Consider the following 57671-nt stretch of genomic DNA (forward strand, 5'->3'; position numbering starts at 1 on the left):
CATACATCTATCATTATAACTACAAACGATTCCAAAAACGACTCAATCATCGAGCTCCGATCGAATATCGAATTTCGATGGCTGCATAGTCTTTTTTACAGTTGTCTACTTGACGGGGATAAGTCCAGTTCCCCTAAATCAATCTGTTCTTTTTTAATCATATGCATGGCTTCTACTCCAGAAAGAATGGATGTAGCTGTGGCAAAAGATTTGATCCCTAGCATAGAACGGATTCGTTTGTCCAATTCAGGACCATACTGATGAACCCAACGCATAATCGTTGTATGAGAAATGGATAAACCCCGTTCTTCTAGCATTTCCACCAAATCACGAAAACTGAGGTTGTACCGTAGGTACCATCTTACCGTTAACAAAATAATATCAGGCTGATAATGCTTCCATTTGAATACATTTTCCTTTTCCATATCAATCACGCACCCTTTCTAAAGTAATAGTAACAGTATGTCCAAGATTTATAGATTCATTGCAATTGTCCTTAAGTTTTTGCACCAGAACCGTTTTTTGTATTCGATAAAGACAACTAATAAATTTTCATCTATCAATTATACCGAAGTCATATTCGCTATAATCAAATAGTTAGAGAAAAATTTATACTCGTTTCTGTTGTTAAGGTTTCCTTAGCGTGACAAAATTCACATTAGTTTATGCTGGAATTTGTTTAATAGTAAATGTTCTCCAAATAGTTCTTCAATGTGTCGCTTGAATTGTTCGATATGCATTTTTTCCTCTCCCTTTATAATCTCATTCCCGCAAAAATTATAATTCTATGACTCTATCGCATACTTGTGCTACATATGGATCATGCGTGACAATAACAATTGTCTTTCCCTCTTTATTTAGATTTTTTAAAATTTGTATAATTTCATTTCTATTGTTATCATCTAAAGAGCCTGTTGGTTCATCGGCCAATATTAATTCGCAAGGCTTTAGAAGTATCCTTGCTATGGCAACCCTTTGTTGTTCACCACCTGAAAGCTCGTGTATTTTTTGCTGTAATGATACGCTCAGTCCAACTTTTTCTAAGGCGGCTGCTTTTAGTTCTTTCTTTTCCGTCTTTGTTTTTTTTGCATAAATTAAGGGGATTTCTAAATTTTTATTTACAGTATCATTGTCGATGAGTGCATAATTTTGAAAGAGATACGACATTCTTGTCCTCAGAAGCTTATTTGCTTTACTAGAACCCATATTAGGACTCTCTGCACCAAACAATTTAACGACTCCGCTATCTGGGTTCTCTAGCATTCCTATAATATTTAGAATCGTTGTTTTACCAGATCCGCTTTTTCCAGTAATCGCAACCATTTCCCCTTCATAAATTTTTAAATTGAACTCATCTAAAACTGCATGATCTCCATAACTTTTACAAACATCTATTAGTTCACATATATATTGCATTCGTTTATATTAACCTCCCTTTATCACCATTTTTTTATTTCTTCGTTCCATCGTGATTAATGCAATAATTGAGGCGGTAAATTCAATTAAAATAAGCATTGCCACCACTGTAAGTAATTTCAAATCAAACTCTTTCTTTACGATGAAGCAAATTGATAGTTGTACAATCCACATTAATACAAATAGCAACATGTATCCCTTATATGTTCTAAAAAAACCTACGCCAAATAAGCGATGCACCACTATTTTCTGCTGATTTTTATTGAAATACACAATAATATTCTGTGTTACCAAAAATAATATGCCGACAATTAGTCCACTAGTAACCGTCAATAGCATTTTTATTGTTTTTTGCAGATCGTATATATCTTTTAAAATATATTGATCAACTGTTACAAGATATTTTAAATTATCATCTAGTCCTAGCCTTTTTAGTTCTGGCTCCAATGCCTTATAAGTTAATCCTACATCTCTGTCAATTAACTTAATTTTTAAAGGATCTTTCGCCCCTCCGCCTAATATAAGATCTCTTTCTCCAACAAGACTATTATTCTCTGTCATAACCTCAATAATTTCATCTCTAATCTTATTATGATTAGATTTATATACATCTGGATTGAAACTAAAGATTTCCTGATTATTCTTTATCCAAATAATATCTATTTTTCGATTGCGTAAATGATTCGGGACTTCTCTATGCATTCTTTTTTCTTCATATTCTATTGCTGGCTTTCTCCATTCTCCAAAATAACGAAGAATTTCTTTTTCCTTGTTCTGATATTTTCCAGGTACTAATAAAATCCAATTTTCCATATCTTCTAAAACTTGCACGCGCTGATTATGTATGTCATATAGCGGAAATTCGTGAAGGTAATTATTATTCACTGTAACTGACCGAATTCCTTTATAATCCTTGCTTATAATAAGCTCTAATTCTTCATAATCCTTAGAATCAATTAATACCGCTCCCATTTTATTTAAAATAGGATACAGATCACCATTTATACTTGACACCATTTTATCCATCCCTTGTTGATCTTCATCATTCCCTACAGAAAGCGGATAAAAGACACCATAATCTTTGTTTTTCTCCCAGTTTTTTAAATTCACTTGTTTTTCTTTCACTGTAATATATTGTTCTAAAATAGACGTCCCTAATAAAACAAATATAATAGAACAAGTAACTTTCAACAGCGTATTGAATACAAATATACCTTTTGTATCTTTTCTATTTTTAATCATTTGATTGACTTTAATTTTAGAAATATAAAAATATGAAACGAGAGATAATATTGTAATAATGAGATACGTTTTACATTGATCGAACATAATGGTGTAGATAAACCCTGAAGTTACATTTTTTACGATAGCAGCTGCAAGTGCGGAAATACCTATCGATAAAACAAACATACTAGCAATGGTTCTACCTATAACGATAAACCATAAACGCACATTCGATACGCCGTGCATTTTTATAACGCCAATCCTTTTCGCTTCGTTAAATACATAATAAATGAGAAAACAGAGGAGCACGATAAACACCATATACTGAATATAGGATAAAGAATTAATTGGTGAATCGAGAGCTTCTTCGTTATTACTAAGATTCCGTTTAAAATCGTCAGCAACAATATACTGTTTCGGCTTAAAATGCTGATTTAGCTTTTTAGAGAAAAGCTTTAAAAATGCATCGTATGATTTATCATCTACTCCTTCTACAACATATCTTCCTGCCATAGGTAAATGTTCGTACGACGTTTGAAGCGGTTTAATTGTAATCTCATGATTATCTCCAAAATCTTTTATTACTCCCTTTTGTTTTGTATCTTTCGTATGTACTGTCGATAAAAAAGCATTACCTTGGAATGTGTCTTTTGACTTTAACACATTCCCCCCACTTAACTGAAACTGTTTAAAATATATCGTTTCAGTTGTTAGTAACACATACTTCAAAATTTCTGCCTGTTCATCTTCATGATACACAACATTTGTACGGAAAATATTTGTATGTGACTCCTTTGCTGCCTCGAGTAATATAGGATAAATTTCACTAGGATTCGCAAAAAACAGTACATCTGGGATAACAAACTCTTTACCTATCCTCTGTTCTACCTTTTCCATTTTTTCAAATTCATTATGATCCGTTTGTTGAAATGCAATAAAACCTGACAATATAGAAGCTACAATAAGAAAAAACACAACTACTTTTTTCATAACACCCTCCCCTGTAATATTTTAGTATATTTCAATAAAAATGGAAACATAAGGGTGAATGTTGTCTATATGACTTTATTTTCAATCATTATTTTTCATTTCAAAATGGCGTACCGCCCCATCGCCATCAAGCTAAGCTTATATAAGTTTAATTTCATGTGAGATTTTTTTTTTCTAAAGAACTAGTGTAAGTTCTTTAAAGATTTGCATACCAAATAAACCCTATCGGGTTTCAATTTTTTGGATTACGCTACAGGATTGTGAGGCATAGAAAAGTGATATACGACGCTTAAGATATCAAAGACTGTTTTCTTCTCATACCTATGGGATTTTCGTCCGTTTTTCTGTAAGAGATTAAACAGCCGAGACAATATTTTTGTTAATTCTTGGGTGTCTTTTTGTAGAGATTGATAAATAAGTGGAAAATAATCTTTTATCATATAAATCGCTTTATATTCGCTTAATTCTCGTTTCTTCTTGATGAGGAGTAATTGGCGCATTTGAAACATGGTGGAGGAACAAAGAAGAATACTAATTAATTGTCCGTACAAGTGACACTCTAGTCGTTCTAATTTTACAGAATTACAGTGATGAATACGAAAAAACGATTTCCATGTTTTAAATATCAGTTCAATTTGCCAACGTAAGGAGTAAAAATCGTATACTTGTTCCTTTGGTAGATATTCCAAAGGAATATTTGTAATGTAAAAGTTAATTGCACTAAGCCGCTTACTTCGTTCTTTATAGGTGATTTGCTTCTTATGTTCTTTAGATGCTAGATCCTTTTGTCTACGTTTCATTTGCGTTTCAGTTAATTTATACAGAATTAGTTTTGCAGGAAGTTTTTGATACATTCCAATATAAATCTCAGGAATCTCATATGTTTCACCAGACTGTAATTGGTCAATGAATTGCTCCATATCTAGTTGTATGTACTCAGAGTGCTTTTTTATTGTTCCATTTTGAAAGTAATCAGGCTCCCTATTTTTCTGATATATACGAGTATTGAGCTTTAATCGTGAAATAAAATAAGCACCACACTTGTCTATCATATGTAGATCTTTTAAATCGAAGTATCCTAAATCACGTATACATACATCTTGCGGTTGAAGAGATGTTAGGCAAGTAGACCCATAGGTTTTATCATTGTGCTTTCCAGCTCCTACATGAACATGTAGAAACTGACCACTTAGTAAATCATACTCTAGTTGAATTTTTACACCAGCATTTTGGCCACTACCTCCTGAACCTTGGTATGTAGGAGAGAATTTATCTGGAACTTGAAAATGTGTAGAATCCAATACACGGATACGCCGAAAATAGTTTGTATACAAAGTTGGAATCTTACTAGAAGACCAAAATTGCTGCTGAAGTAAATGTGCTAAGAGTTGTTGTAAAAACTGTACAGCCTGAGAATTAAAACATTGTAGAGGAAAGGAGATGAATACATGGAAATCCTAGGATTAGATCCTCGCGCATTAGCGACTTTAGGTGCACTTGAATACACAAATCGTCGCAATAAATTAATCGAAGACTCAGAGAATAACATATACGAGTGTAAAGAAATAAAAGAAATACTTCAATCACTCCCTAAAGAGAAGCAGATTGAGGTTCTTGAGAATCAAGCTTACTTTGAAGCAGTGGCAAAGATGATTGAACAAAACAATTCAATTCTTTTAGAACAGATGAAAGCTCTACAAATAATTCAGAAATAACAAACTTATGATTGATTAATCCTACATACACTTCCATAAATTATCTATCTTTATCTAACAAAATCCTCTGTTTTTACAGAGGATTTTGTTATACTCTTGTTCATCTTTTGAATTTGAATGGTTTCTCTTGCATGTATGAATAGATCTTCTAATAAACCTGGTGTAGACTCTAATTCCTGCTTCTCACTCTCTTCTGTTACAGCACTTTCAAACCCCCATAGTACTTTTTCCCCTAATAGTTCTGCTAATCGTTTTTCACGCATTTCAAATGTTCTTCTCTTCATATTGAACACTACCCTTATTTAATACTTTCATTTCCTGCTAATGGTTATATAAGCATTATTGTCTCTTGTCAGTAGATTCCAATATTATGTATAATGAAATTACCATTTTACCAATAAACGGTAATGAAGAGGTGATACAAGTAAATAAACAAAACGTATCATCGGCAACCGACATATTAACGGATTTATTCTATGGGCATTAAGGTACATACATGGGAAATAAAACTATGGAATTTTATGTACAGATTGGATTACTACAAGATGAAAAATTGGTAGCAAATATACTCAAGTAAAAAAGAGCGTTAGATTTGATTAATGTAATAAAACTACTTGATGTTACAACTACTGAACGAATTGAAAATACACTCAGGGGGAATTTCAAATGAAAACATTTGGTAAAGTATTATTAGCAGGAACTTTGGCTCTTGGTAGTTTAACAGCAATGAACGTGGAAACACCCAAAGCTCAAGCAGATGGAGCGAGCGAATTTTGCCGATACATTTGTGGGCCTAAAGAAACGTTGAATAATTTCACAATTCAACTTTCAGATACGAAATACAGAATGGGACAAAATATTATCCTACGAGCAACAAATGATAATGCATATGATGTACATTACAAAGCATCTGTAGAAAAACAATACGATACTGGTTGGGATTATTATGACGCTGATTTTCGGTATGGTTCACTATTACCAGCTGGAACAAATGTATATGAAGATTTTGATGCTGAGACTGGCAATGGTGGGGCAATTTCTGAACCAGGAACATATCGCATGAAAATTGAAGTAACACATGCTGATGGACACGTTGATACAATGTACACAGCGCCAATTACATTAGTAAATTAAATAATGAGTTCACTTCACATCTTATAGTATATATTTTAATAATGTCATTAAATATTCACATGGACATACTGGATAATGAAAGGAAGGATTATACCTTCCTTTTTCTTATATTTTAGAATTAATAACGCATCCCCTGCATACAAAAATAAGCTCAACAAAATATTCACTTAATACACATTTGAGACTCCCACGGCTAAAGCCGCAAGCCCTACACCTAACGGTGTGACGGGTGGGATTCTTGAATGACTAAACGTTCGCAGTCCATTTCTGTTTTGAACAGCCTTCAAGATGAGGGCATCTCATTGCCCCTCCTAAGACAGTGCATATAGCATTTTAGGCCGATTGACTATTACCATCAATCACAGGTGCATATCGAATATTCATAGCACCGACTAAATCACGATGTTTTTCAAATCCGCACTTACACTTGTATTTTCTGTCTTGTGCCTTGTTCTTTTTAGAACAGTTTGGACATGTTTGACTTGTGTATGCAGGATTTACATACTCAACTTTAATACCTTCTAAATTCGCTTTGTATTCAATGAATTGAGATAGACGATAAAATGACCAAGTATGCAAATTCTTTTCGTTTTTACGACTTGTTCTTGTCGTCTGTCTAATGTTCACCAATTGTTCTAAGCGAATGACAGAAATCTTATTTTCTTTAGCAAAATTTACAATTGCACGACTTATTTTATGGTCTTGGTCTTTCATATATCGCTGTTCTTTATCATCAAAATTACGAATCGCATTCAATTTCTTCGATTCACCCAATTTCTTACGTTTTGATTTAAACATACGTCTGACATATTTGTTTTGTCTGCCATTACCAAAGAATCGAGTTTTTTCATCATCCGTCACTGCCACAGCAGGAACTTTCAACCCTAAGTCTACACCCATAATTTTTGTTCCTGTTTTTTCAGCGGTAGGAATGGTGACAGAAATTTGTGCAATCCATTTGTTTGATTTTTTCGTGATGCGAAGCGTGCCTAATTTGTGTTTTAACAAATCAAAATTACGGTTGTGCTTATCAATCAATAAGGCACGAACAGACACTTTCTTTGTTTTGCCATCTATCATTAAAGGTAGACGGATATAGGTGAAATCAAACGAATAGTTTTGATTGTTCCACACACAAATGGTTTTTTTTAATACTGGTATTATTTTACATTTTCCCTTCTTTACTTTTTGAAACACACTCTTAGCATCTTTGATAGCTTGATTTTTCACTGCACTTGGAAGGTTTACAGGAACATCTTTTGTAGTCTTTTTAGTTGTTTTCTTTTCGGCAACCATTTCAGATACAAGTGCGTTGATTGTAGAGATATATTCTTTTCCCATAGCATTTAAGATGGAAGCCTGTTCTTTTGTAGGAAGTAGCTTGATTTTTACTGTTACAGTTTGGTACATTTTTCTTCACCTAAATCCTTAAGAAATCTGGCTCTTTTAAGACTTTTGTATTCGTCTAAAGTTATATCTCTCACAATTGACCACGAACCAAGCCACATCATTTCTCTGATATAACCATTCGGAATTTTAATTTGGGAAGTATCACAAGTATTTCTCCCACACAGAACAAACAAGGCTTTATTGTAGTCATCTTTATATTCTCTGTTGAATTTATGGTCTTTCATAAATTGTTCAAATCCGCAATTACTACATATAATTTGCACCTTTCTCAGCCCCTTGTCTTTTGTTGTTCCACATATCGTTTAATAGTCGCACTCGATACATTTCCTGCGGTAGATACAAAATAGCTACGTGTCCATAAACTCGGCAAATGTTTAAGGTGAGGAAATTCCTCTCTCAATTTTTTTGAAGTCACTCCTTTGATTTTTGCCATAATATCAGCAGGACTAAATGTTGGCAGTGTGTTTAAAAACATATGTGTATTGTCTTTGTCACACTCTAAAGCGACAATGACAATTTCTAATTCGTCGCATATTTCTTGTACCAACTCTTTAAAGCGCTCTTCTACATCTGTACGAAGGAATATTTTCCTCCTATATCGAGGACAAAACACAAAATGATAGTTAACTAAGGATACGGTTGTATTTGTTCTTCTATATTCATTCATATATCAAATGTATCAATTTGTATAATAAACTGCAACAGGAAAGTATACAAAAATGAGAAAACACTTTTGTATACTTAAAGTACCACGAACCTTACGGTTTTCAGTGGTACTCCGCATCCAACCTCACTATCATCCCACCCCTAAAGGGGGGTGCTATCGCACCGTAGTGGGCTTTCCCGTTCGGAAAATCTGTAATAATATCAAAAAATGTAAAATTCAGCTACAATCTCATTCATAATTTTTTTAATTTATTCTCTCCTTCTTGTAAGAATACTTCTAAACTTGATAGATTACCTTATATCACTACTCTATGTATGCAGAATTACATATCAACCTCTATTGAAAATCATTCTCATTGTAACTATAATGGTTTCAGGAGGTTTTATTTTCACTTCCTTTTCAAATCTCACAATATATTAAAGGAGGAACTAGCATTATGAAAAAAGTTATTTTAGCAGGGGCACTAGGAATTGGAGTACTGTCAGGTATGAATTTACCAGGGGCAGAGGCATCAAAAGCGAGTGCAGCAACTACGAATTTAGAAATTCAAGAAGTTACAAAATATTACTCTATGAGTTCTTATGAAGTGTCTCAAAAGGAAACATTTAGTCTCAATAAAGGAGAAGAACTTACAGTCTTTGTACAAAATTCTGGGTTCCCAATTTCTTATACGGTCTTTGATACAGATAACCAAGTAATTGGCACCTACAATGCTAATTCACCATATGGTCGAGTATTCAAAGCACAAAAAGACGGTAATATTTCTGTACAATTTCAAGCAGGTGTAAATTCTTCGTACATGAAGAAGATGAATTTCACAGCTAAATTTGCAGTTTCTAAGCTTAACTAACAATCAAAATTTCATTATCCTCTTTCAAAAAATTAAAAAGGTATATCCTTTCAACAGGATATACCTTTAACTTTAGTGAATTTTATATCGACCTGATAATTGTTCTTGCGCCATACGAACTAAACGTTTTGTAATTTCTCCACCTACTGAACCATTCGCTCGTGCTGTTGAATCCGGTCCAAGGGTAACACCAAACTCCTGAGCAATTTCATATTTCATTTGCTCAATAGCACTTGCTGCAGCTGCTACTAAAATTTCATTTGAATTATTATTTTCACGAATTTGCATTCCTTACACTCCTCCACTGATTTTAGTAATATTATGTTTCATTTACGAAAAAATATGTAAATAATCTCCAAAACAAAAAAAGACACCTTAAAATGCCTTTTTTTAATATGTTCATGTAACGCTTAATTTGTTTTTAATTGTTTAAGCAAGTAAAGGGTCCACTGAAGTACTTTTCTCCTCATGATATAAAGTTACTACAATGTTCTCCAATGTAATCATAGTTCAAAGATCTGTGCTTTTATAAGTCTAGAATTCCCATAACTTCTTTCGTAAATAGCTTAAAGTCTTTTAGATATTTTTCAATAATTTGGCGAACAATATCTAAGTTTACACTTTGATAATCATGAACAGCAATATTTCGAAATCCCACCATCGCCTTTAACTTATTTGCTAGCTCTGCGCTAAGTAAATCTGCTGCAACCAACAAATCAAAAGCGTCTCGACTCGATTGAGGTAATCCTAATTTTTTCCCTGCAACAATATGCATTGCTAAATCAATACTTGCTTTGCATGCTCTTTGAATATTTAATATTATAGAATCTTGCTTTGTATAATCCTCTAAATTATCAGGGTTATTTCCATATACCTCTTGAATTCTTTTTATACAACGCTCTATTGTAGAAATTTTATTCAAAATTACTTCATTCTTCATATATAGAACCTCTTTTCTTTATATCCTCAAATACGATTTTTCGTTCCTCATTCAATTTTGAATACATTTGTGAACTACCCGCCACTTAACGTCCTAACGGACTGTTTGAAGTGGGGGCTTCTCGGTTAGTCGTTACTTTTGATAGCTAACGAATTAGTCCTTAGACAGCCGAGCTAACTCCCTTGTTCCAAAGGTTATTTTATTGCTATTTATGCTAACGCTAATAGACGTATTGCTTCATTTTTGATATTGATAGCTGAGTTATAATCTCTATCGAGATTTATACCACATATACAAGAATATACTCGTTCAGACAATGATATATCTTTCACAATTCCACAATTGCTACATGTTTTTGTGGAAGGAAACCATTTGTCTATTTTCACAAGTTGTTTGCCTTGTTCTTGTAGTTTATAAGCTAAAAAAGAAATGAACATACCCCAACCATTGTCAGCAACACTTTTTCCAAAATGAAGTGATTGCGATATCCCTTTCATGTTTAGGTCTTCAATAGCTACAACATCAAAATTAATAGCTAACTCTTTAGACTTATGATGAAGAAAATTCTTTCGTTGGTTCGCTACTTTTTCATGTAATTTCGCTACACGAATACGTTGTTTGTTCCAACGTTCTGAGCCTTTAGAACGTCTTGCTAATACTCGTTGTACCTTTGCTAATTGGTCTAACATTTTACGATAGAACTTAGGATAATTGGCTTTCTCATCCTCAGAACTAACGTATAATCCATCCATCGCAAAGTCTAATCCAACAACTGTTTCTACTTCTTTTTGTACAATCTCTTTTTCGTATTCAGTCAAGATGGACACATAGCATTTACCAGTAGGTGTCATAGAAATCGTACATGACTTGATCATATAATCTTGTGGTATTTCTCTATGTTGTTTGATACGTACCATTTTCAGTTTTGGTAATTTGATATGACCATTTAGCAACATAATATTTCCGTTTACTACATTCGTTGTATAAGACTTTCTGTCTTTTTTACTTTTGAATGTTGGGAAGTCATTTTGACCACTAAAGAAATTCTTATAGGCAGTTTGCAAGTTTAGTTGAGCATTTGCCAAAGCTAATGAATCAACTTCTTTTAACCACTCAAATTCTGCTTTATATTTCGCAGGAGTTGGAAGCTTTTGTTTCTTTAGTTGTTCCTTATCATCTTTGTATTTTTCATACGCTTCTTTCCGTTCAGCTAACATTCTGTTATACACGAAACGTACACAACCGAAGGTTTTACGCATAAGATATGCTTGTTCTTCTGTTGGATACAAACGGAATTTATATGCTTTATTATGCTTTGTCATATCATTTCACCTCACTTTTCACCTTGATTTTCAATATATTTCTTTACTACGTCTATTGGCGAACCACCAGTTGTTAGTAAGCAAAAACTTCTTGACCAAAACATCTCTTTCCAAAGTTTCTTTTTCACTTGTGGAAAGTCTCTCTTGATTAGTCGAGAACTTGCACTTTTATAAGCATTAATAAATTTTGTCATTTCTGTATTCGGATGTGCCTTGAACAAAATATGAACATGGTCTACATCATGATTCCACTCTATCAGTGTTATGTTGTAATTCTCGGATAACCTGACAAACATGTCTTTTGCATAGTCTGATATATCATCATCGAACACATTTCTTCTGTATTTTACGACCAACACAAGATGATAATACAACAAGAACACTGAATGATTATTGCTATCTAATTTCATTCGTATACCAACCTTTATTCTTTATAAGACTGATTTTATCAGAGGCAAAATAAAAAGCAAATCCTTTTGGCTACACCAAACCGAAATTCATCTCCCACCTATCGTTGGGCTACGCCCTTCACACGCTTGAGAAAGGAGAATTCTTTCGGGGAATGCGTTAAAGTATAAGTTACATTCTAATATTTTATTGTTGATAACTGACGGTATCATTATACAGCTTATTTAGAAGAGTCATGTACATTTCGAAGAAGTTCTTCAATAAGTATTGTTTTTTCATTCACCTTTGTGGCATATGTGAAATCACCATAACAATATGGATACCTAAAATTATTTTTATTTCCACCACAAGTGTACATCGCTGGGTTTTGATCAACTTTCATCTTAGAAAACTTTTTGGCCGAATCTTCCGAGTGTTGTTTAACTTCTTGACTGGCAATAAAATCAATATACCCTGGCCCCATATTATAGCTTTGAATAATTGTATCCATGCTAACATCTTTTTCCGTTCCATATTTGTACATTTTAGCAAAGTGTTTTACCCCTTGTTTAATGCTCAAGCTTGTCTCTTGAATTTCATTTGGCTTTAATCCAAGTGATTCAGATGACTGCATAGGGTCGTTTCCCTCACCTCTACTCTCTTGGTACATAATTCCTAATAAAACTGCTGTTTTCCCTCCTAAATTATATTTTTCTAATTCTTTTTTCAAGGTAGGCTCATATTGCAATACACGTTTTTCGGTAGCGAGCGCTTTATTTTGTTGAATATTAGTTTTATGATTAAAATATAGTATTCCAAGCATTGTTCCTAAACCTAAAATACTAATAAGGAATACTTTAATAATTTGTTTTTTACTCATATCCTTCATATATTTCTCCTCGTATAAGAAATTCAATTTTTCAATGGCGGTTGGTTATTTACAAAATATATAATAATCATCTATTTCTCTGCCCCTTTTAGACTCAAATTTATTTCTTTTAGGTTTTAAGTTTAATATAGAAATTTAAAAATAAGATAAAGATAAGATAAAGAAAATATAAAGTGCATTTTTTAGAGTACTTTAAAAAGATATTGGTACAAACGAATATGTGGGACAAGTTGTAGATATGAATGGATATAGTGATAATCGAGAGGTTATCATACAAGTTATTAATTATGGAGATATCATTCTAGAAGAAGTTTTACCCTATCTTTTTAATATACTTTATTACCATTTCATAACTTACTTTAAATTTACTTTGCTCATTTACTGCATTCTAACAATCATCATCACACATGACTTAATATATTATTGAAAAGAAAAAAGCTCTGCACTATGCAGGCTTTCTTTATGATTTCACAGCTAAATTATTCATAAAACTTTCTATAGAATTCGCCTGAAATATACGTAAATGATGAGATTGAACGTCGTAATGTTTGTCAGTAATGATAAGGATTGAAGGAAAGAATTTAGAACCTTTCGGTTGCCAGGATTCATTGTGCCATTCTTGGCTATGGAAGTATAACTCGTATCTGTTTATCTTATCTTGCATTATTTTTTTACTGTACACTGACTTTTGAACTTCAATAAAGAATGGTGATCTACGCCATATAGTAAAAGCATCCGGCTCCATATATTCTTTCCCATACTTTGGTTCAACTTTGAATAGTTTAGGATTTTCATAATGAACGAGTTGTTTGTATACGTGCACAATACCAAGGAAATGAGGAATTTTTTGACTTGTCTTTCTGATAGAACTTGGCTGCGGAAAATAAATGTATGGGTGCTGCAATACGTTAGCATCAACATAGCCGTCTCTTCTTAATCGTTTCATAACCGTATTACAACAAGTTACCGCATTCTTTAAGCCTTGAAAATGCAAGTCAATAATATCGTCACGGGACATGCATCTAAATCGATTCAAATCATTCAAAATTCCTTTATCTCTACTCTTCATCATCTAACACCCCAAATAACGGAATTTCTTCTTGCGATGAATTCTGGAGTATTTTCTCCTCTTTAGACATGCGATATGGTTCAACAATTTGCTTCGCCTTACTTAATTCTAAATAAGGAGCTTGCACTTTCTTTAATCCATTTCGTTTTAAAATCATTTGGCCTGATTGCTCTAAATGCTCTGAACCAGGGGTACCCATGATATTACTATTAATCGCACTATCACATTTAAAGCCAATTCTTACGGTCATATTAAGTTTTAACTTACCATCTAACACCTTTGCATCTGGCCTCTGCATACTAAGCATAAGAAAGACTCCAAGTGATCGGCCGACTGCTGAAATCTTTTCAATCGTAGTCATACACTCTTTTTCATCTTTAAGCATGGCCACTTCATCGATAGCAAGTAGAATATATGGTTTTTGATGATTAGGATTCAATTTATTATACGCATCAATATGATCAACTTCATATTCTTCCATAAGTTTTCTTCGTTCTCTGATTTCCTTCCATAACTTTTGAAGCATTATTTTCATTTCGATTTCTTCCATACAAACTTCTTTTACATGCTTCACTCTACGCAAAAAATGAAATTCAGAGTTTTTTAAGTCACCAAGGTACAAATGCAACTTTTCAGGAGACATATATTGAATGAGTGTGGATAGTACAACACGTACCATACTACTTTTCCCACTTCCCGTTTCCCCTGCTATTAATAAGTGTGGTGTATTAGAATCAACCATATCGTACGTAATCGTTCTTCCAAATTGATCCCGGCCAACCACAACAGGAAGACGGTACCCTTTTAATAAGGGCTGCCATTCTTTATAACAGTAATTGTATGGTTTTAGTCCAGCAGCTGAACGGAATGCATGTAGTACAAACTTTTTCATATCCCCTTCAATCGTAAGATTCCGTCCTAATATTTGCTGAAAACAGAACCACTTCTTTTCAATCTTCTGTGGATCTAATCCGTTTGGGATGGTAAATACATATCTCACGCTTTCTTTCGAAGAGGAAACATCATGTATCTTTGGATAAATAGGCACTTTTCCCCCACGCGTTTGATGTTCCGTATATAAACCTGCTTTTCCGAACACCTCCATAAGCTGATTCCTTAACCTTTGCGTACGAAGCCACTCCTTTATAATCCCCATTACTCCCTTCCCTCCTTAAAACATGATTACGATACGAACAAATACATATCCAATCAAGCAAACTCCACCAATTCGAGTGCCGTGATAAATACCTTCACTTACAAATTTAGCTGCTGATATATAGTCATGTCGCACCAAGTATTTTTCTAACATGACTGATCCGATTAAAATCGTTCCCATAACTCCTAATGCAATGTAAGTATGTAATACCTGATCCGACATATGAAGGAATGCGAAAGGACTTAATGAATTGTATTTACGAATTTTCTTTTCTTTATCTTTGTATGACCGATCCATAAACTCGCGAAAAGGAATTGTTTCTTTCCTAGCACGCATTTAAATGCCCCCTTTATAAACAGAATTTAGAATGTAGATATTGCATAGCTTCATCTACTTAATACCGTGGTAGTTTTACCTTGGTAGAAATCTTGATAAATACTGTGGTAATCATTCGCAACTTACTTTGGTAACCTCGTATTCTTCTACCTTAATAAATACCGTGGTAGCTGCTTTGATACATCATATTGTGGACAGCTTGTACATTATGTAAAAAACTTTTGCCGTCTATGCGAATAGTTTTTTACATTTATGTCCACAATGTTGAAAATAGGTTCAGGAGGGATTTAAGTGTTTTGGAAATTCGGAGGGAAAAACCGAACGAAATTAGGTGATTTTTTAGATCGGAATGGCTTCACCCAAAATGATTTAGAAAAGACCGCGAAATTAAGTCGTCCTACAGTTTCAAAGGCGTGCAATGATAAAGAATACATACCTAGTCCAACTGTAATGAAAAAGATTTTAAAAGTTATTAGGCAAATAAAACCAAACGTTAAATCTACCGACTTTTGGGATATGTAAAAACTGGCTAACTAGAGTCAGTTTTATTTTTTTACAAAAACCACTTCATAAAAGAACATACATTCGTGTATAATAAGAACAAACGTTCTTATATAGGGAGGCATAACGGTGTATGACTACTCAATTTTTCCAAATCGAATTGTTTTATGTGTAGATCTTCGTAGCTTTTATGCAAGTGTGTCCTGTATCAAGATGGGATTAGACCCACTGCATACAAAATTAGCTGTAGTCGGTGATGTTAACAGAAATGGATCCATAGTCCTAGCCGCAACTCCACCATTAAAAGCAATGGGTGTAAAGAAGATGGCAAGGCTATACGAGATCCCTCGACAAAAGGACATTCTTGTTGTGAATCCAATTATGGGAACTTATATTAAGTGCTCCAATTACATAACGAAGTTGGCTCTGCAATATGTTCCTATGGAAGACTTTCATCAATACAGCATCGATGAATTCTTTATGGATATTACAAATAGTATCCATCTGTTTGCAGATAATCCATATGAATTCGCATTGAAATTCAAACGTGAAATATATGAGAAAACAAGAATTGAGTGCACGATTGGGATTGGACCGAATCCTTTAATGAGTAAGATCGCTTTAGATGTGGAAGCGAAGAAGACCAAAGACTGCATCGCATATTGGAAGTACGAAGATGTATCCATAAAATTATGGCCGATACGACCACTTAGTAAGTTTTGGGGAATTTCGAGTAAAACAGAAATAAAGTTAAATCGAAAAGGAATACATTCAATTGGAGACTTAGCGCAATACCCGCTCAAATACTTAAAACAAAGTTTTGGAATTTTGGGCGAAGAATTACACTTACATAGCAACGGCATTGATTTTAGCCGCATTGCAGAAAAATACATACCCGCAACAACTTCAATTGGTAAAAGCCAAATACTCATGCGTGATTACACAATAGAAGAATTTCCGATTATCCTTCTGGAGCATATCGAGGAAGTTTGCTATCGGCTAAGAAGACATAATAAACTTGCTCAAACCATACAATTTTCCATTGGTTATAGTAAAAATTACGCTGGCGGTTTCAGGAAAACTCACACTTTGAACCGACCTACCAATTTAACAATGGATATTTATCGTATTTGTACATACTTTTTACATGAGTTATATACGGGTGAACCCATTAGATCGATTAATGTTTCTTTAACTAACTTAATTAATGAAGGTGAAGAACAAATCTCTCTTTTCGATAACATCATACAACGAGAAAAAGAAATGAAATTAACGAAGGTAATGGATGAAATACGTACTAAATTTGGCAAGAACAGCATTTTAAGAGGAATTTCTTATACAAATAGTGCAACAACAAGATACAGAAACACACTGTTAGGAGGACACAAAGCATGAACAACACTAATATGCCAAAAGGAAGAGGAATGGTAAAATGGACTCCATTTATTATCAAGACCTAAATCAAAAAAACACTTAAAATACCAATCTCCTAACATATTATATATGACTAATATGTTAGGAGATTTCATTTTGGGTAATGGAGTCACATTTAATTAGTTATGTTAAAAAGCAATTAGGATAACTTTTTCTAAAAACGTATTAAGCGCTAGGCATCGGTGTTGGGGTTGCGTTTATACCTTCGTTCTTATATTGTTTGTCGATGTATTCACGAATTTCTAAAGTAGAGGCTCCATTTTGTTTCATTAAAACGGCTTGGAAAGCAATATCTACACAAGCAGCTTGACTCATCGCATGTGATTCCCATGTAACTTCACCGTTCTCTTTAATTTCACGGATAAAACAATCTTTATTGCTTTTATGGTCGGAGTTTTCGTCACACCAACAGTAACAAGGAATCCATTGTAAGAGTTCGGTGTCTTTTCCTACCATCCCATAAATTTGAGAGACTTGTCCATTTGTGGTTGATGATAAAAAAGAAGGAAGAGTTTCTATATTAGCTGTTGTTTCTAGAGTATCGCCTTTAAAATGTTCACCTTTATTTTTGGTTTCTTGTAACTGATTTTGTGTGTTTTTTTTACTAGTCGGTGATGAATCAGTAACGGAACTACAGCCGATTAATAGGCTTACTAATAAAACTATAGGTATGATCTTTGACATCATACTGTCTCCTCTCTGTAGAAACTCCTTTATAGGTGATGCTTCGGTTTACATGTTTTTTATTAATTCGTTTTTGATCTCGTTAACAACATAAACAAAGTAATCATACAAAAAGCAATTAAAGCTAAAAATGGGATTGTGATAAAACCTAGCCAATTAATGTAATCAACATTACAAGGGACACCTTGGACGCATGGATTAATCTCTGAAACACCAGGGATTTTTTGTATTGCATAGTGATAAAGTGAAATACTTCCACCGATAACAGAAATTGGTAATACATATTTTTTAATGTTCTTTTCATTATAAAACGTGGCAATGCCTAAAATAATACAAAGCGGATACATCATTATTCGTTGGAACCAACACAATTCACATGGTATGAACCCAAGAATCTCACTAAAAAACAGGCTACCTAGTGTAGCAATCATTGAAACAATCCATGCCATATATAAGGTGTAATTACGCCATTCAAAGTTCTTTTTTGTTGTATTCATCATTTCTTTTCCTTCAATGCTTTTTCAATTAAATTTTTGATTTGTTCATAATCATAAGGATCAGATAACATTGTTCCATTCACAACAATGCTCGGTGTTTGTTCTACACCGTAGTCTTGTGTTAGTTTCTCATCTCTGTTTACTTCTTCTTGCTCTGCTTGTTTTTTCAAATCTTCTTCGAGTTGAATAGTATTAATACTTGGTGTATATGTTTTTGCAATTTCTAATAGTTTTTCAGGATTAATCCATGGATCATCGTGATTTTCTGGTTGTGCGTTAAATAGTTCTTTATGGAAGTTCCAATATGCCTGTGGGTCTTGTTTATAAACAGATTCAGCAGCTAAAGCAGACAATTTAGATTCCGTTCCGTGGAACAAAACATTCACATATGAAAATTTAACTTTCCCTGTATCAATATAGTCTTTTTGGAGTTGAGGGAAGATACGTTCACCCCAAGCTTTACACGCAGGACACTTAAAATCTCCAAATTCTATAATAGAGACCGGTGCATCTTCTTTTCCTAAAGTAGGTTGCTTGCCTATAGGAGGTAGATCTTTTATCACCTTATTTGTAGCAACTTTTTCTTCTTTATTTAAGATGACGAAAGCTGTAACTGCAGCGAAAATGATTAATGTGGTAATTAACAATAATTTCATGTGAGAGCCTTGTTTTTTCTTCATGTAAACACCTCGAATTTTTAGAGTTTAATAGGAACATAATAAGAAGCTTTTTAGTTATCGAATTCGTTTAATATCACGGATGATATCTTCATATGGTGTGTTTTGAAGACCTGAATATTTCTTTACAACTTTTCCATCTTTGTCTACGAGATAGAAGCTCGTACCATGTATAACTTGTGAGTTATTTTCTGGTTTGGTTACAAGGGTTTGGAAGTTCTTTTTTGCAAACTTTTCAATGTCTGGTCGTGTATATCCTGTTAGGAAATGAGTTCTCTTCGTATCCATTTCATAGACTTTCATAAATTCTGTTATTTTTTCAGGTGTGTCTACTTCGGGATCTACACTGAATGATACAAACTCTACATCTTTAATTCCTTCCTCATGCAACATCTTTTGAAGTTTTGCCATATTAGCTGTCATAGGTGGACAAACTGTTTGACAACTTGTAAAGATAAAATCAACTACCCAAACTTTTTCTTTTAACTCAGATGAACCAAACTTTTTCCCATTCTGATCTGTAAATGCAAACTTTTCTACATCCCAATCGAGTGAATCTCTTAGTTTATTATCACTACATGCTCCTAGAATCGTAATTATGGAAATAAGCATAAGTAATCCAATTACACGCATTTTTTTCATATGTATACCCTTTCAAAATATATTTAAGGTACGGAGCTACTAGGTAGCCCCGAATCTTATTATTTGTTTCGTAATAAGCGCATACTGTTAAGGATTACAATAAGCGCAGCCCCTGTATCACTTAGTACGGCCATCCAAAGAGTAAGCCAACCTGGGAAGATAAAGGCAAGGGCAATAAATTTAATAATCAATGAGAACCATATATTTTGTTTAATGATGTGCAATGCTTTTCGACTTAGTTTCATAGTATAAGGAAGTTTTTCAAGATTGTCTGCCATCAAGACAATATCTGCCGTTTCCATTGCTGTATCAGTTCCTGCACCACCCATGGCAATACCAAGGTTTGCGGTAGCAAGGGCAGGGGCATCATTAATACCGTCCCCGATCATAGCTACTGTTTTCCCTTCAGATTGAAGTTGTTTTACAGAATGAACCTTATCTTCTGGGAGTAAGTTAGCAAAATAACGATCTACTTTTGCTTTCTGTGCAATGTGTTCAGCTGTTCCTTCATTGTCTCCTGTTAACATAACGGTTTCACGAATACCCGCTTGTTTTAATTCTTGAATTGTTCCATAAGTAGTAGAACGAATGGAATCTGCTACTGAAATCATTCCTAAAATAACTTTGTTCGTTCCAACAAGTATCACGGTTTGACCAATTCTTTGCATCTCATGAACCGGTTCGTTCCACATTTGAAGTGAAACTCCAAAACCTTCATATAATGCTTTATTTCCAGCGTAGTATGTTTCGCCATCTATCGTTACTTGCGCACCTTTTCCTACAATGGCGCGGAAGTCTGTTCCGCTTTGGATAGAAGTTTGATGCTCTTTCGCATATGCTGTAATTGCTTTTGCAATGGGATGATTAGAGTATTCTTCAATTGTTGCTGCGATGGATAATAATTCATCTTCAGTACAATCTAAGCTTCGTACATGCATTACTTTTGGTTTTCCTTCGGTCAATGTGCCTGTTTTATCAAATGCAATAGCATTTAATGAACCAGCAATTTCTAGAGCTGTACCACCTTTAATGAGTACACCGTTTCTTGCTGCATTTCCAATTGCAGATACGATAGCGACTGGAGTAGAGATAACTAAAGCACAAGGACACGCAACAACAAGAAGTTCTAGTCCTTTATAAATCCATTCCATCCATTCGCCCATACCAAGAAGGGGTGGGATAATCATGACGCCAATTGCTAATACAAAAACGATAGGGGTATAGATTTTTGCGAAACGATCCACAAATGCTTCTGTGGGTGCTTTCTTTTCCTGTGCTTCTTCTACAAGGTGAATAATTCGAGATAACGTAGTATCTTCAACGAGTTTAGTTACTGTAATTTCAAGCGAACCTTCTTCATTGATTGTTCCTGCATATACAGAGTCACCAATTTGTTTATCAATTGGGATAGACTCACCAGTTATCGGTGCTTGGTTTACAGTAGAAGTGCCTCCTATAACTGTGCCGTCTAGTGGGATTTTTTCACCAGGCTTTACAACAATCGTTGTATTCACTGCAATATAATCTACAGATTTTTTTATAAGCTCAGTTCCAACTTTTATCCAAGCTTCTGATGGTGCTAAATCAATTAATCCACGGATGGATTCCCGTGTACGTTCAATTGATTTGTTTTGTAGTGTTGCTCCTAATGCAAATAACCAAACAACGGTTGCGCCTTCTAGCCATTGACCAATTAATGCAGCACCAATAGCAGCCGATATCATGAGAACGTTCATATCGAGTGATTTACTTCTTATTGCATAAAAGGCACTTTTTGCAGGTTTATAACCACCAATTATAATGCTCGCCGCATAAAGAAGTGTAATAAGAAGAGGTGGTACGTTTGTAAAGCTCCCTCCAAATCCTAGAGCTAAAAATAATCCTGAGAGAATCAAAATTGTATTTTTGGATTTTGAAACAGGTGCCGCTCCTCTACGAGTTCCTGCCAAGGAGGCTTCAAAACCTGCATTAGATACTTCTTTAATAATGTCATTTGCATTTCGATTATGACGAATTTGCATTTTTCCCGTAGCAAAACTAACTCGAACTTCCTCTACGCCGGAAACATTTTGTAGATGTTTTTCGATTGTTAAGGCACAAGCTCCGCAGTCCATGCCATCTACCACATATGTTTGTACGCCATCTCCTGTTACTTTCTGATTATCACGAGGTGATGGGGCTTCGCATGAGCTATCACTACAACAAGAAGTTTCTGATGTTACTTCTTCTATTTGTATGGCGGATGCAGAAGAGCAACAGGAAGATACCTTTTCTGTTTTAGGTCCACAACAGGATGCAGAAGAGTTATTCTCTGTTTTCACAGTATCAGTGTTACTACTGCAACAGGAATCTTTCTTAGCAACTGGAACAATTGGGATCTCTTTTTTAGAGGAACAACATGATGTTGTTTCCTTTGTTTTTTCTATTTTCACAGTATCTTTTTCACTACTACAACATGAAGCCTCCTTAGAAGCCACGGGAACAATTGGAATTTCTTTTTTTGAAGAGCAACATGATGAATTCCCCTTCTGAGTTCCTTCTTTAGTAGGAGTTGATGAAAATTCAATGTGAGAAGAAGTTTGACAGCAGCTCGTTTGTTTTTCTTTCTTATCTGTCATGACAACTTTCTCCCTTTTGAGATAAACATGCATCGTTTTTATCACATGATGCTACCTCGTTTTGAACTTCATGAAATACAACGTCAAACATTGTAAGTAACTGTTCGATTTGGGCATTTCGTAAAGAATAGTAGACATACTTTCCTTCTTGTCTGCCAAGAATAATGCCACATCCTTTTAAACAATTCAGATGTTGGGATATGTTTGATTGATTTCCGTTAATAATTTCTACAATTTCAGATACCGTTTTTTCCCCATCCATCATGCATTGAAGAATCTGAAGCCTTGTTTTATCAGCAAAACCACGGATAAATTTGGCTTTTATATCTAAATCATTTGTATTGCACAATTTTATTCACTCCAATCGTATTAGTAATTACTAATATGTTTATTCTTCATTCATATTAGCATTGACTAATATGTGTGTCAAAATAAATTAAAAAAGTCTGAAAAATACCATTCACTCAATTTTTATCCATGAAGAGTTAAGGATAAATTGGATGAAAATCCCCGAAGTATAGATATTTAAATGAAAGGAATGAGAGTAGTATCAATAAAAGACCGTTAATATTTTGAGCATTAGCTCTAGTATATTAACGGTCTTTATTTATTCCCCAAAAATTTAAGTATGTGCGATAAATTCAATCTTTCTATGTGCTTATATTCATTTATATCTGTTTATATACGTCTGCATATGCCACTTTTAGTTGATTGCGTAATTGTTTGTTTTCTTCTTCAACTTTCTTAATTCTTCGCTTCAACGATTCAATAATTACATCTTTATTGCTGTCACTCATCTCACGTTTTATCTGTTTTGGTGTAGGGTTATGTTCTTGTTGATGGCGCAGAGTTTCAATACGCTTACGGAACTTCTGGTTGTTATATAGTGTCGCTTTAGCGATACCTGCCTCATTTGCTACGCTATTAAAATTGATATTCTGATTGGCTCGTATGAGCCTTTGGATTGCTTCATCAACTTTTTGGGAGGTGGCTGCTTTTCTGGATGCATGAATTGCTTTTAGCTGCTCTATACGATCATAACTAGCCATGTTTTACACCATACTTTCTTTTTATACGATCTTGCCGCCCAAAAATAATATTACCTTCTCTAATATTATTTAAGATGCCTTGATATCTGTTTAAATTTCGTACATGTTTCTCAACCATATCCTCACGATTATGCTGTTTAGCTATTTCTACAGCCCTCGTTGTTGTTTTTATGTGCAACTCATATTTTTCAATATCCAGCTCTGAAAATCCAATTGCCAAGTCTTTACAAGGACTACCACTATTACATGTCAAACAAGGCGGAGCTTCCATATGTGGGCAATCTCCTTTCAATCGTGCATGACATGTTCCGTAAGGGTTGTCCATTGCATTTAATTTATGCTCTTGCCAGAGTGCTTGCAATATATCATCAGGAATATCTTCACCTGCATTAATCTCTTGTACCTCACCGTTCAAATCAAAGCTGAAAACCCCTTGATTAATAACAGATTCGAACGCTTTCCGCTTAGTTTCATCCAATAGTTTTGCATACCGTAAAGTCATCTCAGGAGAAGCATGTGCTAATAATTCTTGTACCGTTAGAATATCTGTGCCTCCATTCAATAATTTCACAGCATATGTATGACGAAATTGATGAGTTTTAAAACGAAATATATTACCATCTTCATCTACAATATGTTTCTTTTTTGCTAGTTCATTCAAGTGACTTCGAATCCAACCTTGGGTATATGGTTTACCTTTTCTTATACCCTGATATCTCACAAAAATATATCCTTCTGGATTATTATCTTGCGTACTATTTTCTTTGGAATATGAAATTAAAACCGAAAGAATTTTTGCGAGATCCTCATCAATTGGAATTCGATGTCCTTTTACCTGTGTTTTTTCAATATCGGTTACAATGGAGTATTTACCATTCAATTGTACAAGGCAATCTGTTGTAAGTTCCAACACATCTGAAATACGAAGTCCTGTTTTAAAAGCCACCCATACCACTGGTATAATGTCTTCAGGTAGGTCGTTAAGGTGAGCAAATAATTGTTCCAGTACAAAATCAGGAATGTAATCAATTTGCCCAAAGGGCTTTTTTTTCACTCTAGGTTTGTCCCCTGGGAAAATTAATAATCGTACATCTGTATTTGGCGCAATGACATATTCGTATTTTTGAGCATCTCCCAAAAACTTATTTATACGTTTCAGCTCTTCTGATATATATCTTTCTAAAGGGTCAATCCCTTTATTTTTGGTGTCTTCATGCAACCATTGAATGTATTGTTCCATATGAGGTCTTTTGAGATCTTTCAAATCATTCCAAGTTGGTTCCAATGAAAATATGAAAGTGAAAAATTTGGTTAAAGCCCTTACGTAAATTCTTGCTGTAGCAAACGAAAGATCGTTTCGTCCCATTAAACGTTGCTTGATATACTTTTTTGTGCTCTCTCTTATTTTCAACGGCTCTATTTTAGTAAAGTTGAGGTAATGCGCAGTTAAACTTTTGCTGTAATATATCCCATATTTCGTGTGTAAAATCCGTACATCCCAACGGTCTTTCTCCCATTCATCACGAGAATCTGCTAACACCAAGAAGTTGGAATAAATGAGACGAAAATAAGTTGCTGCGGGGGATTTATGTGTATATTCTTCAAACATTATGGTCTTTGATGTCTTTGTTATAGGAATTCCTTGCTGTTTTAACCAAAACCACCATTCTCGTTCAGCCTTCTCCATATCTAAATCAAATAAAGAGAAAAGATGGGGATATTTTACGTTAAGAAAAATAGATAATTTGTTTAATAATGCGGCTTTTGCATTAAAACCACTGCTTAGTGCCCAATGTTCTTTAAATAATTTTTGATACCACACATATTTTATTTCAAGGTTAACAGTTGGACTATTTATTCGAAAATGCACATTTCGACGTTTTCCTTTGTAGTTATCCGCCATTTTCCGAAATTGAGGGATACTTTCTAAAAATTCGATGTTCCAACTGTCATTAATTAAAAAATAAGGTTCTTTCACATGGTTAGTAGTAACAGATCCATCAGGTTGAATTATTTTTTCCATATAACTAGAGAGTTCATATTTTAATCGTTCATGAAAATTGACTTCTCCTATATTTGTTTGCTGTTTTCGATTCATGTTTACCACCTTCAGCTTTTTTCGTCGATTTTGAATGCATCTTGCGCTTTTTCCCAATCCTTACGGATATCTTCCTCCGAAGGATGGAGATACAAATTCATTGTTGTTTGAATTTGGGCATGTCCTAATCTCTCTTGTACCTGTTTGATGTCTTTTGTCTCCTGATAGTATATAGTTGCATGGGTATGTCGTAGCAGATGAGGGTGAATGTTAATTTTTGTTTTCTTTCGCAAGCGTTTGAAGAGAGATTCTACATCACTATAATTCATAGGTCTACCCACATTTCTCCCACATAGCTTAACAAAGACAAAGTTTGTTTTAATATCCAGTTCATCAATAATTTCATATAGATAATCATCATACAAATCCATTAGGTGTTGCGATACAAATATCTCTCGTTCTCCTGTTTTGAGCTTTGCACCATTCTCCAATTCTCCTCGATCCATCAAGCGAATCCGATGTCCATTTCTGTGGTCAAATATAAAGTCTTCTAAGAATAGAGAGAGAGCTTCTCCAATACGTAACCCTGTTTCAAACAGAAGTTGAATAAGGAAAGCATCTTGTATATTTGTAGTAGCTGTGAAAGTTTGTTGTACTTGCTCTTTTGTGAGCACTTGAAGCTTTTTACGAGGCTCTTTTACTTTCAATACATTTCGGATAGAGGGCTTATTCTTATTGATATGATGTAGAAAACTCTTATATCGTGTTCTTCCTCCTGTATAAATCTGACGCATTAGTTTTTCATTCATGTCCTTAGCCAGTTCTTCGTTACGGTATAAATAATCATAAAAATTTGTAACGACAGTAACCGTTAAGTTTACTGTTTTTTCAGTCTTTTTAGATTTTACGGGTGAAAAAGACGTTACATTTAAACTGGTATATGGATGACGTAACCATCCAACAAAATCTGCTAGATCTTCTAATTTTATATCTTTGTAATCTTTTTCAGTTTCTCTTAAATATACAAAGTATTGTTTCAAAGCAAAACAGTATGTCTTTTGAGTATTCCTACTTTTCCCTGTGCTATCCAAATATTTGAGATATTTTACAACAGGAACAATCGGAATCCCCCTCTCATCTACTAACATGTATTTTTTACTTTCCTCTAGGATAACCTCTTGTACTCGCATAGAGCCCCTCCCATAGATTTCATACTAACCCTAATAATTAATTTTACACCATCACTCTTATAAAGGTTACTTTCTAACTATGAAGAAAAAATCTCTGTTACATTTTAAACATAATACACTAGATTATTTACCTACAGTTAATAATTATATAATGTGTAAAAAAAAGAATAATAGACTCATATATTAAACATAGTATTCGCTTTTCATTGTAGTATAGTTAACCATTCGCAGCAATGCCAGAACAGTTTGCTGGTATTCGTGAAATCATTAAGGAGAAAAACAAAGTAACTCGGCCGATCTTAACCGCTGAAGAAAAAGAACTGATTGAGAACATGTTGTTATGTTCCTTATTATCTGAAGAAAAAATACTAATTACATATTATGAAGATGGTTATTTGCTCTCTAACTATATGACTGTTGTTGGTATTGACCAGCAAAATAGTGCTGTCATATGTACCGATGCTTTTTATAATAAGATGACACTACGATTTTCTAATATAATAGACGTAAAATAGAATAGATTTAAGTGATTAGGTCTGAATTTTTATAAAGGAGTGTATAAAAAATGCAAGGGAATCAGATAAGAAAGAATACAGCAAGAGCAGTTATTCATAATGATATAAATAACTATCCCTATTTAAGTATACCTATGATTATCACTGAAAAAGATGGAATAATTTACGAGGTTTTAAGCGCTGGTTTTCATAATAATGATGCAGTAGCAATGATAACAACGGCCGGTTTCGCTACAACTAGGGCAAATACACCGATCATATCAATAAAAAACAATGATGGTAGCATTCAAGTATACCGCTTACCTTTAGAACTTGAATATTGGGTGCTTTCTTGTATGCTTGCTGCTTCAACAGGAAAAAATCCGTTCCCATGTAAAGTTGCTTTTGGAATCGTTGACACTAAATTTCATGTGGAATTCAAGTGAAAAAGGAGCAAATTAATTTGCTCCTTTTTATTTCTAAAGAGGTGATAATCGTCTTTATGGTGACCCTATCAGTCAAAGTTTCAATTGAAATAAGTAATATTTTAACTAACTCCTATTCTTTATCTTCTGGAACGGCTTCATTAAATTCATTTTCTTTTGTTAGAATTTCGTAAATACGGTTTGTAAATCTTTTCACCAGAATCGTTTCCGTACTCTCTATTGATTCACTGCTTTTGCTACAAGGGCAGCATATGCTTCTGCACCTGCTTTCGTTAAATGTACGCCATCTGGTTCAAAGTATGCCTGATTTCCGGCACTTGCTGCATACCAATCGACTAACACCACATTTTTGTAAGCTGATGCTGCTTCTTTTAACTTCTCATTCACCAACGATTCCCACGGACGTGGTACTCTCGTATTAATTAATATAATTTTACGTTCATCCCCAATCACTTTTATTAATGATACTAATTGCTCCTTAGTAAAGGCTCCATTTGTACCTAATCCAATAATGACATGATTTCCTAAATCCCCCTCATTCTTTAGCTGTTCCACAGCAGGGATTGCTTTGGACATTTGCCGCCCTATTTCCGCATCAATCCTAATATTAGGAAAAGTATTTTTTAAATACGGAGCAATATCAATCATAATTGAATCTCCTACAGCTGTAACTGTTAGAGGGTCTTTAGGCTGTGCAGGAATCGCTTCTTTTTGTTCTTCTTTATTTTGAGGTGGTTCATTAGCTGGTTTATCCCAAACTGCAACGGGATGTTTAGCCTGCTCTTCTTGCACTGCTTCCACCTTATCTTTTGGAGGATTCTCCTTTGCTTTACTAGCTGTTGTTAATCCAAAAGTAGCTATCGAAGAAATAAATACTGCACATATTAAAGCTAACTTACCACTTACAGTTAAGTTTCTTATTTTCAAGTTCTTAATCCGAATATTCTTCAATGCGCCTTTTCGTATTGGATTTTCAATAAACTTCCACGAAATTTGTGCAATAACTATAATTAGGAGAAATTGAAAAATTGCTCTTGTAATCGAAAACTCTCCAGCATTTACATTTCTCTTATTTATTTTACCACTTGAACAGATACTGGTTTCCAACCCTGATTCTCTACCCAATCAATATCAACCTTATATTTTTTATTACTTTGCTTATCTCGTACATTACCGTAAGCTTTATTATTACCACTATTCCCAATAAAATCAAAAATCAATTGACTCTCTGGAACATCAACAGCATATGAAATTGCTTTTTTCATCTCATTCCAATCTACTGTTCCTTCTTTAAATTTCATTGCAGGTTTTGCTCCTTGCTCTGTACCAATTGGCTTCCAAGAAGGATTAGTTTGAGAACCCTTTTCTTGAGATATCGTTTTTTCTCCCTCTTTATTTTCATTTTCGTTCGTTTTTACAGGTTCTTCTACTTTTTGTTTCTCTTCTAAATGTGCTGTTTCTTTATCTTCGTTTTTCTTTTCTTCTATCTTTGCCGCTTCTTTATCTTCGTTTTTCTTTTCTTCTATCTTTGCTGCTTCTTTATCTTCGTTTTTCTTTTCTTCTATCTTTGCTGCTTCTTTATCTTCGTTTTTCTTTTCTTCTATCTTTGTTGCTTTCTTTTCTTGAGCAATTGCTTTCTTTGATGTATCAGAAGTGAAAAACAACTGATATGTCACTATGCCAACTGTTACTAATACCACACTAAATGCGATATTAAATATCCCCTTATTACGACGATTTTGTTGTTTTGCTTGAAACCTGCTTCCTTGTCCCATTTTTCAAACCTCCGTGTTTATTTTCGCCACTAATCTTTACGTATTGTTCCTAAGAATCTTAATGTTTTTATTAAATAATAAAAATGAACTACACTTCCCATACAGAATTCCATATAAAAATAATAAAATTCATGCTTTTTCAAGTATCTGACATATGTTATTCAAAAATAGTTTAATAAATTAAAGATTGATAAGTTTCTGTACTTAAGTTTACTTTTTAACAATTAAGCCTCTTCTTCACCGATTTATAATTTTTAAAATCAAATACCCTCTTTAGTTTGCGCTTTCCAATGGATATGCCGTAAAATCAAAAGAGATTTTACCTCTTTTACCTTCTTTTCAGAATAGCTTTCGCCACTAGGGAATTCTATTATTCCTAATTTAACCTTTAATTCGCTTTCATGACAAAACGAATCTTTATGAAGTCCCCTTATCTTTTGTATAAAGCGCCTTTATTTTTTTCTATATAGAGCATTATTTCTTTTTTTATAACCTTCTTAAAAGCTTCTTCTCTACTGTAAAAGTCATTTAAACTATACAATCCATACCATTTAATATGTAATGTCTCTATTAATTCCACCTCGTTTTCCAGACAATACTATTATTTCTGAATATTTTATTTATTACGAATACACATTCCCGCTTACTTGAATTAAAAATTGCGCTTTTCTATAATACATTTTATCGTTAATAACTTCAATAATGAATATGTACATATGTAGCATTGAATGGATGCAAAAAAACATAGAAATTTAATCTTTCTACGTTTTTCCTAACTTCAGATTATTTTACTATTTAAAAATCTTCCTTCCATTTCACTTTGTAATCGAATTCAAAACCATTTTTTTGACAGATCCTTTTTTATGAACCAATATCACAACAGTACCACATTTACCTTAATTTGTTGATTAAACTAATTTTCTCTGATAGCTAAATAAGAAAAAAACGAAGTCACAGACAGATTTCAATTCATCATAAAAAAACGGTACGACTTTATTTCAAAACTACACTTATGACTATTTGGTTGAGTGATCGATACGTCAATATATCTTAAAAAGGAGCTCTCTTGATAAAGAGAGCTCCTTTTCTTATTTCTTCTTCTTTTCTGTCGGTTGGCTTTGTTTAGCGAAATTAGACGAATCATCGAAATTCGGTTGTTTTTTACCAGCATTATTACTTCTACCTTTTCCCATATGTAATGCACCTCCCCTCGTCCTTACTATTCCCAATAAAAAAATCCTCTTGCATCCAAGATAATTTTTTATTAGGCTCTTATTAATAATGTCCAAGTGGTGTATACCCATCTAAAAATCTAAAGAATCATATATATGGCTAAAACAAAAAATGGCTGAGGTTTTTAGGATAGAATTACAAATTGGTTTATTTTCAAAAACTGATGTAATTAATTGGGCTGATCAAACTATTGAAACACTAGATAGTCCTGCTAATGAAATTATTGACGTTTCTTTATCCAGTAATGATAAATTGGTCGATATTGCATCTAAATTAAAAAACATAAAGGGAAGATATGATGAAAAATTACCAGTGAAAATTATACTGGGACTTTTATATGAGAAATTTATTATAACTGGAGAAAATGCATTGAAAATAAAACCATTTATATTTAAATTAGTACATAATAATTGCTGTGAAGGGTTCTATAATGTAGATAAACAGCTGTATAATTTTAATGAGGAAATAAATTTAGCCGAAGATAATATATATGGGAATCTAGAAGATATTAGCCAAGAAATAAAAGAGTTTTTATCTATTTATAAAGATTTTAGTATGTATTTTCATTTACCTTATGGTGTGCTAAATGATGAATAAAAACAACAGGTCTCAAAGACTCTTAGAACTTCTTGAAGCAAATAGAAAAAAGTATAAACCTACTCGGTGCTTTATATGACGAATGCGTCTGCGTGTTAGGTGCGGAAGCTAAAGAATTATCTCCTGAAAGAGGATCAGAAATATACAAATTATTAAATGACTCATACCCTTTTGAATGGTGGGGACGAATCAATTGGAATATGGTTGCCCTTAAACATGCCATTGACTCCATGGATCAAATATCTCATCTTATCCCATTGGAAAGTAAAATCTATATCCTATGGAGTACTGGACCTGCTCCCATTCTCTATGCAAATTCAAACGATATATTACGTAATATTGACGATGTTACGGCGGTTGGTAGCGACACTTATCTTTTTTGTCCAAATAATTTTGTTATAGAATTTTACCATGAAGGTGAAATCATCATTGGTTTTGGAAAAGACCGTATTTAACGGCCAACATACAAAGAAAATTGAAGGAATTTTTTTGTTTCTAGATATATTGATGCTGATAATGATGTTTTATGTAAACTTAATATGAATACCTTATGCAATCAAAATACCTTTCATCATCTATATTCTTGATGTGGTACAATCTGGATATAAGGTAGAGGGAGATAGACAATGAAAGAAATCATTAAAGAGATTGTTTCCACAAGCAAAAGATACAAAGTTCAAGTTATCAAACGAAATGATGGTTTTTACACTACAGAAGTTTTTGCCTGGTTTGAGGATTACGGATATGAGTATTGAGCTCCTATTAAGCAGGGGTTATCGTTAATTGATACAGAAAAACATGCCATATCCATAGCAATGGAACACTTAAAAGTGTATTCAGGTGAGAGTAATTAGTGGGGATCAGCCGAGATTTATTTCATTTATCAAGGTTCACTTTAGTAAATAAAAAGGCCAGTTAGCCCTTATAATGGACTAACTAGCCTTTTTATTATTTTTTCCTTTTCACATATGTTTCTCATGCAATCTTCGTTCAGAGAATTCGATAAATTCTTCTAGCTTTTGTTTTTCTAAAACCGATACGAAAATATACACTAACTAAATTTTTACAAAAAGGAATGGAATTGATTCTATTTTTGGTAAATATTTTTATAAATATTACGATACACGAAATTACTATATTAATTTTAATAAAAGTCCCTTGAAAGGAGCCACTTATTTTACAAGGTACTGTTCTACTTCTTTTATTAATAGTTCTGCGCCTTCTGGACTTAATGTTATCTTACCGTTTGCTAATGATATGTTACGATTTGATACCTCTCCTGTTAATGCACAAACGCCACCGGGCTGATATTTCTGTAAAACAATGTCTTCACCTTCTACAAAGATCTCTAATGGTGATTTTTCTTTAATACCTAGCGTATTTCTAAGTTCCTTTGGAATTACCACACGCCCTAAATCATCTACTTTTCTAGTCACTCCGGTTGCTTTCATCTAGCATCTTTCCCCATTTCATTATCAATTGGACCCAAGTTATTCTCCACTATTATAACAAGCTTTCCCCATACATGAAAATTTAGTTACATTTACAAAAGAACAAGTGGAACAAATAGAAAATTATTGGCATGGAAATAGGCTGAAGAATCGAAATGAAGCAATTCGCCAGTTCGTAGAGAAAGAATTCAAGTCATAAATCATGAGTACCCTTTTCATCTTCCCTAAAAACACATGTAAAGCCTGTATCTATCTTTACATGCGTTTTTATTATGAATAAGACTATTGTATTAACTTCTTCATCAAAACGCAAAATAAACCGATTTGGAAAGCCGTTTTCAAATCAAACCTCATTTTTTTAACGCATTTTTACAAAAAAGGAAAAAGTGCTGGATTTTCATCAAAGCTCACGTATTGCTTGGCTCTGTATGTGTACATGTAGGATATTGAGAACAGCCCAAAAACTTATTCCCTTTTTTATTTGAATCTCTAACGACTAAATGATTTTTACATGCTGGGCATTTCCGTTCTGCAGGTTTTACCCCCTGATGATATACATCTCCGGCCGAATGCTCTGATATCCTCAAAACACAAAACAAAAGTATACATTGAAAACATTATAAATAAAGAGATCGAAAATCCATGAATAAAAAACCACATCTCATTGATGTCCAACCCATTCGAACAAAAGAACAAATTGAAGATATGAAATGGGCCCTAAAACACCACTGTTCAGAACGAGACTATATTCTATTTCTAATTGGAATCAATACAGGATTACGTGTCAGCGATTTACTCCAAATCGAAATACAAACTATATTAAAGTTAAAACGAAAATAGAGAAAAGAATTCAAGATCAAAGAGGGAAAAACAAAGAAAGAACGCATGATTAATCTTACTTCTATTTTTGATGAGATCTACTCATATGCTCAAACCCTAAAAAAACACCTGGTTATTCCCTCCCCGAGAAGGAGATCAACCCATTAGTAAGATCCAAGCTTATCGACAATTGCAAAAAGCCGGAAACTTTGCCGGTGTAGAATCTATTGGGACCCACACCATGCGCAAAACCTTCGGTTATTGATTCTATAAACAAACAAAAGATGTAGCCATGTTGCAAGAAATACTCAATCATAGTACACCACAAATTACACTTAAATATATTGGTATCAATAAAGAAGAAAAAGATAACATACTAGATATATTTTATATTTAATAAATCAACTAAAATTTCAAAAATATGATAATCTATCACTTACTATATCTAAATAAGGAGATGAAAATGACAATACAAAACATAATTTACAATACCTTATCTTTCTTAAATAAACATCGTACAAAAAAAATATATATTGAAATCCTATTTGAATATGTCAAATAGGAAAGCTTATATTCTATAGTTAACAAAAATAAACCAGATGCTTATCAGCATCTGGTTTATTTTTGTTAACTTAATGTCTATGCCTTTTTTATGCTGCAGGTTCTGTTGGAGTTGGTTGAACAGGAGTTACTTTCCCGCCATCCATTTCACCATTCATCATGAATTGATTCATAAATTCACCAATCATTTTTTGCAACTCATCCATTGGAACAATGTTCTTTTCAGAAGTATCGAATGTGAATTTGATTGGTTTATCGATAGATTTGATATCAGAATGAATATTCATATCAAATTTAAATGTTTCTTTTTCATCTTTAGGATTTTTTGCTTCGAAATGAATTGCTGCATCCTGTTTTTTAATTATTTTTCCATCCATTGTATAAATTAAAGAAACAGAAGATTTACCAAGGTTTGCACCTTCCAATTCTTTCTTAAAGTCTGCAATTTCTTGTTTTGTTCCAGTGAAGTTTTTCATTGTAGACATTTCATCAAATATCTTTTCAATCACTGCTTTTAAAGCTTTACCTGTTAATTTCACAGTATATACATCTTTTTCTTTTGTAAAGTTGTCTTCAGGAAGCGCTTTGATTGCATCTAATAACAATTTCTGTACTTTTCCTTGGATTTCCGTAGATTCTTTTATATCTACTTCTCCTAAATCTTTCATATCCATTTTGATAACTTTTCCTTCTAGAGTAGAAAAACTATCACCAGGAATGCCAGCTAATTGTAATAGTGATTTTACATTATTCGCTTTTACATATAAAGCCTTTTTCCCTTCATCCATAAGCATTGGAATCGATATATCCATTTTCATTGCATCTGTTTTAATATTTGCACCAATTGTTATTTCATCTTTTTTTGCATCTTTATCTGTTTTTGAATCAACTGTAATTGATATGTTTTTTAACATATCAATTGCCGCTTTATCTTCTGGTTTCATATCTTTCGCATTAGAATCGAGTTTAATAGAAATTGAACCGCTTGATTCCATTTGTTTTGCATTTAAAATGTTTTCTGTTGACGAAACAACTGTTTCTTTTGCAGATTTTCCACACGCAGATAAAGCGAAAAGACTTAAACTTGCTACAACCAATAATCCCTTTTTACCAAACTTCATAAAACCACCCCTTCCATACATTAATATATCTCTTCTATCTTAACAATCATATAGAAGAATTTAATGGTGTTTTTTTGCACCACCTACCGAAAAAACACCTTACGCCTGCAATTCACTAAAGACAAAATCATATCATAATCGTTAATTTCTAGTTTCAAAACGGTGCAATTTTTTATAAACAGTACGACTTAATTTCAAAGCTACATAAGGATTCTCAAAACTCACCATATATCTTATTTTTTTACATTAACACCCACTCTTATAGCCGTTTCCACTTGCTTATTAGTTACAACTAATTTTTGGAAGGGGTTATGTACGAGTATTGGTGTTAAGTCATATACTCCTGTTGCTTTTGTAATTGAAATCTTAGAATTAAGACTTACAATGGTTCTGGTGCAAATATATAATAAAGAACAAAAATAGCGATAAATCCCTAAGATGTAAATACGAGTTAATTTTCGAATTAAATCCAAATTTTCTCACCTAAAATTTTTCAAATACATTTTTGTTTAATTTTAATAGATTATTATTCATTCATCAATTTATATATAATGAAGAACAAATCACCCATTATGGGCGCTTAACTTTTCTATCGAAAACAAAGTCAACGTCATCATCTTCATTAATACTTTAAAGTTCACCATACTCATTTCAGTAAAATAGTTTCAAAGTCCTTCATTGTAATATAATGGTACCTTAAATGCATTTTTACTTTATTTGGATATGTACCATTACATGAAATTATGTATTATTTCGTCTAAAAAAATCTTTTCATGTCGATTCATGTAGATTAAACTTTAAATATAATGGTTTTATATTTTTGATTCCCCCTCCTCATAGGAGAAATAAAGGGTTGTTGTCATTTTCATAATAGTAAGCGCTTATAAAATATCCAATCATTTCGATATGTAATATTTCATAAAACATTGTAGGTTTATTTTTAAAAATATTCAGGGGAAATAGACAAAATTCAACAGAATAATTTATCAGACGGGGAGAAAATGATTGTATGTATCCAAAATTTATTGATAAAATGGCGTTTTCGAAAGCGCATAAGGAGTTATTAATTAAACTGTATAATAAAGAAATTACAAGAAGCGAGTATAATCAATTGGTAGATGTTTTTTATCGTCCACAACAAAAATAAATATGAAGTACGTGTTTATTGTTCTATGTCTTTTATAATAACAAAGTTCGTTTATATCATTTTTTGGCAAGCTTTTTTGCTAGGTTGATGGGCATATGGCCGTATTCCTTCTTCAATATGTTATCTCAAACTTTTTGACACATTGTTTTTCATAGAAATCACACCATATCAAAAGGTGTACCCTTTGATACGAAAATAATTTACATGAAATTATTGTAATTTTATTTAAATTATTTAAAATATAACATTTACATATTAATGATAATCAATTAATTTTAAAGGATCCACAATGGTGATATTCAGTCTTTGTACAATTGGATTATGAAGTAATGTAGTGAAAATAATGAATGGCACAGCAAAAATATATAACTATGTATTATTTGTATTTATCTTACCGGCAATAATTTATTATTTATAAGCTTCTTATCAAGAAGGAAAAAACACTAGCTTAATGACAGTGTTTTTTCCTTTATAATCTATGGAGCAATATATTTTATTTAAACAAAAAAGAGGCTATTATGATTAAAAAAAAGAGAATAGGCACAATTATATCGATTTTAATACCGGTTTTATTGATTTTATCTATTGTTAATGTTGCATACAAAATTATTTTAACTGAATTTTTTGGAGTCTCTATACTTTTACCAGTATTTCTTTGTCCAATTGGATTTATCCTAGCTATTTTTTCTTATCAAATAGATAAAAATATTGGAGCGAAAATCGGGATAATATTAAATGTGGTAGTATTCTTGATTCCTTTTATTTGGGTGATCGGAAAAATTATGTAGTTGAAATGTAAGCCGGACATATCTCCTATATCACTAAATCTATGAAGAAATAAAAAAGGAAGAGAATTTTTATAATTCTCTTCCTTTTTTATTTACGAGAAATTTCGTTTTCAATTGTTGTTTAGTATTTCGAAAAATGCTGTAGAATTTTTCTCTTTCATTATAACAGTATAAAAGTTGGTTTTAAGATGCAATATTGCATATAGAAATGTATTGATATCAATATAAACGCTTACCATTATGAAAGCATAAAGTTGCATCACATCTTAACACATAAGCAGAGGAGGAAATAATATGGAAATGGAAATCGCAATGGTAATTTTAAAATTTGTAACAGAACCTTTAAAAGCAGGAATATAAGTTCATTATTACACAATTATTAGGAATAACTTTTCATACAAATGATCCGTATATCAAAGATGAATTGCTGTGCAGATCATTTGTGTGAGCAAACTTTAAACAAGAAAAAGAATTCCAGAATCTTAAGGAATTCTTTTTTTATGCGTAATTATAAATTTAATATTTTTTACAAATGATCTTAATTTTATTAACTAAACAAAAAAAACATACTACGTATGCCTTATTGTTTAGTTCAATATTGTTTGAACAGTAAGTAACCTTTCTCTTAACTATTTTAAAAAAAATAGCATGACTTAATCATTTTCATTAAGAGGTACAGCCACATATCAATTAACTTAAGATATATCTTTATATAAAGGTAACGTTTTTTAAGTAGTTTTTCATTACCTTTTACGGATATTTTAAATTAAATTCCACAGATGTAGATAATGTTATTTTTTCTAAAAAATGTTATCATTCTATTTGTCATAAAAAACTCACATTTAATGTGATAAAAAATTGAGGGGTTGGACTAACATGATCAGTGACTTAAAAAAAGAAGCCTTATCTTCAATAAGGGGCAATTGGGGATTAGGAGTAGGAGTAACGCTTCTTTATTATGGAATTCCTGCAATTGGTATGTTTATAATTGGATGTTTAATATTTATGCTGTTTAGCTTAATTATTGGAATGATAGATCCCGATAGTTTTGTAGAGTACTCGGTAACAGGAGAAGCAATAGCTGACTCATCAGCCGTCTTTTTTCTAGGACTTGCTACTGTAATTATGTGGGCTATTATATTTATTATTTATATTGCTACACAAAGCATTATGGGTTACGGCTATAATAATTTCACTTTGCGTTTAGCAAAAAAAGAATCTACTACAATTAGTGATTTATTTGAAGGATTTAAGAAAAATAATTTATTTAGATCTTTGAAGTTAGGTATCTTGCAGACTATACTTATCCTTTTGTGGAGTTTATTATTAATTGTTCCAGGTATTATAAAATTTTTCTCTTATTCTATGGCGTACTATATTTTAATAGAAAATCCAGAATATACAGCAAGTGAAGCGATTAAAAAAAGTAAAGAAATGATGCAAGGACATAAATTAGATTTATTCATAACATGGTTGAGTTTTATCGGATGGTTTATTTTAGGTTCTTTGGTAGGAATATTTACACTAAATATCCCATACCTTTGGATTAATCCATATTACACTACAACAATATCGCACTTCTACTTAAATTTATCTAAAAGGGAAAATAATATGGAAGAACTAAGAGTTAACTAGAAGCATCTGTTAGTTTGAATTAATTTAGAATTAATAATAGCTTACATATCTTCTCTAATGGAGTAGCACCACATATCCATCAACTTAAGCATTTTGGTTATTCTTAAAGTTAAAGGCAAGTTAATGTTCTCTTATATTAATAAGAATATTAACTTGCTTTTTAGATTTCAGTATAAATTATTTATGGTTTTATTGTATTGTTAGCTTTATAATATCCAAATTTATCACCTAGTTTTATAATTCAAGCACCTATTAATAGGAAAAAAGAATATTTTATACATTGGTTTTCTTCTAGAAATCCATTTAGACTAGTCATGATGAATAATCCTTTTAGTATTTTGTAATTAATTTACAGAATAAATAAAACATGAATTTTGCCCATGTTTTAAACCATATGTATGTTGGAGGAAGCTAATTTGATTTTTTCAAAACTCATTGATCGATACGCCTTGTATGATTTGCATAAAAAAAGAAGTGCAGAGTTTCAGTATGCTTCTCTTTCTAACACCTCACTAAGTGTAAAGGACATAGATTCCTTTTATAAAGTAACACCATATGACATTCATTTTGACATGAAGCATTCACAACAGGAAAAGGAATACTTAGTTGGACACTTCAAATATAAAAGTTCAGTTCAATCTGGTGATTCACGCAACGACTCTGTAACTGGAGAAGTATACTTACATAAAAATGAAGATACACCTCATGTCATCTTTGTTCATGGTTGGCGAATGGATTCTAACGAACGTGTAAAAAAAACATTTCACGACCATATGAACAGCTTGAGCTGGAATATGTATTATTTCACTCTACCCTATCATTTTGAAAGAGAACCTGAACAATCCCTTTTCAGTGGAGAATACATGGTAAGTGCCCATATTGAACGAACTGTACAAGCAACTAGACAAGCGGTAGCTGATTTACGAACTTTGATCAAATGGATTAAAGCAAATAAAAAAGGTCCCCTGATTCTAATAGGAATCAGTTTAGGTGGGTTTATTACTAACCTAACAGCTCTTGTTGAACCAGAGATTGATGTATTAGCATCCATTTTCTACGCGAATCGACTTTCTTATTCTATTTGGAAGACAAATCCAGGTAAGTTTATTAAAGAAGACTTGGAACACCATGGTGTAACTTATGATGATTTAATAGATTATTGGAAAATCACTGAACCGAGTCAAGCATTACCAAAAGTAAAAAAAGAAAATATTTTATTAATTTCAGGTAAGCACGATCTATACGTACATTCTGAGGACACGGACTACTTGTGGAAATCCTGGGAAAGACCTACGCGATATATTTATACATGCGGACATGCTGGGATTGTTCTTAAACGTAAAAAAATTGCGACTGATACTATCAATTTTATTCAGAATCGATTGAACTACTCCCACTTACCTGCAAATTCACCCTAAAGTGGGAGATGAATAAGTACAGATTTTATCGGACTCTCTTTCATTATACTATCCCCATAATTCCTACGTTTAAGAGACGATTAGCTTCGACTCTTAGGTTTAGTTCAGTGTTAATATCTTTGTCTTGATATTTACTCCAAGAAGGAAAATCCCACACCAAATGATGTTATTTAAGGCATTCATGTTAAGTATTTTCGGCCTTCAAAATATTGTGTAGTTTTTCAGCAAACTCTTGATGAAGCTCTGAATTGTAGGCCCCATGATGCCCAGGAAACTCCACAAACTTTGTTCCCAATAGTTCTGTTAGTACGGCCGAACACCGGTAAGCAAAAAATTCTCGTGAGGCACTTCCGCCAGCTGGAAGCACTTGCATAGGTGAAGATTTTAATCTAGCCTTCAATGCATCAATGGCTAGCGAATAGTTTATTATCCCCGGAATTTCATGCTCAACAAAGTACGTTGAATTACTTAAAAGACGCTCTGTTTTCCCATCCTTCGAGTGGCCACAATTGTTAGTATCCACTTCTGAAATTGATAGTAACTTTACAACCTCATTTCGATGATTCTCCTTAAGATATTCCAAGAATTGTTTTGCCTGTACAAGCTCATTGTCATATAAAAGTTGCAATAAAACCGGTTCGTGTGGGATAATCATCCGAATCTGTCCCGGATGTCGTATGCATAAATCAAGTCCGATGACAGCACCAGAGCTACTTCCAAATACGTACGCTGGTTCATCGGTCAGTTTAGCTAGTAGGCGGTGAGCATCATCACTGTGTGTCTCTACTTGATAATCCTCAGTTCGATTAGCGAGATTGCTACGAGAATGGCCACGTCGATCGTAAGTAACAACAGTATACCGGTCAGCAAGATGATTGGCGACATTATGAAACTTATCAGCATCACCACCTCCACCATGGATTAAAAGAAGGAGTGGACCTGCACCTCGTACCTCATAATAGATGTTTGCTCCAGGTACTTGCAATGTTCCATTTTTTACTACGCTCATTTGTAGATCTTCCTTTCTTCTGTCATCTCCCTTAACCTTACACGATTGGCGAATGGTATAAAATATAAGGATTAACTATGAAACAAACTCGCCATATGAAAAGGCGTTACTCATCATTTCACCAGTGGCTCCTTTTTATTGACATAAATTATTGTAGTTTAAAGATTAACCCTCCTTATGCAATATTACATATAAAAATCTTTATTGGGTCTGTTATAATTTTAAGAGTAAATTATTCATCCATTAATTTACTCTATCCATATCTATAGTTATGGAAACCCTAATTACATATAAAAAAAGAGAAGAACATTGGTGAGTTCTTCTCTTTTTTTATTTACTTAAGATTACAATTCACAGTACTTATTGCAATTGCTTTAAGCTGACTTTTAAATTATAAATTCTGATTTTCATACTTCCTCACGAGCCGATAAAAGGAAAAGAGTATCTGTTCCTTCAAAATTAAGTTATAAAAGAATTTTATTTTCCTGTAACACATTATTTATCCTGCTATTCGCGGGCAGTACGCTTCCGCACTAAATAAATTTTCACTTTATAGCCTGTTTGCAATATTTACACATACCACGCCTCCGATAATAGTAAGCAATCGTAGCACCAAACAGAGCCACTCCCCAAATTGGCCATAATAACTCTGGACCTTCCAATGCCCATCCTCTATGATCTAGGCCCCCTTTATTAATAAACCCCCGGATGTACATCAAACCCGCTGAAGTAACCATTATAGAAACCAGTGAAGCAGGAATAATCGCTAATGAAAGAGGTACACGCCTACCAGCAATAAACGGAAACCAACGCGGGAAAATTTCTCCCCAGGGTTGAATAAGTCCCAGCGTAAGAATTGCCCCTCCGAGAGCTACAGTAGCTAAGGACGCGCCCATTAACCAAATTCCAGGTGAATCACGCTCAAAAGAATCAAGTAATTCTTTGGTAGTTCCCAGTGAAATGCCTAGAGCCCAACACCATCTTGTTATGGAATAACAGATAGGAATTATTATGGCAACGTAAGTGCACCATTTCCCCCAAGATGTTGCTGAGGATTGTGATGTCCATATTGAGTGATTACTATTTCGACCACAATACGAACAAGCATTTCGTGTTTGACGTTGATAGACTAAGGCAGTCGCACTCCATAGAAAAGCTCCTAGCATACTAATATATTGATTTACAATCGTCCAGTACATCATCTGTTCAAAAAATTTAACTCCATGCGGAAAATCAAATGGTGCTCCAATCAAAAAGATAAATCCATATGCTGCAGACGCCAAAACACGGTAGTCAATAACTGCAAATAATAAAATCGCTACTAACATATACACAAATATGAGTAATACGATTCGTAACAGGCCCTTGCCCCAGCCACGAATCATCATGATAGCTACAATGACCCCCAAAAATCCAAAGCCAACCATTATAGGTGCACCAGTCTCAGGCCTCAAACCAGCTAGCATTGAGTATTCAGATTGTGGATCCCCTATTCCAAATGGAAACCCCTTTCCTCCCAACGCCCAATACTGACCTAATATCAAGTACATCAACGACCAAACAACCGCCGTATACCCAATCCATTTGGGCCATAATGATAACCATCTAAAAGTATGAATTCCGGTTTCGCTTTTTTTCTCAGTATTTGACATCTTGAATGAACAACTCCTTTTATTAAAAAGTAATAATGCTAAAACCTTCTACAATATTTACACTGTCCTCGCCTTCTTTGATAGTAAGCGATAGTCGCTAGCCCAAATGCTATTCCCCATGGAAGCCAAAATAGTGAAGCCCCTAATTCTCCCCATTTTTGGATAAGTGCCAATGTCAGAATGGCACCGCATATAGGTAATTCACTGATACCAATTTGATAGCAAAAAATCCCGCTTTTCATTCCTATCTTTCAATGTACCTTGTGAATAGTGATCATTCGGCCGTCGTATATGATTTAATTAAAAAAACCATATTCTTCAACTCCCCAGTGTATATTGATGAATAAGTTCATATTATGATAAGAAAATTAATTTGAAACGGACCTCCAGAACTGTTTATAAACAGTTCTGGAGGTCCGTTTAGAAAAGAAATTCCATAATTACAGTTGTAAGGTAACAAACTGGAAATATTGAGCAATAAAAATACCAATTCCGCATAATGGAATTGGTATGAAAAATCTTCTAATCTATATTAATTACCTTCTTTCTCTATAGAATTATACTTGTGTTACACAAACTCACTTTTATGTTCATATTTATTTTTTAAAATAAACAGCACCAAAATTTTCATTAAATCTCTTACACCAAATCGAAACTGAACCATATACACTTACATCTACCCCTTCAGGAATTTCGTAGTTTTGGTCTCCTTTATTTCCCTTTAATTTTCCCAATTCAATATACTGATAGTTTTTCACGTCTTCATTATTTTTCAAACGATTCGTAGGAACTAATACAACTCGCACATCTGGCCCATTAGATGTTGCAAAATTAGAAAGTCTTAAAACACGTTTTCCATCTGCTAATTGATGAATTTTTGCCGTTCCAGTTGTTTCATGGACACCGTTTTGAAACTGTCCTTTACTTATTACTCGATCACTTTGTTGCTTTGCTTCAGTTGATTGTACCTCCGTTTGTGGCAATGCTTCATTCACGTGCTTATCAATAAATAATTTCTCTGGTCGGAACAATGACCATAAAATCCCCATTACAATTATCAAACCACCTATAAACCATACATATTTTCTTTTCATAAAGTAAAAAACCTCCTGTAACATACTGTGTAGTAGTATGTTAGCAAGAAGGTCTTTCACTTTTATAACATAAATGTTACAAAAGTCTTTCAGCCGTCTTATTTTTTTCTGATACGATGGGAAGCGTAATCCAAAATTCACTTCCCTGCTTGCCGTCTGCGCGATCCCTCACAACACGTTCTTCCTTGTGCATTTCAATCAATAATTCTGCAATATCTAATCCAAGTTCAGGAGATTACTTGCAAGAGTCTTAGAATTTTTGTATCAAAACTATGAACAGTATAGTAGGAGCTATTCAGGAAACTAAAAAAGAGCAGTTATTGACATGCCCACCCCTAAAGGGGGTGGGCTTTCCCGTTCGGAAAATCTGTAAAGAAAGGTATTACTTTTGAATTGTACAAATAGGGAGAGTAACTTCAACTGTTGTTCCTTTATTTACTTCACTCTCAATAAATATCTTTCCTTGATGTGTTTCGATAATTTTATAACAGACCATTAATCCTAAGCCAATCCCCTCTTCCTTAATACTGTAAAAAGGTTCTCCTAGATATGGTATACGTTCTTTTGGAATCCCACACCCTTGATCTATAAAGCGAATGCTTATTTGATCATTATCAAGTTTATCAATTTGAATCAAAATTTCTCCTCCCGTTTGCATGGATTCAATTGCATTTTTTAAAATATTAACAAATACTTGTTTTAATTGATTTCCCTCACATGGAATCAATGGAATACCAGGTGTAAAATCGATTCTAATTTGTATATTATTCATCATTGCTTGAGGTTGCAGTAGCATTAAAACTTGATCCATTAGCACACTAATATCATTAGGTTGTATCTTTACCACCTGTGGTTTAGCTACCGTCATAAATTCATTTGTAATACTTTCTATACGCTCAATCTCTGATGATACTATATTTATATAACCCTGATTATTCTCATTTTCCGTTGATTTTAGTAATTGCATAAACCCTTTCATTGCGGTTAATGGATTATTAATTTCATGAGCCATTGCAGTCGCTAATTGTCCTACAACAGCAAGTTTTTCAGATTTTCGTAGTAATTCTTCTGTTTTTAGCCGTTCAGTGATATCACGAGAAATACTTAGGAAAACTTCTTTACCATTTAAGTTAAAAACACGGACACTAAACTCAGTTGTTATTATTTTTCCTGTTGGAAAAACATATTCATCTTGCAAAGTGAAGGAAGTTTGTCCCTCTCTAATTTTTTCTAACAACCTTACGATCATTGGAGAATCTTGTGGTACTGCACTTGGAAATGGTAACGAGAGCAGTTCTTCTCTACTATATCCAAACCTTTTACAACCAACAGGGTTTACCTCAATAAATCGACTTGGAACACGATCCTCATTCAGCTCTACTACATATACTGCGTCAGTTGCTTGTTCGATTAGTGCACGGTACTTCATTTCACTATCTCTTAATTGTTGGTGTAATCGATGCCGTTCTCTTTCTGCTTGTTTTCTTTCAGAGATGTCTCTACATATCGCTGATAAAGCTATCACATTTCCTCTTACATCTAGTATAGGAGAAACCGTCAGACTGACATCAAGAAGACTTCCATCGTTACGTTGTCTAACAGTTTCTAATCTAGTAACTATGGATTCTCTTGTTAGAATTTTCTGAATATTACTGAGTGATTCATCCATTAAGAAACCTGGTACACACGGTAATCTCTTACCTATAATTTCTTGTGATGACCACCCAAATATATTTTCATAAGCTTTATTGGCTTGTAAAATATGCCCTTCTCGATCAGATATGGTAATAGCATCTACATTATGCTTGATAAATGATTCCAGTAATTCTTTGGTAGATCTTAATTCTGATTCTACCTTTTTCCTTTCGGTTATATCGACTGTAGAACCAACAACTTCAATAACTTGTCCATTTCGTTTAATCGGCCTAAGCGCAATAAGAATAATAGTTTTATCATTCGGCCAGGGTAATTCAAATGTAATTTCTTTCCCTTCCCACGCCTGAAGATAATACTTCATTAATTGTGGAACTAAATGGGGAGGAATAATAGAAGCATCAATAGTACGTAAGCTTTTTCCTACCACCCGTTCAGAATAAATTCCGTTTTGATAATAAAACTGGCCATCACACAAAGTATGTATAAAATATTTATCCACTTTTTTAAATTTAAAGATACCCCCTTGAAGCTCATGTACGGTATCTTTGAGTTCTTGCTTCGACTTTTTTAATTTTTGATTCATTTTAGATAAGTCCTGTGTTAAGTAATATAATCTTTGGTAAGCTTCCATAAGAAAAATACCGATTAAAAGTCCTAAAGCTATAAATACTAAGCCTGGAGTGTAAAGCACTGTAGTTATAAAGAATACACCTACTAACCACTTCATACCCACAAAAACAGAAAAGTATAGAGGTGCACTTTTAAATGGATGAAGGCTTTTGAAATATTTTTTAAAAATAGTAAATAGAATACCCATACCGAAATAGGCCATCACAGGTGGTTCCCAATACCCACCAATGTAAAAGATGCGCATTATAATAATGCTAATTAATGTAATCCAACCAGCAATGCGACCAAAGTAAATAAAAGATAAAATAAGAGGAACAACTCGAAGATCATAGGAAAATCCCATGTACGGAAAAGAAAAGAACATCAAAGTAACGGCGATAATCCCTCCATAGAATTTTTCAAAATATCGCCTGGAATGAATCGTAAACACTTGAATAAATATTGCTGCGCTAACTAATAAAGAAAAAATAGATAGATTAATGAAATAGTCTTTAATAATCATGTAATGTCCCTCCTTGCATTAAGTGTATTCGACAAAAAAGCAAAAATTCCTACAAAAAATATAAACGGTTCAGGTGCAAAAAATTCAAAATACATGTAAGTAATCTCTAAATCTTGGACATACTGATACTGTTACTCTAAAAAGAAGCGCAATCGGCATAAATATTGAAGAATATGTACTTCTTACAAAGATATTCTTCCTGAAGGATGTCGACACGAGATTAACATTTCGCGAAAAAGTATCAAAATGCAAACCCAAACTGAGATTAACATATCAACAGACATTAACATGTTAACCTCCGAAAGAATAAAAATGTTAACTTTATGTCAACCCCTCTTGATAATAAGGATAATAAGAAACTAATACTACATGGATAAACCATAGGTTTATTAGAACAAGAATTGAAATATAAAATTTATAGAGGTTAAAAACATCAATAAATACAATGATTCCCTATTAAAATATAAAGAATGTTTCTCTATATTTTAATAAAGTATTTCGAACAAAAGGTTAATAGAATATATAAAATGTAAAGCAAAATTTCATCCATTGTATCGGACAATATTTAATAAAGTAATATAATTAGCATAAATAGTTTTTTTGTAACATGTAACTTAGAGATTCCCAACCCACTATTAGATATACAATTAAAGATTTAATACTTCTTACAAAAATATTCTTCTCGCAGAGTATTGATATAAGATTGACATTTCGTGAAGCCGGATCGAAATACATAACAGGAATGAGATTGACATATCAACAGTCATTAACATGTTAGCTAACAAAAAATAAGAATGTTAATCTCATGTTGACTATACTTAGTAGTAATGAAAACAAGACATTAACAAAACATCTATAAAACTATGGCTTTATTAGGACGAAAATTAAAATACGAAAATCCACACTAGTTAAGAATTGCGCTTTGTAAATTACTGGAGGTTTTAAGTGAAAAAATCACTAAGAAATACAGACTATCAAACAAAACAGCGCTCATTATAGTTAATTCAATTACTAAAATAATATTAATATAAGCAAAATTACTTTGTAATATACGGCTTAGAGGTTTCAAATCTACTCTTGGACGAATAATTAAAGGATCGTTATTTTAAATGTAGAAATCCTTCCTGTAAGTATTAACATGAGATTGGCATTGTACATAATTGGATCAGAATACTCATCATTAATGAGATTAACATATCAATAAACATTAACATGTTAATCCTCAGAATGATAAGATTGTTAATCTCATATCAACCATTCTTGGTTATTGTGATGACAAGACATTGACAAAACATCGATAGATATAGGTCATTATTAATATAAGCGTTAATAAACCAAGATTCACATCAGTCTTTATTGCTTATAATTAGAGACTGAATAGATCCTACTATAAAACTTTTTTCTTTATCGCAAACACTTAGAAATTAAGCATTACAGCTATTCAACAACAAAGCGAATGGTACCTTGTAGTGTTTCAAACTACTAATAGTCAATAACTCGACTAACTATTAGAATTTAACGTTCATATAAACCTATAATAGTTGTTATCTAAAATTAATTTACTAGTCTTGGAATCAGTTAAAAAGAGACACTACACTCTATTAGTCAAACAGGTATCCGTTATATATTCTCGAGTGTTATCTATGGAAAAGGCTCATACTACAATTATTAATAATATGGACCCTTTTAACCATATTTATACCTATTATTTTTGAAAGTTTAATGCTATATCCTCATAATTTATTTACAAATCGGTTATATTTACTTATCATTAATGTTATGTGAATAACACTGTCAATCTCATAGCAACCATTTATAAGGATATGGGTGACAAAGGTACCTCATTTATCCTATATAACATTGATGCATTTCAAGTCCCAGTTAACAAAACATCGACATTTGGTGAGGATAGATAACACTTTGTTAATGTTCTGTTAACACTTCGAGTATAACATGTTAATGTTATCTTTCATGTTAATTCCAGATAAGAAAGGGATTCCTATTAGTACCGTCGAAAAACACTTAACATATCAATCTCACATTTCATGTTAATGTCATTTATCAGCGAAATTACATACTGCTAAGGAGGTAATACTATGATTAAGCAGGAAAATCACTCAGAACAAACCATGGTAGATGATGAGAACTCATTACACGAAGACGCTTTTGAAAAAGCCTGGCGAATAACAGAGTTTTCTAAGTTAGTAGGTAGACACCATAATACTGTTTATAATTGGTTTAATACGTTAGAAGAGAAGGGGTTGCACGGGACTCTTAGAACCAATAATACAAATGAAAAGCTATATAATTCATTAGATTTAAATATAGCTCTTTTCATAAAGCAGAAAAGGGATGAAAAGTGGTCTTTAGATGCCATAATCGAACTTTTACCGCATCAATTCGAACTAAGGCCAGTATCTCCTGAAAATCACTCTAATGAAATATTATCTCAATTTGATTTTCAGGACGCAGCTGAGACAATCGAAAAATTGGTGGAACAAAAGGTTCAAGCACATTTACAAAACATCGAAATACAATTTCAAGAGAAATTTGAAAATGTATTAAAAGCATTACCTCAGCCTGAAGATCCAATTGCTATGAAAGAACGCCAAAGACAAGAAAGACTGGATAACATAATAATTGAACATAGAGCTCGTAAAGAATTAAGAAGACAAGCTGAAAAACTTTGGAATGAAAAACCTGAGGAAGAGCGTATGAAAAAAGTTGGTTGGTTTAAAAAAGAGGAAGATTTAGCAAAAAAACACCTATTTATAGAGAATTATTTAAACGAAAATATGATAGAGTATATGAAATCTATTATGACATCCGAATAAAAAAGAGGCCCGGGATATTCCCAGGCCTCTTTTTTATTATTTTGATGTACCAAACATTTTATCTGGATCCATAAATGCAGCTAATTCTTCATCATTTTCAGTATCTGCCGATGGTTCCTCATTACTTGTTCCCATATCGATGTAATCACCGAAATTAATACTGAAATCGTCGTCTTGATCTTGCATTTCAATTGTACTAATTTGGGATTTTTTAAACTGAATTTGGTTTTGCTTCTCTTTAAATTCATTGAATTCTTCAACTAACCCTTTGGACAAACGAGACGGTAATGCATCAGTTTTATAGAACGTGTACACACTGCCCATAAAATCATTTTTACTAATTAAATACCCATTAAATACCGTACCGTTGATTGGTAATGTATTTGTAACTTCTACTTTTGCATCATCCATAAATGAATCATCAATATTCTTTTGTTCATCTAGAATTGCAAGCATTCCAAAATGATGCACCTTAGAAGCCTCCAGCTCACCATCATCGTTCTTTTTCATTAACTCTATAGGATGGTGGAAAGAGCTTCCTTTCAACGATTCTGAGAACATGTCTACTATTTCTTTACTATTTTCAATTTGATTCATATTGCGGGAAATTTTATTAATAACTAGACAACCAGTTTTCTCTAATAAAATACGTTTAAAGTCCTGTGAATCTAAAATAACAGATGTTCCTGCGCCATTAGAAGCTGTATTTAATTCATGGATGATTTCACCAATGCGCTGATTTGCATAGTCTCGTGAATTAGCAATACCTTTTTTCTCATTTTCGTTTAATCCCTTAAATTCATCATAGAAATGTTGGTTATCTGCGAAAACAACGAATGCAACACCTTTTGCTGGGTCATTTGCTAACTTCCAAATCTCTTGAGAGAATTTATTTACTTGTCTTAGTACATCAGGTCCATCGGCTCTTACAGGGAGTGTCACAACAATACCCATTTTAATAAAATCTTTACGCTCAATTGCATTACTGAATGCAATTTTTGCATACTTTTGTTGATTTGCTATTAATTCCTCTCTAGGAATTTTCATTGCCATACTTTTAAGTTCTTCAGCGATTACAGGTTTATTATGAAAAGCCGAGAATTCTTCAATTGCTTTAATAATTGTAGAAGTACCTGTTCCACCGCCTAAGCCAGCAAAAAATAGAACCAATTCATCTGTTGGTCTTACACGCTCTGTGATGAATTCTTTTAACTTTCCTTTCGCTTCATCATTTGATTCTAGTACTTTTACAGCACGTTCTGGATTCTTCCCTAGTCCGCCTAATTTTAGTGATACTTGATTACTTGTAGGCACATTTTTTAATTCGGCTAAATCACCATCGTTACTATTTAGGGCAAGGCAGTTGTACACAGATGTTCCATCCGTATGCTTATATTCAGCAAATTTATCTACCATTCTAGTTCCGGCCTGACCAAAACCAACCATTGTCATTTTTACTGCTACTTCGTTTTTCAGAAAGTTCTTCGCCATTATTTTATCTCTCCTTTTTCTTATCAATTGGTTTGTTTACGTCTTCCTAGTTCAATTAACACCTGTTGTCCTCTAATTGTTGAGATTAAAAATTTATAAGGATGCATAATCTTTTCAGTTATCAATGACATTGAAGATAATGTACTAACCCTTACTTCAGCTGATCTTCTTGATATATTGGTTCGTTCAACCTCTAATGAGTACGATTTTCCCTTTAATTTCTTAACTCTCCTATCAATTACAACATTACCTACTATTTCATTTATTGAGATACCTCTCATATATTTCGTCTCTTGGTATTGTTTATTTACCTCAGATCCTATGTAATGAAATACATTATAAAGTATTTCGTCCTCTTCAAGAATGTCTGCAAACATGTTCACAACTTCATCAGGAAATTTAATTACTTTATACTTTTCGCTCAATACCTCGTTCAAGTTTCCTCCCCCTTAAAACGTTGGTTAATTATTCCTACGAATATATTACATTAATATAAAGCGTATATCAAGTCATTATATATAGCACTTACATATAAAGCGTGTAAGTATTAAAGTAGGCTGAGATGTTGATATATAAACACAAATTTATACGACGTATATGTACGATGTATGTTGTATATGTCAATTATAAGTTTCATGTAATTAACAATACCGTCTATAAAACTATAAATTCATTATTTAATTTGACATTCTTTTGAATAATCCTTTATAAAAAATATCAAATCACAAACATTTTAAGTTAAAGAACTTCACAAATTATCCATACGCTTTATCTATAAACTGTATTTATAAGCCCTATTTATAAGCTGTATATATAAACCTTTAAAAACAAAGGTTTTGTAGTTTATATATCAATTTCATATTAACATATTTAACACATTTTATTTATACACAGCTCACATATACAGTCTATATATAAGCCGTGTATGCAAAGGGTGTATATAATATTAAAAATCATTGCTTTTTTCATATCAAATGGTTTGATATGAACTTACTAGTTTAATAAAGAGATCTTTCTATTCATTTTTATTTATTAACATTTCTTCTACCATTTATATCTATTGATAAAGGAGATCTGTCAATGTCATGTTATAAGTTCTCTTCTTTCTTATTAACTCACATACTTGTAAACTCAGTATTTCTAGTGTTAGGTTCTACACATTCCCTTGTTAATCTCATATGTACACCATCATTATAATTAACATGTAGAGTCATAATATTAATTAATACAACTAAATTTATTATATTTTTATTTCAGTATAGATGTACTAATTGAATTATACATATTACTGTAATACAGCTATCAAGTTAACAAAGAAATAGATAGATCAAATGACGATTAGTTCTGTTCCAGAAATTAGAAATGGTGTATATCCTGACAAGGAAGAGGGGGGATTGCTGACAAAATGGAAAGTTTCTCAGGATACATCAGGATGTAAAGAAATTTTAAATGGACTAATTTTGTTTAATGGAACCGACAAACCTAGCAATGGTTATTAAGTTTTGATTTGAAACAAAGATGTACCGTTTTGGAAAGAGTTTAACTATGTATAAAAAAGATGAATCAAAATTATCTACACTTTGTTTTTTCTTATTACACTAACAGGAAAGTATAACTAGCTATTAAAGCTATATGTTAATATTTAGCTGCAGAATCTTTAAATTTAGGGAGATTTAAACATGAAAATAATAAATAAAGTTTTAAGCGATTTTGCTAAAGTTAATGCAGGACTACATGTGAGTAATTATTATGAGCTTACTCTTTTATCAGAAAATAAGCAGGAAAGTATATATAAGCTTGCAAAAATGGCTACACATGCTACTAATAATGACACAATAGAACTCATACAGTTGAAAGAATGGAAAAAAGAATTCCTTACTTGTCAATACCCTGATGGAGAAGCATCTTGGTTTGGTACAATACCAAATGGATATGATTTACATGGATTGACATCGAAGGAATATATAATAGAACAGTTATTGAATGAATTTAAACAAGAACTTGAAGAAGTTTATTGGGCTAAATTAGAAACAGAAGATTATTATGCATGCTGTTATGAGGAATATATCTTTAAAACGGATAGGGGCATTTATTTTTTTAGTATGCAAGTCCACGATTAAAAACATGAAAACATTGCACCATTTGGTTAAAAAGGTATCTAGATGAAAAAGATGATGAGGGGCTGTATTCGTCGTGCTTTCACGGCTAAATATTCCGAGTTTCTCCGCAATAATATTTTCAAGTGCCATAGCTTTGCGCGAAAATTTTCTTTTGATACGAAGGTTCTTCTGGAATGAGTCGCTAAAGAAATCACTGGGGCAAACACGATACAGATTATAGATAGCATCGGCGAAACACTTCGTGAAAAATGAAGAAATGCTAAGAGAAATAGAGAAAAAAGCGGGTGCATTTTTCGGTAAGAAAAACTTTAAAACGAGCCTTATGCAATCTATTACCAAGCTTACTATTCAATAGGAAAAAATGCCTGTCACTCCCTGAGAAATGTCGAAGCTGCAAGATTCATTCGACATTTCCAGGATGATGACTATGGATTATTTTTTATAATTCTATTTTCTGGTCACCACGTTTTTCTAGATTTTTAGCAGTTTTACTTTGGGCAACATCCTTTTGGTCTTTAAAGGTTCCCATGAGAAAATCATAGGCTGGATTCGTAACACCATACCAATAATTCTCATTTTTGAAGTGATGCCATAAATGAACTTTTTTCATCCATCGCCCCCATGGTGATATTGGTTGAAGGGGGCGATGCGCGATATAATGCTTCCACTCATAAAATAATAAAAAGAGCATAATACCTGCAATAAATGCGTTTGTCATGACAAAGCTGGATGAAAGAAAATAAAAAATTGCTCCTGAAATTGCAATGTTTGGCACACTATACCATAAGGGTAAAAATAATAAATGTAATTCATTCGGATTTGTATGGTGGTCATAATGTAGGCGCTTAAGCATTTTTAATAAAAATGCATTCTTTGGTGGCTTTAGATGAAAAATAAACCTGTGAGTAGCGTACTCAGCTAAGGAATACATAATCATTCCCAAAATAAAAGCACCCCAAATTCCGATAGAGGTTAAATGTAAAATCATAAATCCAAAGCTAGTGAGGAAAAGACAGCTCATGATCAAAATATCAGGATAGGAAAAATATTCTTTAAAATATTTTAGTTTCATTTATCACACCTCCAGCTTTCTTTATTTTTTTCTATCTTTCCAGAGAGCCAAGCTTTTCTCCAATGTTGTCTTACACAATCTTTCCGCTTCAATTGCATCTCCCTTTAATGCAGCTTTTAATAAGTCGTGATAATAGTTGAAGGATAACTCACGATAATCTTTTACAGAAAAATACCTTTTTGCCATATCTACATAAATGGAATCGAAGCTATTTAAAATGAGTAGAAAGATCGGATTGGCAGCAAGCCCAGCACACCTTTTTTGCAAATCCCAATCAAATGCTGCATAGCTTTCTGCACTATCTTCAAGTTGTTCAAGATTAGCAAGGAGAGCAACCACTTTAGGTTGATTAAACGTAACAGCATTGCGAATATAAGTCGGAGTCAACGAACTTCTAAATTCTAATAAATACATAATAAATTCATCTGTAATGGTATGATGATTCTCAACCATATTAATAAGTGTCGTTAGATTACCATTGCTCCAATAATCATTAATAATCGATGGCATTCCTTTTCTCCCTGTTATCCATCCACTCCTTCCTAAACGTTGAAGCGCCTCACGAATAGTTGGGCGACCAACACCAAATTCTTTCGCAAGCTCTCTTTCTGGCGGTAAAGTACTTCCTACAGAATAAACACCAGCTAATATGGATCTAATTAATTCATTCTCAATTTTATCTGAGGAGCGTTCCTTTTCTTTCAAGCCATCTTCCCCTTTATTTTATGGTAATACATGTTAAAGATATTGGTAATACCAAAAATTATATAACAAGTTTGAATTTTCCGTCAATAAAAAGGAGCGAATTTTTATAAATAGAATTATTGAACAAGCCTTAAAAAAGAGGAAACCATTTTCAAAGTGGTTTCCTCTTTTTTGCTTACATAGACTCGATTATCATTTGTCTTTCATACCATTTGGTTAATTTATCATTAACACTGTTTGAGATGCGTTTCATTTTCTTATTACAGAATCTTGATAGTGTAGCAGGGGATAAGCCTAACTCATCTGCTATTTCGCGCATTGTTCTATTTTGATGCATATGTTGGTGCATAATTTTCTCTCTAATTAGCTCCTCAGTACTTACTGTACTATGAGCTATCGTATTTATAATCACATTATTTTCTTGCTTATCCGGAGTATCAATTACCTTTTTCTTTGCCAAACTCCCGATATTATCCATTAACTCTTTTGGGGGTAAAATGATGATTCCTAATTTTGAGTAATAATTCTTAAACCAGTTCCGTTCTCCAATTCTTGATTCATCAATTTCCTCAGCGTACTCCCAATGTGAAATAACTTTTTCTTTTTCTAAATCTATTAATACATTTTCTAATTGCTCACGAATACGGTGGGGGCGTCCCTTAGCTATATTAATCCCCATAACAGACAATAGTCCTTTTTCTCCATCAATTGAATATGGTCTTTTTAAATTACTGTACTGTTGTCGAATTCTCCATTGCCAAGATAAATAGCGAATTAGTCGCTTATGGAATTTGTGTCGATAACTATTATACTCCAATGCTTTTTTAGATAATAACGCTGTTGTGCTACTAGATCCGTATAAATACATCGACAAAAAGCTACCTGGCTTTATTCTACAAGATTCAATACCTACGTAATCATTGGTATTTTTATCTCTCCAAAGAACTACAGAATCTAAAACGAAAAGTCTTTTAATTATTTCACGTTTCATTTCAAATTGCTCACCAGTTTCTGCACGATCATTTAAAACCACGACTTCATTATCGTCATTTAAATAAATAAAAATACTCGCCAAAGCAGCTATACGTTGTGCAATTTTAATTTTATCTTCTGCACGATAATACTCTATACCATTTGCTGATGCTTTTGGAATATTACACATATCTAGTACATTTTCATAGCTGAAATCAATAAAATCATCTGGAGATTTCGCTTGATTCAACCACTGTATTGTAATTGTATCTAAACAGTCTGCGGTAAGATCATCCATGTTACTAATAACACCATCGACTAGTATTGACCATCTTTCTGCTTCATTGGTGTTTACTAGCCTTAAATCTTCATCCTTGTGTGATGATAGCTGAGCAACTCCGCTTGTATTTTTAGTTTCTAATGGTAAAACAGGTACTGCTCCTACTTCATCTTCTTCAAAGTGATTCTTGGCTATACCATCTCGTAGTTGATAATATACCGCATCATTACTTACAGGATAGTAATCCTCTTGTAGATCAATTGAATGCTCTTTTAACTTTTCATCTGTTGTATTAGATATTATAGCCGTTTCAACTTCTTCAGATGTACCTCCAAATTCTTGCTCTATTATTTTATCGAGTACATTTCGAATCTCAATTTTATATTTATCTAGATTTGCATATATGTGCAATAATGAAATCCCTTGTTCTTGTTTCTGACCTAACCAAGAGACAAGTGCTGAAAATGAAGGGGATATATTAGCTGAAGTTACTACTTTGTCATGATTTCCTTGTACTTCCTCATAATATCTATTCCACTTTTCCCATAGCTGCGTGTTCTTTTCATACATTGGAGCAGCAAGTAAAAGGGCATCGCTAAACAACACTAATACTTTCTCCATATTAAAAACCTCCTTACTAAATTCCCACCAATTAGAAATATAAATTATAGAACTTGAGACGTTATAGCTATATGGTGGCAACATAGCATATAAGTTGAAACGTTATCAGAATAATCTATATCGAGAAATGATTTATCGAACAGTATTTGTCCTATCAAGTAAACATTCTTGTACTTGTATTATATAAGACTGTACTTATTTGTAAAATTACTACTTTATGCGGGAAACCCATTTGGCATTAAATAGTGTAAATCATACTTTTAAAGTGAAACGTAATTGTCCCTTTTCTTACAAATGAAATAAAACATTATAGCGATATGATAACAATTACTTTCTTACCAAGAAACATCGATGATTTGCTGGTTTCATCTAAAAAAGTATTCGTATCATTATATACAATGATACGAATACCCTTACTTTTATGAAACGTCATAGCTACATTGTGGCAAGTACTCCTTAGAACTTAAAACGTTTTAGCTTTATGGTGGCAAGTATATTCGAAACAAAAAATACCGATAAACTGTTGATTTCCACTTAACAAGCATTAACGTTATTTCTTACTTCGACACAGATACCTCTACTTTTATGAAACCCTGTAGCTACATTGTGGCAGTTACTATTGAAAACTTGAAACGCTTTAGCTTTATGATGGCAAGTATATCCTGAACAAGAAATACCAATGAATTTTTGGATTTCATTTAACAAGAATTAAC

Annotated in this window: 51 protein-coding genes and 10 pseudogenes; 18 read left to right on the plus strand and 43 right to left on the minus strand. The window is 33.0% G+C overall.

The genetic code is table 11. The features are described 5' to 3' along the window. Positions 1-5: 5 nt before the first annotated feature. Positions 6-89 (plus strand): hypothetical protein, encoded by an 84-nt coding sequence (locus tag BWGOE10_RS33970; RefSeq protein ID WP_367890491.1) that lies wholly within the window; start codon positions 6-8, stop codon positions 87-89. A 129-nt stretch (positions 90-218) separates the two neighbouring features. On the opposite strand, the pseudogene BWGOE10_RS33975 reads toward BWGOE10_RS33970, so the two are convergent. The 4 genes and pseudogenes from BWGOE10_RS33975 to BWGOE10_RS11220 all read right to left on the minus strand — a co-directional run. Beyond that, positions 219-425 (minus strand): annotated as a pseudogene (locus BWGOE10_RS33975) (IS6 family transposase); the annotation flags it as partial. 352 nt (positions 426-777) lie between these two features. Further along, positions 778-1416, minus strand: a complete 639-nt coding sequence (locus tag BWGOE10_RS11210; protein WP_070142896.1) for an ABC transporter ATP-binding protein — start codon at positions 1414-1416, stop codon at positions 778-780. Positions 1417-1425: 9 nt separating this feature from the next. Beyond that, complete coding sequence (locus BWGOE10_RS11215) at positions 1426-3630, minus strand: bacteriocin-associated integral membrane family protein (RefSeq protein WP_070142898.1); 2205 nt, start codon at positions 3628-3630, stop codon at positions 1426-1428. Positions 3631-3875: 245 nt separating this feature from the next. Beyond that, positions 3876-5057, minus strand: a pseudogene (locus BWGOE10_RS11220) (IS4 family transposase); the annotation flags it as partial. 21 nt (positions 5058-5078) lie between these two features. On the opposite strand from BWGOE10_RS11220, the gene BWGOE10_RS33355 reads away from it, so the two are divergent. Then, entirely contained in the window at positions 5079-5345 is a 267-nt protein-coding gene (locus BWGOE10_RS33355) for a hypothetical protein (protein ID WP_081338124.1), read from the plus strand. Positions 5346-5395: 50 nt separating this feature from the next. Here BWGOE10_RS33355 and BWGOE10_RS33360 read toward each other — a convergent pair whose 3' ends face one another. Further along, a complete protein-coding gene (locus tag BWGOE10_RS33360; RefSeq protein WP_081338122.1) occupies positions 5396-5629 on the minus strand; it encodes a hypothetical protein in 234 nt (77 codons plus the stop codon). Positions 5630-6011: 382 nt separating this feature from the next. On the opposite strand from BWGOE10_RS33360, the gene BWGOE10_RS11230 reads away from it, so the two are divergent. After that, entirely contained in the window at positions 6012-6479 is a 468-nt protein-coding gene (locus BWGOE10_RS11230; protein WP_070142900.1) for a hypothetical protein, read from the plus strand. Between the two features lie 333 nt (positions 6480-6812). On the opposite strand, the gene BWGOE10_RS11235 is transcribed toward BWGOE10_RS11230, so the two are convergent. Genes BWGOE10_RS11235 through tnpA (BWGOE10_RS11245) form a run of 3 tightly spaced genes read right to left on the minus strand, consistent with a single transcriptional unit; the run spans position 6813 to position 8556 of the window. Next, positions 6813-7889, minus strand: coding sequence for an RNA-guided endonuclease InsQ/TnpB family protein (locus BWGOE10_RS11235; RefSeq protein WP_070142902.1), 1077 nt, complete (start codon positions 7887-7889; stop codon positions 6813-6815). Continuing rightward, positions 7874-8152: a hypothetical protein gene (locus BWGOE10_RS11240; RefSeq protein WP_236735988.1), complete on the minus strand. Its 279-nt coding sequence runs from the start codon at positions 8150-8152 to the stop codon at positions 7874-7876. The genes BWGOE10_RS11235 and BWGOE10_RS11240 overlap by 16 nt, the downstream gene beginning before the upstream one ends. A gap of 5 nt (positions 8153-8157) precedes the next feature. Next, positions 8158-8556 (minus strand): IS200/IS605 family transposase, encoded by a 399-nt coding sequence (tnpA, locus tag BWGOE10_RS11245; RefSeq protein ID WP_070142905.1) that lies wholly within the window; start codon positions 8554-8556, stop codon positions 8158-8160. Positions 8557-8992: 436 nt separating this feature from the next. Between tnpA (BWGOE10_RS11245) and BWGOE10_RS11250 the strand changes: the two genes are divergently transcribed. Beyond that, entirely contained in the window at positions 8993-9406 is a 414-nt protein-coding gene (locus BWGOE10_RS11250) for a hypothetical protein (RefSeq protein ID WP_070142907.1), read from the plus strand. Positions 9407-9478: 72 nt separating this feature from the next. Here the strand turns inward: BWGOE10_RS11250 and BWGOE10_RS11255 are convergent, their stop codons facing one another. The 6 genes and pseudogenes from BWGOE10_RS11255 to BWGOE10_RS11275 form a co-directional block, all read right to left on the minus strand. Beyond that, positions 9479-9694 (minus strand): alpha/beta-type small acid-soluble spore protein, encoded by a 216-nt coding sequence (locus BWGOE10_RS11255; protein WP_002187448.1) that lies wholly within the window; start codon positions 9692-9694, stop codon positions 9479-9481. 238 nt (positions 9695-9932) lie between these two features. Further along, the gene (hepT, locus tag BWGOE10_RS11260; RefSeq protein WP_070142909.1) at positions 9933-10346 is read right to left on the minus strand and encodes a type VII toxin-antitoxin system HepT family RNase toxin; all 414 of its coding nucleotides are present in this window, start codon (positions 10344-10346) and stop codon (positions 9933-9935) included. Continuing rightward, a pseudogene (locus BWGOE10_RS33980) lies at positions 10336-10416 on the minus strand (nucleotidyltransferase domain-containing protein); the annotation flags it as partial. The gene hepT and the pseudogene BWGOE10_RS33980, both read right to left, overlap by 11 nt. A 139-nt stretch (positions 10417-10555) precedes the next feature. Further along, positions 10556-11668 carry an RNA-guided endonuclease TnpB family protein gene (locus BWGOE10_RS11265; RefSeq protein WP_070142911.1) on the minus strand — a complete coding sequence of 371 codons (1113 nt, stop codon included), beginning with the start codon at positions 11666-11668 and terminating at the stop codon, positions 10556-10558. A gap of 11 nt (positions 11669-11679) precedes the next feature. Beyond that, positions 11680-12078 carry an IS200/IS605 family transposase gene (tnpA, locus tag BWGOE10_RS11270; protein WP_070142913.1) on the minus strand — a complete coding sequence of 133 codons (399 nt, stop codon included), beginning with the start codon at positions 12076-12078 and terminating at the stop codon, positions 11680-11682. A gap of 218 nt (positions 12079-12296) precedes the next feature. Further along, positions 12297-12944, minus strand: coding sequence for a lysozyme family protein (locus BWGOE10_RS11275; RefSeq protein ID WP_000654275.1), 648 nt, complete (start codon positions 12942-12944; stop codon positions 12297-12299). 217 nt (positions 12945-13161) lie between these two features. On the opposite strand from BWGOE10_RS11275, the pseudogene BWGOE10_RS33365 reads away from it, so the two are divergent. After that, positions 13162-13284: pseudogene (locus tag BWGOE10_RS33365) on the plus strand (vancomycin resistance histidine kinase VanS); the annotation flags it as partial. 120 nt (positions 13285-13404) lie between these two features. On the opposite strand, the gene BWGOE10_RS11280 reads toward BWGOE10_RS33365, so the two are convergent. From BWGOE10_RS11280 to BWGOE10_RS11290, 3 genes are read right to left on the minus strand one after another with little or no spacing between them, the layout of a single operon-like run. Beyond that, positions 13405-13980, minus strand: a complete 576-nt coding sequence (locus BWGOE10_RS11280) for a replication-relaxation family protein (RefSeq protein ID WP_070142977.1) — start codon at positions 13978-13980, stop codon at positions 13405-13407. Positions 13981-14002: 22 nt separating this feature from the next. Next, positions 14003-15169, minus strand: a complete 1167-nt coding sequence (locus tag BWGOE10_RS11285; RefSeq protein WP_070142915.1) for an FtsK/SpoIIIE domain-containing protein — start codon at positions 15167-15169, stop codon at positions 14003-14005. A gap of 15 nt (positions 15170-15184) precedes the next feature. After that, entirely contained in the window at positions 15185-15505 is a 321-nt protein-coding gene (locus tag BWGOE10_RS11290; RefSeq protein WP_070142917.1) for a hypothetical protein, read from the minus strand. 291 nt (positions 15506-15796) lie between these two features. Between BWGOE10_RS11290 and BWGOE10_RS11295 the strand changes: the two genes are divergently transcribed. Both BWGOE10_RS11295 and BWGOE10_RS11300 read left to right on the plus strand, forming a co-directional pair. Next, positions 15797-16027 (plus strand): helix-turn-helix domain-containing protein, encoded by a 231-nt coding sequence (locus BWGOE10_RS11295; RefSeq protein WP_002150963.1) that lies wholly within the window; start codon positions 15797-15799, stop codon positions 16025-16027. Between the two features lie 108 nt (positions 16028-16135). Then, positions 16136-17401, plus strand: coding sequence for a Y-family DNA polymerase (locus BWGOE10_RS11300; protein ID WP_070142919.1), 1266 nt, complete (start codon positions 16136-16138; stop codon positions 17399-17401). A gap of 204 nt (positions 17402-17605) precedes the next feature. Here BWGOE10_RS11300 and BWGOE10_RS11305 read toward each other — a convergent pair whose 3' ends face one another. The 9 genes from BWGOE10_RS11305 to BWGOE10_RS11345 all read right to left on the minus strand — a co-directional run bounded on the left by BWGOE10_RS11305 (position 17606) and on the right by BWGOE10_RS11345 (position 26835). Further along, the gene (locus BWGOE10_RS11305; RefSeq protein WP_070142921.1) at positions 17606-18124 is read right to left on the minus strand and encodes a PCYCGC motif-containing (lipo)protein; all 519 of its coding nucleotides are present in this window, start codon (positions 18122-18124) and stop codon (positions 17606-17608) included. A gap of 62 nt (positions 18125-18186) precedes the next feature. Then, the gene (locus tag BWGOE10_RS11310; RefSeq protein WP_070142923.1) at positions 18187-18624 is read right to left on the minus strand and encodes a disulfide oxidoreductase; all 438 of its coding nucleotides are present in this window, start codon (positions 18622-18624) and stop codon (positions 18187-18189) included. Continuing rightward, on the minus strand, positions 18621-19301 hold the full coding sequence (locus tag BWGOE10_RS11315) for a DsbA family protein (RefSeq protein ID WP_070142931.1): 681 nt from the start codon (positions 19299-19301) through the stop codon (positions 18621-18623). The genes BWGOE10_RS11310 and BWGOE10_RS11315 overlap by 4 nt, the downstream gene beginning before the upstream one ends. A 54-nt stretch (positions 19302-19355) precedes the next feature. Continuing rightward, complete coding sequence (locus BWGOE10_RS11320; RefSeq protein WP_016127857.1) at positions 19356-19940, minus strand: SCO family protein; 585 nt, start codon at positions 19938-19940, stop codon at positions 19356-19358. 59 nt (positions 19941-19999) lie between these two features. Next, on the minus strand, positions 20000-22558 hold the full coding sequence (locus BWGOE10_RS11325; RefSeq protein ID WP_016127856.1) for a heavy metal translocating P-type ATPase: 2559 nt from the start codon (positions 22556-22558) through the stop codon (positions 20000-20002). Then, positions 22548-22907 (minus strand): ArsR/SmtB family transcription factor, encoded by a 360-nt coding sequence (locus BWGOE10_RS11330; RefSeq protein ID WP_016117806.1) that lies wholly within the window; start codon positions 22905-22907, stop codon positions 22548-22550. Before BWGOE10_RS11330 ends, BWGOE10_RS11325 begins: the two co-directional genes overlap by 11 nt. A gap of 319 nt (positions 22908-23226) precedes the next feature. Then, positions 23227-23607 (minus strand): DUF6262 family protein, encoded by a 381-nt coding sequence (locus tag BWGOE10_RS11335; RefSeq protein WP_070142932.1) that lies wholly within the window; start codon positions 23605-23607, stop codon positions 23227-23229. Continuing rightward, positions 23600-25705 carry a tyrosine-type recombinase/integrase gene (locus tag BWGOE10_RS11340; RefSeq protein WP_070142935.1) on the minus strand — a complete coding sequence of 702 codons (2106 nt, stop codon included), beginning with the start codon at positions 25703-25705 and terminating at the stop codon, positions 23600-23602. The genes BWGOE10_RS11335 and BWGOE10_RS11340 overlap by 8 nt, the downstream gene beginning before the upstream one ends. Positions 25706-25716: 11 nt before the next feature. Beyond that, positions 25717-26835, minus strand: a complete 1119-nt coding sequence (locus BWGOE10_RS11345; RefSeq protein ID WP_070142937.1) for a tyrosine-type recombinase/integrase — start codon at positions 26833-26835, stop codon at positions 25717-25719. Positions 26836-27068: 233 nt separating this feature from the next. Between BWGOE10_RS11345 and BWGOE10_RS11350 the strand changes: the two genes are divergently transcribed. Further along, positions 27069-27350 carry a YolD-like family protein gene (locus BWGOE10_RS11350; protein ID WP_070142939.1) on the plus strand — a complete coding sequence of 94 codons (282 nt, stop codon included), beginning with the start codon at positions 27069-27071 and terminating at the stop codon, positions 27348-27350. A 50-nt stretch (positions 27351-27400) separates the two neighbouring features. Next, positions 27401-27775 carry a hypothetical protein gene (locus tag BWGOE10_RS11355; protein WP_070142941.1) on the plus strand — a complete coding sequence of 125 codons (375 nt, stop codon included), beginning with the start codon at positions 27401-27403 and terminating at the stop codon, positions 27773-27775. Positions 27776-27991: 216 nt separating this feature from the next. Here BWGOE10_RS11355 and BWGOE10_RS11360 read toward each other — a convergent pair. The 3 genes and pseudogenes from BWGOE10_RS11360 to BWGOE10_RS29850 form a co-directional block, all read right to left on the minus strand. Beyond that, positions 27992-28837 (minus strand): annotated as a pseudogene (locus BWGOE10_RS11360) (acetyltransferase); the annotation flags it as partial. An 11-nt stretch (positions 28838-28848) separates the two neighbouring features. Next, the gene (locus BWGOE10_RS11365) at positions 28849-29550 is read right to left on the minus strand and encodes a YrrS family protein (RefSeq protein WP_070142943.1); all 702 of its coding nucleotides are present in this window, start codon (positions 29548-29550) and stop codon (positions 28849-28851) included. A gap of 237 nt (positions 29551-29787) precedes the next feature. Further along, positions 29788-30130, minus strand: a pseudogene (locus tag BWGOE10_RS29850) (sodium:proton symporter). 764 nt (positions 30131-30894) lie between these two features. On the opposite strand from BWGOE10_RS29850, the gene BWGOE10_RS11370 reads away from it, so the two are divergent. The 3 genes and pseudogenes from BWGOE10_RS11370 to BWGOE10_RS11380 all read left to right on the plus strand — a co-directional run bounded on the left by BWGOE10_RS11370 (position 30895) and on the right by BWGOE10_RS11380 (position 32234). Next, the gene (locus BWGOE10_RS11370) at positions 30895-31380 is read left to right on the plus strand and encodes a hypothetical protein (protein WP_070142944.1); all 486 of its coding nucleotides are present in this window, start codon (positions 30895-30897) and stop codon (positions 31378-31380) included. A 32-nt stretch (positions 31381-31412) separates the two neighbouring features. Then, the gene (locus BWGOE10_RS11375; protein WP_236735966.1) at positions 31413-31835 is read left to right on the plus strand and encodes a hypothetical protein; all 423 of its coding nucleotides are present in this window, start codon (positions 31413-31415) and stop codon (positions 31833-31835) included. Between the two features lie 171 nt (positions 31836-32006). Further along, positions 32007-32234, plus strand: a pseudogene (locus tag BWGOE10_RS11380) (hypothetical protein). 318 nt (positions 32235-32552) lie between these two features. Here the strand turns inward: BWGOE10_RS11380 and BWGOE10_RS11385 are convergent. Continuing rightward, entirely contained in the window at positions 32553-32831 is a 279-nt protein-coding gene (locus tag BWGOE10_RS11385) for an AbrB/MazE/SpoVT family DNA-binding domain-containing protein (protein ID WP_000648339.1), read from the minus strand. A gap of 407 nt (positions 32832-33238) precedes the next feature. After that, positions 33239-33406: pseudogene (locus BWGOE10_RS29855) on the minus strand (topoisomerase DNA-binding C4 zinc finger domain-containing protein); the annotation flags it as partial. Between the two features lie 67 nt (positions 33407-33473). On the opposite strand from BWGOE10_RS29855, the pseudogene BWGOE10_RS11390 reads away from it, so the two are divergent. After that, positions 33474-34047, plus strand: a pseudogene (locus BWGOE10_RS11390) (tyrosine-type recombinase/integrase). Between the two features lie 253 nt (positions 34048-34300). On the opposite strand, the gene BWGOE10_RS11395 reads toward BWGOE10_RS11390, so the two are convergent. Together BWGOE10_RS11395 and BWGOE10_RS11400 are read right to left on the minus strand one after the other, a co-directional pair. Next, a complete protein-coding gene (locus BWGOE10_RS11395) occupies positions 34301-35332 on the minus strand; it encodes a hypothetical protein (RefSeq protein ID WP_070142981.1) in 1032 nt (343 codons plus the stop codon). A 233-nt stretch (positions 35333-35565) separates the two neighbouring features. Beyond that, positions 35566-35805: a hypothetical protein gene (locus BWGOE10_RS11400; RefSeq protein WP_070142946.1), complete on the minus strand. Its 240-nt coding sequence runs from the start codon at positions 35803-35805 to the stop codon at positions 35566-35568. 1192 nt (positions 35806-36997) lie between these two features. Between BWGOE10_RS11400 and BWGOE10_RS11405 the strand changes: the two genes are divergently transcribed. The 3 genes from BWGOE10_RS11405 (at position 36998) to BWGOE10_RS11415 (ending at position 40320) form a co-directional block, all read left to right on the plus strand. Continuing rightward, positions 36998-37267 (plus strand): hypothetical protein, encoded by a 270-nt coding sequence (locus tag BWGOE10_RS11405; protein WP_070142948.1) that lies wholly within the window; start codon positions 36998-37000, stop codon positions 37265-37267. Positions 37268-38143: 876 nt separating this feature from the next. Then, positions 38144-38902: a DUF975 family protein gene (locus tag BWGOE10_RS11410; protein WP_070142950.1), complete on the plus strand. Its 759-nt coding sequence runs from the start codon at positions 38144-38146 to the stop codon at positions 38900-38902. 401 nt (positions 38903-39303) lie between these two features. Further along, positions 39304-40320, plus strand: coding sequence for an alpha/beta hydrolase (locus tag BWGOE10_RS11415; protein ID WP_081338125.1), 1017 nt, complete (start codon positions 39304-39306; stop codon positions 40318-40320). Positions 40321-40504: 184 nt separating this feature from the next. Here BWGOE10_RS11415 and BWGOE10_RS11420 read toward each other — a convergent pair whose 3' ends face one another. The 5 genes and pseudogenes from BWGOE10_RS11420 to BWGOE10_RS11435 all read right to left on the minus strand — a co-directional run bounded on the left by BWGOE10_RS11420 (position 40505) and on the right by BWGOE10_RS11435 (position 46863). Further along, a complete protein-coding gene (locus tag BWGOE10_RS11420; RefSeq protein WP_070142953.1) occupies positions 40505-41329 on the minus strand; it encodes an alpha/beta fold hydrolase in 825 nt (274 codons plus the stop codon). Positions 41330-41874: 545 nt separating this feature from the next. Continuing rightward, positions 41875-42981 carry a hypothetical protein gene (locus tag BWGOE10_RS11425; RefSeq protein ID WP_070142955.1) on the minus strand — a complete coding sequence of 369 codons (1107 nt, stop codon included), beginning with the start codon at positions 42979-42981 and terminating at the stop codon, positions 41875-41877. Between the two features lie 596 nt (positions 42982-43577). Beyond that, positions 43578-44075 (minus strand): DM13 domain-containing protein, encoded by a 498-nt coding sequence (locus tag BWGOE10_RS11430; protein WP_070142957.1) that lies wholly within the window; start codon positions 44073-44075, stop codon positions 43578-43580. Between the two features lie 76 nt (positions 44076-44151). Then, positions 44152-44301: pseudogene (locus tag BWGOE10_RS33370) on the minus strand (sensor histidine kinase); the annotation flags it as partial. Between the two features lie 156 nt (positions 44302-44457). Further along, a complete protein-coding gene (locus BWGOE10_RS11435; RefSeq protein WP_070142959.1) occupies positions 44458-46863 on the minus strand; it encodes a PAS domain S-box protein in 2406 nt (801 codons plus the stop codon). 2096 nt (positions 46864-48959) lie between these two features. On the opposite strand from BWGOE10_RS11435, the gene BWGOE10_RS11440 reads away from it, so the two are divergent. After that, positions 48960-49697, plus strand: a complete 738-nt coding sequence (locus BWGOE10_RS11440; RefSeq protein WP_002150985.1) for a terminase gpP N-terminus-related DNA-binding protein — start codon at positions 48960-48962, stop codon at positions 49695-49697. Between the two features lie 36 nt (positions 49698-49733). Here BWGOE10_RS11440 and BWGOE10_RS11445 read toward each other — a convergent pair whose 3' ends face one another. Both BWGOE10_RS11445 and BWGOE10_RS11450 read right to left on the minus strand, forming a co-directional pair. Then, positions 49734-51188: a cell division protein FtsZ gene (locus BWGOE10_RS11445; protein WP_070142961.1), complete on the minus strand. Its 1455-nt coding sequence runs from the start codon at positions 51186-51188 to the stop codon at positions 49734-49736. 23 nt (positions 51189-51211) lie between these two features. Continuing rightward, positions 51212-51625: a hypothetical protein gene (locus BWGOE10_RS11450; protein ID WP_070142963.1), complete on the minus strand. Its 414-nt coding sequence runs from the start codon at positions 51623-51625 to the stop codon at positions 51212-51214. Positions 51626-52867: 1242 nt separating this feature from the next. Between BWGOE10_RS11450 and BWGOE10_RS11455 the strand changes: the two genes are divergently transcribed. Next, positions 52868-53308, plus strand: coding sequence for a hypothetical protein (locus BWGOE10_RS11455; protein ID WP_070142965.1), 441 nt, complete (start codon positions 52868-52870; stop codon positions 53306-53308). Between the two features lie 439 nt (positions 53309-53747). Here BWGOE10_RS11455 and BWGOE10_RS11460 read toward each other — a convergent pair whose 3' ends face one another. From BWGOE10_RS11460 to BWGOE10_RS11470, 3 genes are all read right to left on the minus strand, one after another. After that, positions 53748-54380 (minus strand): sterol desaturase family protein, encoded by a 633-nt coding sequence (locus BWGOE10_RS11460; protein ID WP_070142966.1) that lies wholly within the window; start codon positions 54378-54380, stop codon positions 53748-53750. Positions 54381-54401: 21 nt separating this feature from the next. Then, positions 54402-55085 carry a GntR family transcriptional regulator gene (locus BWGOE10_RS11465; RefSeq protein ID WP_070142968.1) on the minus strand — a complete coding sequence of 228 codons (684 nt, stop codon included), beginning with the start codon at positions 55083-55085 and terminating at the stop codon, positions 54402-54404. A gap of 175 nt (positions 55086-55260) precedes the next feature. Then, positions 55261-56958, minus strand: a complete 1698-nt coding sequence (locus BWGOE10_RS11470; protein ID WP_070142970.1) for an AraC family transcriptional regulator — start codon at positions 56956-56958, stop codon at positions 55261-55263. Between the last annotated feature and the right edge of the window lie 713 nt (positions 56959-57671).

It is taken from the genome of Bacillus mycoides (assembly GCF_001757995.1).
GTDB lineage: Bacteria > Bacillota > Bacilli > Bacillales > Bacillaceae_G > Bacillus_A > Bacillus_A mycoides_B.

What these genes read in the sequence shown, in the direction of transcription:
- BWGOE10_RS11210 (WP_070142896.1), bottom strand. Translation starts at nt 1,416, where the DNA reads ATGCAATATATATGTGAACTAATAGATGTTTGTAAAAGTTATGGAGAT.
- BWGOE10_RS11215 (WP_070142898.1), bottom strand. Translation starts at nt 3,630, where the DNA reads ATGAAAAAAGTAGTTGTGTTTTTTCTTATTGTAGCTTCTATATTGTCA.
- BWGOE10_RS33355 (WP_081338124.1), top strand. Translation starts at nt 5,079, where the DNA reads ATGGAAATCCTAGGATTAGATCCTCGCGCATTAGCGACTTTAGGTGCA.
- BWGOE10_RS33360 (WP_081338122.1), bottom strand. Translation starts at nt 5,629, where the DNA reads ATGAAGAGAAGAACATTTGAAATGCGTGAAAAACGATTAGCAGAACTA.
- BWGOE10_RS11230 (WP_070142900.1), top strand. Translation starts at nt 6,012, where the DNA reads ATGAAAACATTTGGTAAAGTATTATTAGCAGGAACTTTGGCTCTTGGT.
- BWGOE10_RS11235 (WP_070142902.1), bottom strand. Translation starts at nt 7,889, where the DNA reads ATGTACCAAACTGTAACAGTAAAAATCAAGCTACTTCCTACAAAAGAA.
- tnpA (WP_070142905.1), bottom strand. Translation starts at nt 8,556, where the DNA reads ATGAATGAATATAGAAGAACAAATACAACCGTATCCTTAGTTAACTAT.
- BWGOE10_RS11250 (WP_070142907.1), top strand. Translation starts at nt 8,993, where the DNA reads ATGAAAAAAGTTATTTTAGCAGGGGCACTAGGAATTGGAGTACTGTCA.
- BWGOE10_RS11255 (WP_002187448.1), bottom strand. Translation starts at nt 9,694, where the DNA reads ATGCAAATTCGTGAAAATAATAATTCAAATGAAATTTTAGTAGCAGCT.
- hepT (WP_070142909.1), bottom strand. Translation starts at nt 10,346, where the DNA reads ATGAAGAATGAAGTAATTTTGAATAAAATTTCTACAATAGAGCGTTGT.
- BWGOE10_RS11265 (WP_070142911.1), bottom strand. Translation starts at nt 11,668, where the DNA reads ATGACAAAGCATAATAAAGCATATAAATTCCGTTTGTATCCAACAGAA.
- tnpA (WP_070142913.1), bottom strand. Translation starts at nt 12,078, where the DNA reads ATGAAATTAGATAGCAATAATCATTCAGTGTTCTTGTTGTATTATCAT.
- BWGOE10_RS11275 (WP_000654275.1), bottom strand. Translation starts at nt 12,944, where the DNA reads ATGAAGGATATGAGTAAAAAACAAATTATTAAAGTATTCCTTATTAGT.
- BWGOE10_RS11285 (WP_070142915.1), bottom strand. Translation starts at nt 15,169, where the DNA reads ATGGGGATTATAAAGGAGTGGCTTCGTACGCAAAGGTTAAGGAATCAG.
- BWGOE10_RS11290 (WP_070142917.1), bottom strand. Translation starts at nt 15,505, where the DNA reads ATGCGTGCTAGGAAAGAAACAATTCCTTTTCGCGAGTTTATGGATCGG.
- BWGOE10_RS11305 (WP_070142921.1), bottom strand. Translation starts at nt 18,124, where the DNA reads ATGTCAAAGATCATACCTATAGTTTTATTAGTAAGCCTATTAATCGGC.
- BWGOE10_RS11310 (WP_070142923.1), bottom strand. Translation starts at nt 18,624, where the DNA reads ATGATGAATACAACAAAAAAGAACTTTGAATGGCGTAATTACACCTTA.
- BWGOE10_RS11315 (WP_070142931.1), bottom strand. Translation starts at nt 19,301, where the DNA reads ATGAAGAAAAAACAAGGCTCTCACATGAAATTATTGTTAATTACCACA.
- BWGOE10_RS11320 (WP_016127857.1), bottom strand. Translation starts at nt 19,940, where the DNA reads ATGAAAAAAATGCGTGTAATTGGATTACTTATGCTTATTTCCATAATT.
- BWGOE10_RS11325 (WP_016127856.1), bottom strand. Translation starts at nt 22,558, where the DNA reads ATGACAGATAAGAAAGAAAAACAAACGAGCTGCTGTCAAACTTCTTCT.
- BWGOE10_RS11335 (WP_070142932.1), bottom strand. Translation starts at nt 23,607, where the DNA reads ATGGCTAGTTATGATCGTATAGAGCAGCTAAAAGCAATTCATGCATCC.
- BWGOE10_RS11340 (WP_070142935.1), bottom strand. Translation starts at nt 25,705, where the DNA reads ATGAATCGAAAACAGCAAACAAATATAGGAGAAGTCAATTTTCATGAA.
- BWGOE10_RS11345 (WP_070142937.1), bottom strand. Translation starts at nt 26,835, where the DNA reads ATGCGAGTACAAGAGGTTATCCTAGAGGAAAGTAAAAAATACATGTTA.
- BWGOE10_RS11350 (WP_070142939.1), top strand. Translation starts at nt 27,069, where the DNA reads ATGCCAGAACAGTTTGCTGGTATTCGTGAAATCATTAAGGAGAAAAAC.
- BWGOE10_RS11355 (WP_070142941.1), top strand. Translation starts at nt 27,401, where the DNA reads ATGCAAGGGAATCAGATAAGAAAGAATACAGCAAGAGCAGTTATTCAT.
- BWGOE10_RS11365 (WP_070142943.1), bottom strand. Translation starts at nt 29,550, where the DNA reads ATGGGACAAGGAAGCAGGTTTCAAGCAAAACAACAAAATCGTCGTAAT.
- BWGOE10_RS11370 (WP_070142944.1), top strand. Translation starts at nt 30,895, where the DNA reads ATGGCTGAGGTTTTTAGGATAGAATTACAAATTGGTTTATTTTCAAAA.
- BWGOE10_RS11385 (WP_000648339.1), bottom strand. Translation starts at nt 32,831, where the DNA reads ATGAAAGCAACCGGAGTGACTAGAAAAGTAGATGATTTAGGGCGTGTG.
- BWGOE10_RS11395 (WP_070142981.1), bottom strand. Translation starts at nt 35,332, where the DNA reads ATGAAGTTTGGTAAAAAGGGATTATTGGTTGTAGCAAGTTTAAGTCTT.
- BWGOE10_RS11405 (WP_070142948.1), top strand. Translation starts at nt 36,998, where the DNA reads ATGATTAAAAAAAAGAGAATAGGCACAATTATATCGATTTTAATACCG.
- BWGOE10_RS11410 (WP_070142950.1), top strand. Translation starts at nt 38,144, where the DNA reads ATGATCAGTGACTTAAAAAAAGAAGCCTTATCTTCAATAAGGGGCAAT.
- BWGOE10_RS11420 (WP_070142953.1), bottom strand. Translation starts at nt 41,329, where the DNA reads ATGAGCGTAGTAAAAAATGGAACATTGCAAGTACCTGGAGCAAACATC.
- BWGOE10_RS11425 (WP_070142955.1), bottom strand. Translation starts at nt 42,981, where the DNA reads ATGTCAAATACTGAGAAAAAAAGCGAAACCGGAATTCATACTTTTAGA.
- BWGOE10_RS11430 (WP_070142957.1), bottom strand. Translation starts at nt 44,075, where the DNA reads ATGAAAAGAAAATATGTATGGTTTATAGGTGGTTTGATAATTGTAATG.
- BWGOE10_RS11435 (WP_070142959.1), bottom strand. Translation starts at nt 46,863, where the DNA reads ATGATTATTAAAGACTATTTCATTAATCTATCTATTTTTTCTTTATTA.
- BWGOE10_RS11440 (WP_002150985.1), top strand. Translation starts at nt 48,960, where the DNA reads ATGATTAAGCAGGAAAATCACTCAGAACAAACCATGGTAGATGATGAG.
- BWGOE10_RS11445 (WP_070142961.1), bottom strand. Translation starts at nt 51,188, where the DNA reads ATGGCGAAGAACTTTCTGAAAAACGAAGTAGCAGTAAAAATGACAATG.
- BWGOE10_RS11455 (WP_070142965.1), top strand. Translation starts at nt 52,868, where the DNA reads ATGAAAATAATAAATAAAGTTTTAAGCGATTTTGCTAAAGTTAATGCA.
- BWGOE10_RS11460 (WP_070142966.1), bottom strand. Translation starts at nt 54,380, where the DNA reads ATGAAACTAAAATATTTTAAAGAATATTTTTCCTATCCTGATATTTTG.
- BWGOE10_RS11470 (WP_070142970.1), bottom strand. Translation starts at nt 56,958, where the DNA reads ATGGAGAAAGTATTAGTGTTGTTTAGCGATGCCCTTTTACTTGCTGCT.